This is a genomic window from Paenibacillus pasadenensis DSM 19293, assembly GCF_000422485.1.
In the GTDB taxonomy this organism is placed as follows: Bacteria; Bacillota; Bacilli; order Paenibacillales; family Paenibacillaceae; genus Paenibacillus_O; species Paenibacillus_O pasadenensis.
In genome coordinates this window covers 1-56,681 of the sequence record NZ_AULW01000016.1, presented here as the reverse complement: position 1 = coordinate 56,681, position 56,681 = coordinate 1, and the positions used below count along the sequence as shown (strand labels likewise).

At 64.5% G+C, this 56,681-nt stretch carries 53 protein-coding genes and 1 tRNA gene (1 of these 54 running past the window's edge); 6 read left to right on the top strand and 48 right to left on the bottom strand.

Annotated features, from left to right (window positions below):
* The 12 genes from thrB to H582_RS29765 all read right to left on the bottom strand — a co-directional run.
* On the bottom strand, positions 1-723 hold the 5' portion of the coding sequence (thrB, locus tag H582_RS25890; protein ID WP_052332946.1) for a homoserine kinase. Its footprint begins 249 nt before the window's first position; only the first 723 of its 972 coding nucleotides appear in the window; it begins with the start codon at positions 721-723; its stop codon lies beyond the left edge, outside the window.
* Positions 723-2,009, bottom strand: a complete 1,287-nt coding sequence (locus tag H582_RS0104145; protein ID WP_028597515.1) for a homoserine dehydrogenase — start codon at positions 2,007-2,009, stop codon at positions 723-725. Before H582_RS0104145 ends, thrB begins: the two co-directional genes overlap by 1 nt.
* A 36-nt stretch (positions 2,010-2,045) precedes the next feature.
* Positions 2,046-2,483, bottom strand: coding sequence for an ACT domain-containing protein (locus tag H582_RS0104140; RefSeq protein WP_028597514.1), 438 nt, complete (start codon positions 2,481-2,483; stop codon positions 2,046-2,048).
* Between the two features lie 197 nt (positions 2,484-2,680).
* The gene (locus H582_RS0104135; RefSeq protein ID WP_028597513.1) at positions 2,681-3,355 is read right to left on the bottom strand and encodes a class I SAM-dependent methyltransferase; all 675 of its coding nucleotides are present in this window, start codon (positions 3,353-3,355) and stop codon (positions 2,681-2,683) included.
* Positions 3,356-3,679: 324 nt separating this feature from the next.
* A complete protein-coding gene (obgE, locus tag H582_RS0104130; RefSeq protein WP_028597512.1) occupies positions 3,680-5,002 on the bottom strand; it encodes a GTPase ObgE in 1,323 nt (440 codons plus the stop codon).
* Between the two features lie 16 nt (positions 5,003-5,018).
* Positions 5,019-5,753 carry a Spo0B domain-containing protein gene (locus H582_RS0104125; RefSeq protein ID WP_028597511.1) on the bottom strand — a complete coding sequence of 245 codons (735 nt, stop codon included), beginning with the start codon at positions 5,751-5,753 and terminating at the stop codon, positions 5,019-5,021.
* Positions 5,754-5,831: 78 nt separating this feature from the next.
* Positions 5,832-6,143, bottom strand: coding sequence for a 50S ribosomal protein L27 (rpmA, locus tag H582_RS0104120; protein WP_028597510.1), 312 nt, complete (start codon positions 6,141-6,143; stop codon positions 5,832-5,834).
* A gap of 17 nt (positions 6,144-6,160) precedes the next feature.
* A complete protein-coding gene (locus tag H582_RS0104115) occupies positions 6,161-6,496 on the bottom strand; it encodes a ribosomal-processing cysteine protease Prp (RefSeq protein ID WP_028597509.1) in 336 nt (111 codons plus the stop codon).
* A 10-nt stretch (positions 6,497-6,506) separates the two neighbouring features.
* A complete protein-coding gene (gene rplU / locus H582_RS0104110; protein WP_028597508.1) occupies positions 6,507-6,818 on the bottom strand; it encodes a 50S ribosomal protein L21 in 312 nt (103 codons plus the stop codon).
* A gap of 158 nt (positions 6,819-6,976) precedes the next feature.
* Positions 6,977-8,242, bottom strand: a complete 1,266-nt coding sequence (locus tag H582_RS25885) for an Rne/Rng family ribonuclease (protein WP_043110896.1) — start codon at positions 8,240-8,242, stop codon at positions 6,977-6,979.
* Positions 8,243-8,294: 52 nt separating this feature from the next.
* A complete protein-coding gene (locus tag H582_RS0104100; protein ID WP_028597507.1) occupies positions 8,295-9,173 on the bottom strand; it encodes a site-2 protease family protein in 879 nt (292 codons plus the stop codon).
* A complete protein-coding gene (locus H582_RS29765) occupies positions 9,166-10,374 on the bottom strand; it encodes a M23 family metallopeptidase (RefSeq protein WP_052332945.1) in 1,209 nt (402 codons plus the stop codon). Before H582_RS29765 ends, H582_RS0104100 begins: the two co-directional genes overlap by 8 nt.
* A 206-nt stretch (positions 10,375-10,580) precedes the next feature.
* Between H582_RS29765 and H582_RS32705 the strand changes: the two genes are divergently transcribed.
* Positions 10,581-10,667 (top strand): putative holin-like toxin, encoded by an 87-nt coding sequence (locus H582_RS32705; protein WP_219623315.1) that lies wholly within the window; start codon positions 10,581-10,583, stop codon positions 10,665-10,667.
* A gap of 226 nt (positions 10,668-10,893) precedes the next feature.
* Here the strand turns inward: H582_RS32705 and H582_RS0104085 are convergent, their stop codons facing one another.
* The 24 genes from H582_RS0104085 to H582_RS32700 form a co-directional block, all read right to left on the bottom strand.
* The gene (locus H582_RS0104085) at positions 10,894-12,039 is read right to left on the bottom strand and encodes an FtsW/RodA/SpoVE family cell cycle protein (protein WP_028597506.1); all 1,146 of its coding nucleotides are present in this window, start codon (positions 12,037-12,039) and stop codon (positions 10,894-10,896) included.
* A gap of 6 nt (positions 12,040-12,045) precedes the next feature.
* The gene (gene minD, locus H582_RS0104080) at positions 12,046-12,837 is read right to left on the bottom strand and encodes a septum site-determining protein MinD (protein WP_028597505.1); all 792 of its coding nucleotides are present in this window, start codon (positions 12,835-12,837) and stop codon (positions 12,046-12,048) included.
* A 3-nt stretch (positions 12,838-12,840) separates the two neighbouring features.
* Entirely contained in the window at positions 12,841-13,503 is a 663-nt protein-coding gene (locus H582_RS0104075; RefSeq protein WP_028597504.1) for a septum site-determining protein MinC, read from the bottom strand.
* A gap of 59 nt (positions 13,504-13,562) precedes the next feature.
* The gene (gene mreD, locus H582_RS0104070) at positions 13,563-14,084 is read right to left on the bottom strand and encodes a rod shape-determining protein MreD (protein WP_043110895.1); all 522 of its coding nucleotides are present in this window, start codon (positions 14,082-14,084) and stop codon (positions 13,563-13,565) included.
* Positions 14,081-14,938 carry a rod shape-determining protein MreC gene (gene mreC, locus H582_RS0104065; protein ID WP_028597502.1) on the bottom strand — a complete coding sequence of 286 codons (858 nt, stop codon included), beginning with the start codon at positions 14,936-14,938 and terminating at the stop codon, positions 14,081-14,083. The genes mreD and mreC overlap by 4 nt, the downstream gene beginning before the upstream one ends.
* Before the next feature lie 38 nt (positions 14,939-14,976).
* Positions 14,977-16,002 carry a rod shape-determining protein gene (locus H582_RS0104060; RefSeq protein ID WP_028597501.1) on the bottom strand — a complete coding sequence of 342 codons (1,026 nt, stop codon included), beginning with the start codon at positions 16,000-16,002 and terminating at the stop codon, positions 14,977-14,979.
* 42 nt (positions 16,003-16,044) lie between these two features.
* Entirely contained in the window at positions 16,045-16,731 is a 687-nt protein-coding gene (radC, locus tag H582_RS0104055; RefSeq protein WP_028597500.1) for a RadC family protein, read from the bottom strand.
* Between the two features lie 162 nt (positions 16,732-16,893).
* Entirely contained in the window at positions 16,894-17,667 is a 774-nt protein-coding gene (locus H582_RS0104050) for a Maf family protein (RefSeq protein WP_028597499.1), read from the bottom strand.
* A 38-nt stretch (positions 17,668-17,705) separates the two neighbouring features.
* Positions 17,706-17,948 carry a DUF4321 domain-containing protein gene (locus tag H582_RS0104045; RefSeq protein ID WP_028597498.1) on the bottom strand — a complete coding sequence of 81 codons (243 nt, stop codon included), beginning with the start codon at positions 17,946-17,948 and terminating at the stop codon, positions 17,706-17,708.
* 72 nt (positions 17,949-18,020) lie between these two features.
* Complete coding sequence (locus H582_RS0104040) at positions 18,021-19,553, bottom strand: SPOR domain-containing protein (protein WP_028597497.1); 1,533 nt, start codon at positions 19,551-19,553, stop codon at positions 18,021-18,023.
* Between the two features lie 222 nt (positions 19,554-19,775).
* Complete coding sequence (gene murC, locus H582_RS0104035) at positions 19,776-21,188, bottom strand: UDP-N-acetylmuramate--L-alanine ligase (RefSeq protein ID WP_028597496.1); 1,413 nt, start codon at positions 21,186-21,188, stop codon at positions 19,776-19,778.
* Between the two features lie 5 nt (positions 21,189-21,193).
* Positions 21,194-22,564 carry a bifunctional folylpolyglutamate synthase/dihydrofolate synthase gene (locus tag H582_RS0104030; RefSeq protein WP_028597495.1) on the bottom strand — a complete coding sequence of 457 codons (1,371 nt, stop codon included), beginning with the start codon at positions 22,562-22,564 and terminating at the stop codon, positions 21,194-21,196.
* Positions 22,564-25,224: a valine--tRNA ligase gene (locus H582_RS0104025; RefSeq protein WP_028597494.1), complete on the bottom strand. Its 2,661-nt coding sequence runs from the start codon at positions 25,222-25,224 to the stop codon at positions 22,564-22,566. Before H582_RS0104025 ends, H582_RS0104030 begins: the two co-directional genes overlap by 1 nt.
* A gap of 542 nt (positions 25,225-25,766) precedes the next feature.
* On the bottom strand, positions 25,767-27,278 hold the full coding sequence (locus H582_RS0104020) for a LysM peptidoglycan-binding domain-containing protein (RefSeq protein WP_028597493.1): 1,512 nt from the start codon (positions 27,276-27,278) through the stop codon (positions 25,767-25,769).
* A gap of 169 nt (positions 27,279-27,447) precedes the next feature.
* Positions 27,448-28,695: an RluA family pseudouridine synthase gene (locus H582_RS25875; RefSeq protein WP_052332943.1), complete on the bottom strand. Its 1,248-nt coding sequence runs from the start codon at positions 28,693-28,695 to the stop codon at positions 27,448-27,450.
* Between the two features lie 3 nt (positions 28,696-28,698).
* The gene (gene hemL, locus H582_RS0104010) at positions 28,699-30,018 is read right to left on the bottom strand and encodes a glutamate-1-semialdehyde 2,1-aminomutase (RefSeq protein WP_028597492.1); all 1,320 of its coding nucleotides are present in this window, start codon (positions 30,016-30,018) and stop codon (positions 28,699-28,701) included.
* On the bottom strand, positions 30,015-31,016 hold the full coding sequence (gene hemB / locus H582_RS0104005) for a porphobilinogen synthase (protein WP_028597491.1): 1,002 nt from the start codon (positions 31,014-31,016) through the stop codon (positions 30,015-30,017). Before hemB ends, hemL begins: the two co-directional genes overlap by 4 nt.
* Positions 31,017-31,140: 124 nt before the next feature.
* On the bottom strand, positions 31,141-32,718 hold the full coding sequence (gene cobA, locus H582_RS25870) for a uroporphyrinogen-III C-methyltransferase (protein ID WP_043110894.1): 1,578 nt from the start codon (positions 32,716-32,718) through the stop codon (positions 31,141-31,143).
* A 1-nt stretch (position 32,719) separates the two neighbouring features.
* Positions 32,720-33,682, bottom strand: coding sequence for a hydroxymethylbilane synthase (gene hemC / locus H582_RS0103995; RefSeq protein WP_028597490.1), 963 nt, complete (start codon positions 33,680-33,682; stop codon positions 32,720-32,722).
* Positions 33,683-33,694: 12 nt separating this feature from the next.
* A complete protein-coding gene (locus tag H582_RS25865) occupies positions 33,695-34,369 on the bottom strand; it encodes a precorrin-2 dehydrogenase/sirohydrochlorin ferrochelatase family protein (RefSeq protein WP_052332942.1) in 675 nt (224 codons plus the stop codon).
* Between the two features lie 34 nt (positions 34,370-34,403).
* Positions 34,404-35,222 (bottom strand): cytochrome c biogenesis protein CcsA, encoded by an 819-nt coding sequence (gene ccsA, locus H582_RS0103985; protein ID WP_028597489.1) that lies wholly within the window; start codon positions 35,220-35,222, stop codon positions 34,404-34,406.
* A gap of 60 nt (positions 35,223-35,282) precedes the next feature.
* A complete protein-coding gene (gene hemA, locus H582_RS0103980) occupies positions 35,283-36,650 on the bottom strand; it encodes a glutamyl-tRNA reductase (RefSeq protein WP_028597488.1) in 1,368 nt (455 codons plus the stop codon).
* 231 nt (positions 36,651-36,881) lie between these two features.
* Positions 36,882-37,280: an adenosylmethionine decarboxylase gene (gene speD / locus H582_RS0103975; RefSeq protein ID WP_028597487.1), complete on the bottom strand. Its 399-nt coding sequence runs from the start codon at positions 37,278-37,280 to the stop codon at positions 36,882-36,884.
* Positions 37,281-37,575: 295 nt separating this feature from the next.
* Complete coding sequence (locus tag H582_RS32700; RefSeq protein ID WP_228551619.1) at positions 37,576-37,959, bottom strand: non-ribosomal peptide synthetase module; 384 nt, start codon at positions 37,957-37,959, stop codon at positions 37,576-37,578.
* A gap of 15 nt (positions 37,960-37,974) precedes the next feature.
* On the opposite strand from H582_RS32700, the gene H582_RS32695 reads away from it, so the two are divergent.
* Positions 37,975-38,193, top strand: coding sequence for a hypothetical protein (locus tag H582_RS32695; RefSeq protein ID WP_228551621.1), 219 nt, complete (start codon positions 37,975-37,977; stop codon positions 38,191-38,193).
* A 142-nt stretch (positions 38,194-38,335) separates the two neighbouring features.
* On the opposite strand, the gene yihA is transcribed toward H582_RS32695, so the two are convergent.
* The 9 genes from yihA to H582_RS25855 all read right to left on the bottom strand — a co-directional run bounded on the left by yihA (position 38,336) and on the right by H582_RS25855 (position 49,907).
* Positions 38,336-38,956, bottom strand: coding sequence for a ribosome biogenesis GTP-binding protein YihA/YsxC (gene yihA / locus H582_RS0103965; RefSeq protein ID WP_028597485.1), 621 nt, complete (start codon positions 38,954-38,956; stop codon positions 38,336-38,338).
* Positions 38,953-41,352 (bottom strand): endopeptidase La, encoded by a 2,400-nt coding sequence (lon, locus tag H582_RS0103960; RefSeq protein ID WP_028597484.1) that lies wholly within the window; start codon positions 41,350-41,352, stop codon positions 38,953-38,955. The genes yihA and lon overlap by 4 nt, the downstream gene beginning before the upstream one ends.
* A 38-nt stretch (positions 41,353-41,390) precedes the next feature.
* Positions 41,391-43,091, bottom strand: a complete 1,701-nt coding sequence (lonB, locus tag H582_RS0103955) for an ATP-dependent protease LonB (protein ID WP_028597483.1) — start codon at positions 43,089-43,091, stop codon at positions 41,391-41,393.
* Positions 43,092-43,224: 133 nt separating this feature from the next.
* On the bottom strand, positions 43,225-44,289 hold the full coding sequence (locus H582_RS25860; RefSeq protein WP_052332941.1) for a serine hydrolase domain-containing protein: 1,065 nt from the start codon (positions 44,287-44,289) through the stop codon (positions 43,225-43,227).
* Between the two features lie 144 nt (positions 44,290-44,433).
* Positions 44,434-45,543 (bottom strand): flavodoxin-dependent (E)-4-hydroxy-3-methylbut-2-enyl-diphosphate synthase, encoded by a 1,110-nt coding sequence (gene ispG / locus H582_RS0103945; RefSeq protein WP_028597482.1) that lies wholly within the window; start codon positions 45,541-45,543, stop codon positions 44,434-44,436.
* Positions 45,544-45,668: 125 nt separating this feature from the next.
* On the bottom strand, positions 45,669-46,922 hold the full coding sequence (gene clpX, locus H582_RS0103940) for an ATP-dependent protease ATP-binding subunit ClpX (protein WP_028597481.1): 1,254 nt from the start codon (positions 46,920-46,922) through the stop codon (positions 45,669-45,671).
* Positions 46,923-46,946: 24 nt separating this feature from the next.
* Complete coding sequence (gene clpP / locus H582_RS0103935; RefSeq protein WP_028597480.1) at positions 46,947-47,543, bottom strand: ATP-dependent Clp endopeptidase proteolytic subunit ClpP; 597 nt, start codon at positions 47,541-47,543, stop codon at positions 46,947-46,949.
* A gap of 231 nt (positions 47,544-47,774) precedes the next feature.
* The gene (tig, locus tag H582_RS0103930; protein ID WP_028597479.1) at positions 47,775-49,076 is read right to left on the bottom strand and encodes a trigger factor; all 1,302 of its coding nucleotides are present in this window, start codon (positions 49,074-49,076) and stop codon (positions 47,775-47,777) included.
* Between the two features lie 99 nt (positions 49,077-49,175).
* Complete coding sequence (locus H582_RS25855) at positions 49,176-49,907, bottom strand: hypothetical protein (protein WP_240478926.1); 732 nt, start codon at positions 49,905-49,907, stop codon at positions 49,176-49,178.
* Between the two features lie 361 nt (positions 49,908-50,268).
* Between H582_RS25855 and H582_RS0103920 the strand changes: the two genes are divergently transcribed.
* Together H582_RS0103920 and H582_RS0103915 are read left to right on the top strand one after the other, a co-directional pair.
* Positions 50,269-50,345, top strand: a tRNA-Arg gene (locus H582_RS0103920).
* A 172-nt stretch (positions 50,346-50,517) separates the two neighbouring features.
* Complete coding sequence (locus H582_RS0103915) at positions 50,518-50,946, top strand: EamA family transporter (protein ID WP_028597478.1); 429 nt, start codon at positions 50,518-50,520, stop codon at positions 50,944-50,946.
* A gap of 162 nt (positions 50,947-51,108) precedes the next feature.
* Here the strand turns inward: H582_RS0103915 and H582_RS0103910 are convergent, their stop codons facing one another.
* Complete coding sequence (locus H582_RS0103910) at positions 51,109-52,065, bottom strand: sugar-binding transcriptional regulator (protein ID WP_028597477.1); 957 nt, start codon at positions 52,063-52,065, stop codon at positions 51,109-51,111.
* A gap of 180 nt (positions 52,066-52,245) precedes the next feature.
* On the opposite strand from H582_RS0103910, the gene H582_RS25850 reads away from it, so the two are divergent.
* A complete protein-coding gene (locus tag H582_RS25850; protein WP_228551624.1) occupies positions 52,246-53,187 on the top strand; it encodes a YihY/virulence factor BrkB family protein in 942 nt (313 codons plus the stop codon).
* A 98-nt stretch (positions 53,188-53,285) separates the two neighbouring features.
* Here H582_RS25850 and H582_RS0103900 read toward each other — a convergent pair whose 3' ends face one another.
* Together H582_RS0103900 and H582_RS0103895 are read right to left on the bottom strand one after the other, a co-directional pair.
* Positions 53,286-53,627, bottom strand: coding sequence for a hypothetical protein (locus H582_RS0103900; RefSeq protein ID WP_028597476.1), 342 nt, complete (start codon positions 53,625-53,627; stop codon positions 53,286-53,288).
* Positions 53,624-53,971: a hypothetical protein gene (locus tag H582_RS0103895; RefSeq protein WP_028597475.1), complete on the bottom strand. Its 348-nt coding sequence runs from the start codon at positions 53,969-53,971 to the stop codon at positions 53,624-53,626. The genes H582_RS0103900 and H582_RS0103895 overlap by 4 nt, the downstream gene beginning before the upstream one ends.
* A gap of 160 nt (positions 53,972-54,131) precedes the next feature.
* Between H582_RS0103895 and asnB the strand changes: the two genes are divergently transcribed.
* Complete coding sequence (asnB, locus tag H582_RS0103890) at positions 54,132-55,976, top strand: asparagine synthase (glutamine-hydrolyzing) (protein WP_028597474.1); 1,845 nt, start codon at positions 54,132-54,134, stop codon at positions 55,974-55,976.
* Positions 55,977-56,681: the final 705 nt, after the last annotated feature.

The window sequence follows — 56,681 nt, the reverse complement described above, 5'->3', positions numbered from 1 at the left end:
GCCGGCCAGCACCTCGGCCATGCCGGGAATGAGCGGGGCGCGGTACGGCTGATGCAGCTTGTCCTGCATCGCCCGCGCGATCAGCTCGAGCCGGCCCGACGCCAGCGCCGCCACGAGGAGGGAGCTGCGGCCGACGTTGAATACGGCATCCTTCATCGGCAGCTGCGTCGGCAGCGCATGCCGGGCTTTTTCGGTGGCGAGCTCGAAGCGCGGAATCGCTGCGATCGCGGCCAGCCGCTCGGGCGGGTCCAGACGGACGAGATCGGCGCGGCTGCCGTCCCAGGCGGCGGCGATGAGGCCGCCGTAGAGCGAGGCGCCGACGTTGTCGGGATGCCCCTCGAGGCGGGTCGCCAGCTGCAGCAGGCCGTCCCGGTCGAACGGGCGTCCCGCCAGCTCGTTGGCCGCGGCCAGCGCGCCGACGATCGCGCTCGCGCTGCTGCCGAGGCCGCGCGTCAGCGGGATGTCGCTGCTCATGTCGATGTCGAGCTCCGGCACGGGCAGTCCCGCTTCCTCATGCAGCAGCGCCGCGACCTTGTAGAGCAGGTTGCTCTTGTCGGTCGGGATCCCGTCCAGTCCGCCGCCATGCAGCCGGATCGACGTGCGCTCGGAGACGCCCATCCCGACCCAGGCATGCAGCGAGAGAGCCATGCCGAGGCTGTCGAAGCCCGGTCCCAGATTGGCCGTGCTGGCCGGGACGCGCACCAGCACGCGGGTCATGCCCATCAGCCCTCCACCCGGTAGACGCTTTTGACCTTCTGGATGACGTCGAGCGTCTCGAAGGCGTCTACGACCTTGTTCATGGCCGCCTTGCTGGCGTTATGGGTGATGACGATGATTTCCGCCTCCTTCAGCTCCGGGTTCGGCTGCTGGATGACCGATTCGAGGCTCACCTCGTACTCCGCGAACACCTGGGTGATGCGGGCGAGCACGCCGGCGCGGTCCGCTACATGCAGCCGGAGGAAATACTTCGAGCTGATCTGCTCGTCGCTTTTCAGCACGCGCTCCTTGAAGGAGCTCGCTCCGCCAAGGCCGTTCACGCCGATCTTGAGGTTTTTCACGACGGCGACGAGATCGGCGACGATCGACGTCGCCGTCGGCAGCTCGCCGGCTCCGGCGCCGTAGAACATCGTCTCCCCGACCGCCTCGCCATGCACGTAGACCGCGTTGAACACGCCGTTCACCGACGCGATCGGATGGCTCGCCTTGACCATCGTCGGCTGCACGCTGACGCTGATCGACTCGCCCTGGCGCTCGGCGATGCCGAGCAGCTTGACCTCGTAGCCGAGCCGCTTGGCGTAGGCGATGTCCTCCTTGCCGACGGACGAGATGCCTTTGACGGATACGTCCTCCAGGCCGACCTCGCAGCGGAAGCCGAGGCGGGAGAGGATCGTCATCTTGCGCGCCGCGTCCAGCCCCTCCACGTCGGAGGTCGGGTCGGCCTCGGCATAGCCGAGCTCCTGCGCTTCCTTGAGGACGTCCGCGTACGAGGCGCCTTCCTGGCTCATCTTCGTGAGGATGTAGTTCGTCGTGCCGTTGACGATGCCCATGATCTTCGTGATGCGGTCCGAGGAGAAGCCCTCGATCAGCGTGCGGATGATCGGGATGCCGCCGGCGACGCTCGCTTCATAGAACACGTCGCAGCGGTTCTCGCTCGCCGTGGCGAGCAGCTCGCGGCCATGCAGCGCCATCAGGTCCTTGTTGGCCGTGACGACATGCTTGCCGAGCGACAGCGCCTCCAGCAGATATTCCTTGGTGCGCTCGATGCCGCCCATCACCTCGACGATGACGTCGATGTCGGGGTTGCGGATGATCTCCCACGCATCGGTCGTCAGCTTTGCGGCGTCGACGTCGATGCTGCGGGACTTGTCGACGTTCTGCACGAGCACTTTCTCGATGACGATCGGCGAGCCGACCTGGCTCATCAGATCCTCCTGATGGCGCTCCACGATCCGCACGACGCCCGTCCCTACCGTTCCAAGGCCAAGCAGGCCGACTTTAACTGGTTTCATCCTTCATCATCCCCCGTATTCCATATGTTCCGCTGCTCAACCCTGTCCGATGACGGAGGCGCGCTTGACGCCATTCTGGAGCCGCAGCTCGTCGAGAAAGGCGAAGCGGTCCTCCTTCATCGGCGCCGTATCCACCGACAGGACGACATTGGCGTAGCCCTGCAGCGGGATGCTCTGGTGGATCGTCAGCACGTTGCCGCCACGCGACGCGACGAGTCCAAGCACATGGGACAGAATGCCGGAGCGATGCTCCAGATCGATCGAGATCGTGATGATCGACCCCCGCTCCAGCTCGCCCAGCGTCAGCACGCCTTCCCGGTACTTATAAAAGGCGCTGCGGGACAAGCCCGCCCGCTCCACCGCTTCGTGGATCGTCGCCGCCTCGCCGCGGCCGAGCATCTCCTTGACCGCGATCGTCTTGACGATCGCCTCCGGCAGCAGGTCTTCGCGAACGACATAGTATCGCTCCGTCAAGCTGGCGTCCTCCTACCATAGACAGTTGTTTTCATATAGTGGACATTATACCGGATGCCCGTCGATGACAGCAACCTTTTTTCTATGCAGCTTCCGTCGAGTTTGTTCTTGATAGAGTAATTTTGTACATTATAACGTACTTTTCTCTGGAAAAGAAACAAAAACAACGCCCGCGAGGGCGTTGCATCGGCGCCGTCTCATACGAGCGCGCAGAAGACCGCGAAATCGCGGAACTTATAGACGACATCCGCATCGGCGAAGCCCGCCTCCCGCAGCCAGGCGAGCTGCTCCGAGGCTTTGGCGTTGATGTCCGTCTCCCGTCGCTTGACCGAGGCGTCGGCCGCTTCCTTGCGGATGCGTCCGTCGTAGATCTCCTCGAGCCACAGCTCGCGGTAAATCGCATCGAAGACAGGAGACTCGGCCGCCGCCTGGTCCGCGTTCACGAACCGGCCCCCCGCAGCCAAGCTGCCTCGGACATGCCGGAACAGCCTCCGCTTCGCCTCATGCGGCAGATGATGGATCGCCAGCGAGGAGACGACGAGGTCGAACGGCCCTTCCGGCAGGCCGTCCGCCATGTCGCCTTCCGCGAAGCGGACTCCGTCGTCGTCGGCGAACCGCTCGCGCGCCTTGCCCAGCATGGACGGGCTGAAGTCCATCAGCGTCAGCTCCGCGGACGGATACGCTTGCCGCAGCATCGCCGAGAACAGCCCCGTTCCCGCCCCGAGCTCCAGGATGCGCGGCTTTTCGGCATCGGTGCGCGCCGACTTCAAGGCGCTGCCGTAAAAGTCGTCGTAGCAGGGAATGAGCACCCTGCGCTCCTCGTCGTACCGGGCTGCCGCCAGCTCGAACTGCTCCCTCACCTTTTCGTCCATCTCCGCTTCGCCTCTTCCCTTTGGAATGGGTTCAGCTTAACACGGAACGTTATTATTTTGAAATATAGAATAGGGATTAATATATTGCCTTTATCTATAATCAGCAAGGGCTTGACCTCCAGCCTAGCGCCGTCCCAGGAGCGGCGCTATTGCTCGATCGTCCGATAGGACCGAAGCGATCCTGCGGCTCAGGCGATTCCGCATGATCATCCATCCAGCCGTCGAGCGCGAAGCCAATAAAAAAGCGGCCCCCGCCGGGGGCCGCTGCTTTGAAGCTGCCGGTCCAAGTCCGCCAAGCGGACCCTAGACAGAAGCAAGCTTTGCTCATTCAGGAGAATAGTCGCTGCCCTCGAAGAACTCGAAGGTGAATTCGCCGATGCGCACTGTGTCGCCGTCCTTGGCTCCGATCTTGCGCAGGGCGCTGTCCACGCCCATGCGCCGCAGCATGCGGGCGAAGCGCATGACCGCATCGTAGGAGTTGAGATGGATGCGCTTGATCTGACGCTCGAACGATTCGCTCTCGACGACGAAGTAGTCGTTCTCCTTGTAGACGCGGAACGGCGTTTCTTCCTTCTCGGAATGACGGAAGATCTTGCGCTCCTCGACTCCCTTGACCTCTTCGAGCTCCGGCGCTTCGGGGATGGCCTCGAGCGTCGCCGCCGCCTTGTAAAGCAGCTCCTGGATGCCTTCCTTGGTCAGCGAGGAGATCGGCATGATCTCGTACTCCCGCTCCTCGGCGCGCTCGGCGAGCTGCTCGCGGAACCGCTCGAGGTTGGCCTCCGAATCCGGCATGTCCATCTTGTTGGCGGCGATGATTTGCGGGCGCTCCGCCAGCTTGGCGTTGTAGAGCACGAGCTCCTCGTTGATCTTGAGCCAGTCCTCGAACGGATCGCGGCCCTCGGAGCCGGACATGTCCACGACATGCACGATGACGCGAGTCCGCTCGATGTGGCGCAGGAACTCGTGGCCGAGGCCGACGCCTTCATGCGCGCCCTCGATCAGGCCGGGCAGATCCGCCATGACGAAGCTGCGGCCCTCTTCGACGTCGACGACGCCGAGGTTCGGCGTGATCGTCGTGAAGTGATAGGCGCCGATCTTCGGCTTGGCCGCCGAGACGATCGACAGCAGCGTCGACTTGCCGACGCTCGGGAAGCCGACGAGGCCGACGTCCGCCATCACCTTGAGCTCCAGCACGAGCCAGCGCTCCTGGCCTTCCTCGCCTTTTTCGGCGATCTCAGGCGCAGGATTGCTGATCGTGGCGAAGCGCGGGTTGCCGCGTCCGCCGCGTCCGCCCTTGGCGACGACGACTTCCTGGCCGTGGCGGGTCAGGTCGCCGACGATCTCGCCGGTGTCGTCATCGATGATGATCGTGCCCGGAGGGATGCGGACGATCATGTCCTCCGCCCTTGCTCCGTGCATCGTCTTCGGACGGCCCCTCTCGCCGCGGTCGCCTTTGAAATGCTTTTGGTAGCGGAAATCCATCAGCGTGCGCAGGCCTTCGTCCACGCGGAAGATGACGTTCGCGCCGCGTCCTCCGTCGCCGCCGGCAGGACCGCCTTCGGGAACGTACTTTTCCCGGCGGAACGAGACGATGCCGTCTCCTCCGTCGCCGCCTTTGACAAATATTTTGGCTTTATCGACAAACATGATTCAGTTCCTCCATCTATGCGCAGAGCGGTGCCTTCAGCAGAACATGGCGATGCTGCTTCAGACTGTCTGCCTGCAGCGGCGTTCCGCGCAGGCGCTGCTCCAATTTTTCCACGAGTTCAGCGTCGTCCATCAGCTCGCCGGCAAACTCCAGCTCCACTAAAAGCTCGCCGCTGCCGCGAGAAAGCCTCAGCTGCAGCCGGGCCGGATCGCCTCCGCCCGGCTTGATGCTGAAGCGATAGGCATTGATGACTTCAATGATCGCTTCTCCGGCCCCGTCGCATCCTTCGCTGAGCTCCTCCAGCGACAGGTTGTCCTCGATGTCGACTTCCAGCACGATCGATTGCGAGAGTGTGCGGAAGGACTGCAGGTAGGCGGTCAGCGCCGGGCAGCCAAGCTTGGAGATCTTGCTCTCGCGAAGCATCTGCTCCCGAATCCGCTCGACGGTCGCCAGCGCTCGATCCGGCTTGTTCATCCGGATATAGCCGTACAGCACCTGCAGATCGTTCATCCAGTCATGACGATGATGGCCCAGCGTCTGGATGGAAGCCTGCTGCACCGCCGCCAGGCTTTTTTGCAGCTGCAGCCGATGCTGCTTCCTCTCCAGACGGATCCATACCGCCGCCGCAGCCGCCGTCCAAAGCAGGAACAGCAGCTGCGTCCACAGCCACGAAGGCCAAGCGGCCGCGGCAGCCGCCGGCAGCAGAACCGAGCCCGCTGCATACAGCTTGGCCGAATGATAGCGATTCATACGTCGATCCCACTTTCTGCCCGGATGATAAAAAAACCCGGCCTGCTCGTATCAGGCCGGGTCGCGTGTCTCTGGTTCTTAAGCTTCTACTGCTGCGGCTACCGGAGCCAGATCAACCGGGTATACGCTGACTTTTTTGCGGTCGCGTCCCCAACGCTCGAACTTGACCACGCCGTCGATCAGTGCGAACAGCGTATCATCTTTGCCGATGCCTACGTTGTTGCCCGGGTGGATCTTCGTGCCGCGCTGGCGGAACAGGATGTTCCCTGCCGTTACGGTCTGTCCATCCGCACGCTTCGCGCCCAGACGCTTCGATTGGCTGTCGCGTCCGTTCTTCGTGGAGCCGACACCCTTTTTGGATGCGAACAATTGAAGATTCAGTTTCAACATGACGGAGTCCTCCCTTCTTACTTGAGTTGTTCTTTGAGGGCCACATGGGCGCTGTAGGAATCCGCGATTCCTTCCAGCATGACCTTCATGGATTCCAGGAGCAGCTGCATCCGGGCATCCGCCTCGGAATCGGCCAGCTCCGGAATATCCGACTGGAGCCATCCATTTTTCATGCTTGCCGGAAGCTCGGCTCCCGCAAGCACTTCGATAGCATTAACGGTGCCCACCGTGACGGCGGATACACCTGCGCATACGATATCTTTGCCCGCTTTGGCATACCGCGCATGCCCCTCTACGGAGAAAGCGACGATACGCCGGTCATCGGACCGCCGGGTGAAGGTAACGACAATCATGGCCCTGAGCTTACGCTTGGATGCTTTCGATCGTTACTTTCGTGTACGGCTGGCGATGGCCTTGCTTGCGGCGGTAGTTCTTTTTCGGCTTGTACTTGTAGACCGTGATCTTTTGGCCGCGGCCGTGCTTCTCGATCTTGCCGGAAACCGTTGCTCCCGCAACGACCGGGGAACCGGTCACGAGACCTCCGTCCTTGGATACGGCCAGGACGCGATCAAACGTCACGCTCTCGCCTTCGCCGGCGTTCAGCTTCTCGATGTAGAGCACATCGCCTTGCTGGACTTTGTATTGCTTGCCGCCCGTTTCAATAATTGCGAACATGGATGGTGCACCTCCTTGTAGTCGAAGACTCGCCACGATCGGGTGACGGACGCGCGGGGCGCGGCCGAGGCTTGGAAAACCCGTCCTGTGCGGTACCATGATGCCTCATCCGAGACATACACCAAGACATTGTATCATAGGCGAAAAGCCCGATCAAGCTATTTCGTCGAGTCGTCGCGCCGCTTTTCCGGCGCGCGGCGTCCGCTGCCGCCGCAGCAGCCGCAGAGCGGGAACAGCTGGGCGCCGACGCTGCGGCGGGCTTTGCGGCGGGTGATCTCGAGCAGGCCGAGCCGGGTCCAGCCATGGATCTGGCACTTGCTGCGGTCCTCTCGCGAAGCTTTTTCCAGCTCCTGCCGGACCCGCTCGCGGTTGGCCCCCTCCTCCATGTCGATGAAGTCGACGACGACGATGCCCCCGACATCGCGCAGCCGCAGCAGCCGGGATATTTCCCGCGCAGCCTCCATGTTCGTATGGAATACGGTGTCCTCGAGCCCGCTCGATCCGGTGAATTTGCCGGTATTGACGTCGATGACCGTAAGCGCCTCGGTCTGCTCCCAGACGAGGTAGCCCCCGCTCGGCAGCCAGATGCGGGTCGCGAACGCGGCCTGCAGCTGGGCGGTCACGCCGAAGCGGTCGAACAGCGGCTTGCGCTCCAGCTCGCGGTCGTACAGCCGCAGCTGCCGCTCGCTGCCGGGAGCGAGCTCACGCAGCAGCTGCTGCGCCTCGGCGAAGCGGGTCCGGTCGTCGACCAGCACCTCCATGCCGGCCGCGTAGCTGTCGCGGAAGACGCGGCGCATGAGCCCGGCCTCCAGCATGACCGGCTCGGCCGGCCTGGCCTCGCGGGCCCGCCGCTCGACCTCCTCCCATTGTCGCCGCAGCTGCGCCAGATCTGCCTGCAGCGACTCCTCGCTCTCGCCGGCCGCCACCGTGCGCATGATGACGCCTTCGCCGCTGCGGCGAAAGCCTTCTCCGATGCCGCGCAGCCGCGCCCGCTCGCTTTCGGAGGCGATCTTCTTGGAGACGCCGACGTAATCCGCGCCGGGCATGTAGACGAGCCAGCGTCCCGGTAAGGAGTAATGCGTCGTCACGCGCGCACCCTTGCCGCCGATCGGCTCCTTGATGACCTGCACGAGCAGCTCCTGCCCGGGCCGCGCCAGCTCCGCGATCGACGGCTTGTCCGCCTGCCTGGCGGCTGCCGGATGAAGCAGCTCGTCGATGTAGAGAAAGGCGTTTTTGGCCAGTCCGATATCGACAAAAGCGGCTTGCATGCCGGGAAGCACGTTGACGACCCTTCCCTTGTACAGGTTGCCGACAAGGCCGTCCTGCTGGACGGATTCCATGAAAAATTCCACGGCCCGGCCGTCCTGCAGCACAGCCGTCTGCAGCATCGCGCCGTCGCCGTGGACGAGCATCGCTTTGTTCATTGTAGCGGCACACCGCCTTCCGGTCCCAAGCCGGACCTAGTTGGCTCTTATTTTACCGCAAAAGATCCGAAACTGCACGGTCCCCCGACAAATACCCCTCGACGACCCGCTGCTCCGGAAGCACGCCGACGATCCGGCCCGGATCGTCCATCACATAGACGAGATGGTAGTGGTCGCGGAGAAAAAGACGCGCCGTCGTCCAGATCGGGTGGCGTCCCGTCACGACGATCGGACGCGCTCTGGAGCCGGCTTGGATTCTCCTTTTCGCCGACCTGCCCCTCGTCATCAGGAAACGCATGAACAGAAACGGAATCTGCTTGCGATAGGTCCAGTTGGCGGCCAGCAGAAACAAGCCGACGGCCAGCAGGTTCGCCTGCACGCCGCCGGAGCCGCCGCGCTGGAGCTGCGGCAGGAGCGCGTAGCCGATCATGAGCAGGCTGCAGCCCATCCCCGCCCAAGCGCTGAAGCGGAGCGTGCCGTAATAGTTCATGCGCAGGCCGCAGGCGAAGCGCAGCAGACGGCCGCCGTCGAGCGGATAGATCGGCAGCAGGTTGAACGTCAGCAGGAGCAGATTGGCTTGAACGAGATAGGCAGCGAGCTGGGCGTCCATCGCCCCTCCCGCGCCGAGAGCCCATGCCGCTCCCGCCATCCAGACGTTCTGCAGCGGGCCGGCCAGGGCGATGGCAGCCTCCTCCCAGGCCGGCGCGCCGGGCTTCTCCTCCAGCTCGGCGACTCCTCCGAACGGCAGCAGCCGGATCTCGAGCACCTTCCAGCCGAAAGCGTAGGCCGCCGCCGCGTGGCCGAGCTCATGGACGAAGACGAGCACGAACAGCGTCAGCAGCTCGCCGATATAGCCGGTCAGCACCGACAGCAGCATGAGCACCGCCAGCAGCGGATGGAGGCTCCAGCGGATTCCTCCGAGCTCAATCAAGCGGAATCACGTCCGCCGGATCGATGTAGCGGTCCTGCTCCTTCACGGCAAAATAAAGCAGCGCCTCCGCGTTCCCCTCCGCCGCGGCGCCGAGACGGCCGATCGGCTCTCCCGCCGTCACCCAGTCGTTCGCCGCGACCAGCGCCTCGCCCAGCCGGCCGTAGTACGTCGTCCGTCCGCCGGCATGCTGGAGCACGACGGTCGGGCCTTTGGCGTCGTCCGCAGAGACGACGAGCACGCGCCCTTCCTCCGCCGCCAGCACGTCCGCTCCCGGCGCTCCGGAAATCTCCACGCCGCCGAGCAGCTCCGCGAACGGATGCACGATGCTGCCGCCCGCGACCGGCGCGACTGCCGCCCGCTCGGCCGGCGCCGTCGCCGGCTGCGTGCCTCCGAGCTTGCCGAAGCCGGGAAGGAAGGACGGCGGAGCGCCGAAGACGCCTTCGTACCAGCCCGCGATCGCCGACATGTCCATCGGCTCGGAAAGCGCCTCGCGCACGATCAGCTGGCCTTCGCGGGCTGCCGGGTTGTCGAGCTGGAACAGCCCCCATACCGCGCCGAACAGCGCGGCGGAGACGAGCAGCCTGCGGCCGAAGCTGCGCGCGAAGCGCCCCGCGGCGCCGGGGGCGGTCCGATAGCCGCCTCCTCCGCCCGGACCGGCTCCGCCGGAGGCGTTTCCTCGCAGCGGACTCGGAGCGAGCCCGGTCAGGCTTCCACCTGCCTGCTCCAGCCGTTCCCACGGGTTGGCATTGTTTTTCCACTCCGCCTCCGGGTCCTTCTCCTGCGGCTGCGGCCAAGCCTCGTCCGGCCAGCCGCTGCCGAGCGGCTGCTCCCACTCCGCGGGAGCGCCCGGCCGGTACACTCTCGTTCCGTAAGGTCCGTCCGTGACCGCGCCTTTCCCGTCGCGCGGGCCGGCTGAGCGCAGCGCCTCAGGCGCCTTGCGGCTGTTCGGCCGCGCTCTCGAGCCGGCTGACTTGCCGGCAGGCGGCTGCTGGCCCGAATCCCTGAAGAGCGTCCCGCCGGAACTGCCGTCCCGCCGGGCGGACGCTTCCGCCTGCCTCGCCGCCTCCGCCTCCATCCGCTCCGTCAGCTCCCGGATGCGTTCCTGCCTGCGTTCCCGATTCGCGCTCGTCAGGCCGCGCGCCGCCTTGTCCTTTTTTTCCCGGCCGGCTTGGCCGCGCCTGTCGTTCGGATTGCCCCACATGCCCGTTCCCTCCTTCTTTCCCCCGCTCCGCTGGCAGCGGAAAGGCTTGTTCTATCTGTATGTGAGGGCTTATCCGAGTATGCGGGAGACGGAGCCGCCGGCTGCGGCAAGCATGAAAAAGCCCCCTATGCGGGGGCTTGGCCAGCTGGTATAATTGTCCAGTACAGCTCAACTTGTGGCGGCTCCCTCCGGAAAGGAGGGATGCTATGGAAACTTTCCAAGCGATCATGGCCATGTTTGCCTTCGGCAGCTTTCTGCTGGCTCTCCTGACCTACATCGACAAACGAAAGTAACCCGCCACAGGTTGACCGCCTGACGGGTTACTCTCATGTTAGAGCAATAGGGAGGGTTCCGCCTATAGTGAGGCTGTACAGGGGAGAGCGCTGGCGGGCGCTCTCTTCCTTGTTGTCTCGCTATTGGTTGCGTATCCCTCAGATACGTCTATTATACCCGAAAACGATCTTCTGTATACCGTCCGTCCGCCTCATAATGGAAAATTCTCTCTCCAGCCCGCCTCCGTCAGTTCTCCAGCTGGTACCGCTCCTGATGCGCGCGGATGCTGAACACCAGCCCCACGCACAGCATGTTGAGCAGCAGCGACGTGCCGCCATAGCTGACGAACGGCAGCGTGATGCCGGTGATCGGCATGATGCCGATCATCATCCCGACGTTCTGGAACACCTGGAACACGTACATCGAGGCGATGCCGATGATGATGAACGCCCCTCGCAAATCATAGCATTGGAAGGCGATCATGATCATCCGGTAGATGAGCAGGAAATACAGCAGCAGCAGCACCGCCGAGCCCTGGAAGCCGAACTCCTCGCCGACGACGACAAAGATCGAGTCGGAGTACGTATACGGCACGACGCCGCGCTTCTTGGAGTCGCCCTGAAGGAAGCCATCGCCGGTCAGGCCGCCGCTGCCGACGGCGATGCGGGCGTTGCGGGACTGGTACTTGGCGTCCGGGTCGGCGTTGTCGGGATCGACGAACGTGTTGATCCGCTCGTACCAGTGCGTGACGTCATGCTTCTTGGCGTACTCCTTGATCTGGTCGTTGTAGGTCGTGAACAGCGTCACGAACAGCGTCAGCGTGCCGACGACGACGGCCAGCCCGAGCAGCACATGCGTGTACTTGACGTTGCCGATCCAGAGCATGCCGAGCAGGATGACGAGGTAGATGATGGCGTTGCCGAGATCCGGCTGGATGACGACGAGCAGGAAAGGCAGTCCGGCCACGGCCGCGATCGGCATCAGGTCGCGCATGACCTGCAGCTTCTCCCCTTGCCTGCGCCCCATCAGGTAGGCGACGGCGATGATGAGCACGATCTTGCCCGCCTCGGCCGGCTGGAAGCTCAGCTCGCCGATCGTGAACCAGCCGGAGGCGCCGTTGAGCTTCGCTCCGGCGAACTTGACGGCGACGAGCAGGATGACGCCGACCCCGTAGATGACCGGCCATGCCTTGAGGACGAGCCGATAGTCGACCAGCGTCGTTACGAAAAGGACGATGAAGCCAAGAGCATAAAACACCAGCGTCTTTTTGTAATGGCTGGCAAAGTTCGCGTCCGCGTTCCCGACGCTGTAGAGCAGGATCGCGCTGATCGCCATGAAGCAGACGAGCAGCGTGAGGATGCCGACGTCCATTTTTTTGAGCTTGTTGATCACTTCAAATCATCCAATCCCTAAAAACTTGCGCAGCTTGCGGAAGCGTCCGGGCTTGTCGTCGAGCGGCATGAGCGGCACCATGTCGCCGAGGATGCGGCGCGCGATGTTGCGATAGGCGATCGCCGCCTTGCTCGTCGGGTCCATGACCGTCGGCTCGCCGGAGTTGGCGGCCTTGATGACGCGCTCGTCATCCGGGACGACGCCGAGCAGATCGATCGCCAGCACCTGGCAGATGTCGTCGATGTCGAGCATGTCGCCGCTTTTCACCATCGCATGCTTGATGCGGTTGATGACCAGCTTGGCCGGCACCTGGGACTGCTCCAGCAGCCCGATGACGCGGTCGGCGTCGCGTACGGCGGCATTTTCGGGCGTCGTCACGACGATCGCGCGATCGGCTCCGGCGATCGCGTTGCGGAAGCCCTGCTCGATGCCCGCCGGGCAGTCGATGATGACATAATCGTATTCCTTCTTGAGCTCCAGCACGATGTCCCGCACCTGCTCCGGCGTCACGGCCGACTTGTCCTTCGTCTGGGCGGCGGGCAGCATGCTCAGGTCGTCGAAGCGCTTGTCCTTCACGAGCGCCTGCTGTAGCCGCACCCTTCCTTCCGCCACGTCGACCAGGTCATAGATGATGCGGTTCTCCAGCCCCATGACGACATCGAGATTGCGCAGCCCGATATCCGTGTCGACCATCGCGACCTTTTTGCCCAGCAGAGCCAGGGCGGTGCCCAGATTGGCGGAGGTCGTCGTCTTGCCGACGCCGCCTTTGCCTGATGTGATGACGATTGCTTCTCCCATGCTCTACACCCCTTTGAACAGCATCGGCTCCTTGCGCATGCGCACGAGCTGGTTCATCTTGTCGATCTGCATCCGCCCGTCCTCCAGATAGGCGTACTCCATCGAGGCGTCGGCGCTCATCCACTCCTCCGGCGGCCGGCTGATGACGTCGGAAATCCGCAGCTGCGTCGGACGCAGCTGCGAGGCGGCGATGATGACGTCGGTCCGTCCTTCCGTCCCCGCATGGGCCATCCCGCGCAGCGCGCCCAGCACGTAGATGTCGCCGGTGCAGCGGAGCGCTCCCCCGGGATTGAGATCGCCGAGCAGCAGCAGGCTGCCGTCATGCTCGACCGTCTGGCCGGAGCGGATCGTGCCGGTCATCAGCTTGAACGCCTCCGAGGCGCCTGCCGGGTCCGGCCGGGGCGCCTCCGATTCGATCGTCTGGACGAGCAGATTGCCCCGCTGGCGGATGACGCTGCGGATCTGCTCCTTGTCTTCCTCGGAAGCCGGCCGCGAGCCGAGCTTCACATGAACGTGAACCAGCGGCCCCGACAGGAGCTGCTGGTGGGATTTTTCGAGCTTGAACCGAAGCTCGTCCATGAGCTCGGCGAAATCGCAACTATCGTCAAAGAGGAAGATGAGACCGTCCTTGACTCCTTTAATCGTAATATGCGGTTTGTCGGTCACGTCGGTCCCTCCTTGACGATATCATTCGTCCCGAAGCCGGCCGATTCCTGCTCGGCCAGTCAAGCGGAAGCCGTCGGCTTGGCGCGCGGATTGCCTTCGAATGCCCGTCGGATCGGGATGTAGACGGCGAGCGCGAATGCCAGCTGCAGGAACAGGCTCGGGAAAATATGATGCTGCAGCGCCCAGGCGAGCGGCTCCGCCGTAAAGCGGAATACGTCGTAGACGTAATAGACCGCGATATCGTACAGCAGCGAGCCGATCGCGACGACCGCCAGCGCCGACAGCATCGTGAGCCGGCGTCCTCCGAGCAGCAGGCCGATCAAGTAGGCGATCAGCCCCATCGCATAGGCATGCAGCCCCAGCAGATGGCCGCGGAACACGATATCCTGCAGCAGGCCGAAGCCCGCGCCGAGCAGAAGCGCCGCATGGCGGCTGCGATAAAGCGCGGCATATAGGATAAGGACAAACGTGAAATGCGGCAGCAGCCGATCGGAAAAGGCAGACGGCACGAGCCACGGAAACAGGCTCGTCTGCACGAGGAATGCGAGGAAGGTCAGCAGCACCATGCTCTGCATCTTCATTCGGCAGTCCCCGATGTCTGCACGACAAACACTTCGCTCAGATGGTCGAAGTCCGCCGACAGCTTGATGCTCGCGATGCGCGTCAGGCCGATGTCGCTGTCCTGGATGCTCTCGACCGTGCCGATGACCATCCCCCGCGGGAACACGTTGCCGAGCCCCGAGGTGATGACGATGTCGTCCTTCTTGATCGGATCGTCCGCGGCGATCTTGGTCATGAGGATCCGCTGCGACTCCGAATTATAGCCGGACAGGATGCCGAACGACTGATTCTGCTTGCCGAGCACGGTCGCCGAGATGCCGGACTCCTCCGAGTTGAGGCTCGTGATCGGCATGACGGTCGACGTCAACTCCGACACCTTGCTTACGTAGCCGATCATGCCCTTTTCGGAAATGACGGCCATCCGCTCGCGGATGCCCTCGCGGGCGCCGAGGTTGATCGTCAGCGTCCGGTTGTAGGCGTCCGGGCTCACCGCCACGACCTGGGCGATCAGATAGTTGTAATCGTAGATCTTCTTCTGCTCCTCGGTGAACTTGAGCTTTTCCTGCAGGCGCTCGTTCTCCTGCCGGATCGCGTTGTACTCCACCTTGTCGCGCGCGTAGGCCGCTGCCGTCATGCGCAGCCGGTCATTCTCTTCGTACACCTTGCGCAGATCGCCGACAGCCTGGAACAAGCCCGCTATGTAGCCAGCGGGCTTGTAGAACCATTGCTGCACGTATCCGGTCGTATCGCGCAGGAACTTCTCCGGCGTCGTCAGCCCCGCCTTGGAGCTGATGGAGAAGCCGATGACCGCGATGAAGAGAATGAAGCTGACCATGAGGACGAAGAGCCGCCTGTTCCGCAAATGCTTAAACATGGGTCCACCCGCCCGTCTTATTCAGCTCCGCTCGCGCCTTACCTCTTCGACCGCGAGCCGCCTTTGTTCTTGAAAAGATGAATGTTCTCCAGCGCGCGGCCCGTCCCGATCGCGACGCAGTCCAGCGGGTTCTCCGCGACGATGACCGGCATGCCGGTCTCCCGCGAGAGCAGCTTGTCCAGGTTGCGCAGCAGGGCTCCGCCTCCGGTCAGCACGATGCCGCGGTCCATGATGTCCGCGGACAGCTCCGGCGGGCACTTCTCCAGCGTAATCTTGACCGCGTCGACGATCGCCGATACGGTATCGGCGAGCGCCTCGGTAATCTCCTCGGACGTGATCGACAGCGTCTTGGGCAGGCCCGTCACGAGATCGCGGCCGCGGATCTCCATCGTCACCGGCTGCTCCAGCGGCATCGCCGATCCGATCTCCATCTTGAGCTGCTCGGACGTGCGCTCGCCGATCATCAGGTTGTACAGGCGCTTGATGTACTGGATGATCGCCTCGTCCATCTCATCGCCCGCGATGCGGACGGAACGGCTCGTGACGATGCCGCCGAGCGAGATGACCGCCACCTCGGTCGTGCCGCCGCCGATGTCGACGACCATGCTGCCGGTCGGCTCCCATACGGGCAGGTCAGCGCCGATCGCAGCGGCGAAAGGCTCCTCGATCGTATAGGCGTCGCGCGCGCCGGCCTGGCGCGTCGCGTCCTCGACGGCGCGCTTTTCGACCGACGTGATGCCGGAAGGGACGCATACCATCACGTTGGGATGGCGCGGGAACAGCGAGCGCTGCTTCTGCGCCTGGCGGATGAAGTATTTGATCATCGTAGCCGTCGTCTCGAAGTCGGCAATGACGCCGTCCTTCATCGGACGGATGGCGCGGATGTTGCCCGGCGTGCGGCCGATCATCTTCTTGGCGTGCTCGCCGACGGCTTCAATCGTTTTTGTATCGGTACGAAGGGCGACCACGGACGGCTCCCTGACGGCGATTCCTTTTCCTCTTACATAGACCAGCGTATTGGCTGTGCCGAGGTCAATCCCCAAATCTTTTGAAACTCCGAACATCGTACTACTCCCTTCTAAAATGCGGCAATCCTATTCATTATATTACATGAGGCCTCGTTCCTTCAAACTGATAAAGCGTCCATCGCCGATGACAATATGATCCAGCACCTCGATGCCGACCAGCTGTCCGGCCTCCTGCAGGCGCGCCGTCAGCGCCCGGTCCTCCGCGCTCGGCGTCGGATCGCCGCTCGGATGGTTGTGGGCGCAGATGAGCGAGGCGCTGCCGTGACGGATCGCCGCTCGGAACACCTCGCGCGGATGCACGAGCGAGGCGTTGAGAGTGCCGACGGACAGCGTCTCGCGGGCGACGATGTGGTTTTTCGTATTCAGGAACAGGCAGACGAAATGCTCCACCTGGAGATAGCGAAGGTCTTCCATCAAATAGTCGGCGGCGTCCTCGGGACGGCGCACGGCGACCGTCTCCTCGCGGCGGCTGCGCGCCAGCCGGCGTCCGAGCTCGATGCCCGCGCGGATCTGCAGCGCCTTGGCCGGACCGATGCCCTTGATGCGGGTCAGATCGCCGTGGCCCATGTCCACGAGCCCGCGCAAGCTGCCGGACTGCTGCAGGATGCGGGCAGCCAGATGCACCGCCGTCTCGCTGGAGGAGCCTGTCCGCAGCAGGATGGCGAGCAGCTCAGCATGGCTGAGCGCTTCCGCTCCATGCTGCAGCATCCGCTCCCGCGGACGCTCCTCCTCCGGCCATTGTTTGAGAGAAACGGAATCCGACATCGTTCGACGACCGCCTTTGCGCTAGGTTTCCTCTAGTTTACCATTGATTTCCGGCATTATCTCCTCCTCTTTTCGAGGAATTTCGATCTTCATCTCTTCCTTGACGAGCGAAGCATCAAAAAAGTCCACCCCCGGACGGAGGTGGACGAAAAAAGCTTGGCTTCAGCTTCGCAGCGGATCAAGTCCGAATCGCCGCAGCAGCTCGTAAAGCAGATTCAGCGGCAAGCCCATGATGCTGTAAAAATCGCCTTCGATCTGCTCGACCAGCACGCTGCCGAGCCCTTGGATGCCGTAGCTGCCCGCCTTGTCGAGCGGATCGCCGGTCGCCACGTAGGCGGCGATCTGCGCGTCGTCGAGCTCGCGGAAGCGGACGGCGCTGCGCGTATAGCCGCAGGCCGCGAAAGCCGTCCCGCCTGGCGCCGCCACGCGGTAAGCGCCGATGTCGCCGAGCCGCTGCCGATCGCCCCAGACGGCGCCGGACGCTTGCGACGGGTCCGCTCCGGCCGGCGGAAAGGCCGGCGGCAGCGTCGCCGAGCCGCCCGCGACGGGTTCGCCTGCCGCCAGCAGCGCGACGCCGCTGTACACCTCATGGACGCGGCCGCTCAGCCGGCGCAGCGTGCGGCGCGCATCCTCGGCGTCGGCCGGCTTGCCGAGCACCTCGCCGTCCAGCACGACGATCGTGTCGCCGCCAAGCACGAGCGCGCGGCCGCCCTCCGCTCCAGAGGCCTCCTCGATCCTGAGCGCGGCGGCCTTAGCCTTGCGCAGAGCCAGCTCCGCGACGATCTCATGAGGCCGCAGCTCCGGCGCGACCGACTCGTCCGCATCCGTCGCCAGCACCTCGAGCGGAATCGGCAGCCGCAGCGCGGCCGCCAGCTCCCGCCTCCGCGGCGAGGACGAGGCGAGCACGAGCCGCTGCGGCAGGTTGTCTTCATTCATACGTCTGAACTCCTCCATCTTGGCTAGTCGAGCGCCCGCTACAGCTTGCGGTAGAGCAGAAACGCCAGCACGAGGCAGGCGAGGCTGACGACGCTGAAATTGAGCGTCAGATCAAGCTCGTAGCGGAGCACGCCGAGGTCGGCGGCGGGCCTCCAGTTCAGCTCGGCGGAGCGCGTCAGCTGCGCCAGCGCCGGAACTTGCTTGAGCCACCGGTCGGCAAGCGCCCCGGCGAGCAGGCCGAGCGCGCCGAACAACAGCAGCGTCCATCCGTTTTTCTTCATCGCGTCCGCGCCCTCTCCCGGTCCGAATTCTCGTCCCATTATAAGGGAAGCGGACCGAAGGAGCAACGGACCTCAGCCCGCGACCGCGGCTTCCCGAAGCTGCAGCTGGGCCAGCGCGGCAGCCGTCAGCTCCGCCTGCACCGCCCAAAGGCGCTCCGCTTGCGGCGATTCGCCGTACGCCGTCAGCTTCGCGCCGGCTTGCCGCAGCGCGTCGGCCAGCGCTCCCGCCGCCTCCTGCGCCGCCTTGCCGGACCAAGCCGGCTCGGCGGCTGCGGCATCCTTCAGCCAGCCGTCCAGCCGCTCGGCCCAGGCGGCGCGGCTCGCGGCGTCCATGCCCGCGGCGTCTCCCGCCAGCAGCGCCGACGTCTGCCCGGCCAAGTCGCCGATCAAGTCCGCCGCGCCCTCGTCATAAGCTTTCAGCTGCTCGGCCGTGCCCGCGAAGGCCAGCTCCGACACGCTCGGCAGCTTCATCTCCTTGAGATACACCTCGGTGCCCGTCATGCCGGCGGCCAGCTTCTCCGCCTGTCCGCGGCTCGAAGCGACGCCCGCGTAGACGCGATAATCGCCGTCGTGGCGCAGCGCCGCGGCCAAGCCGGCTTTTTTCAATTCCGCGGCGGCCGCTTCGGCGCTTCCCTTGGAAGAAAACACGCCGTACTGAAGCAGCTGGTAGGTCCGCTCCGGCCACCCGGCAGCCACGACTTGTACCTTCGCCGCTCCCTGCGCGGCCTCCGCCGCCGGCGCAGAGGCCGGAGCAGAGGAAGCCGCCGGCTCAGCCAGCCCTCCCTCGGCGGCAGCGGACGCATCGGCCGCTTGTCCTTCCCGCGCCGGCAGCAGGCCTTGCCCGGCGAACAGCGTCAGCGTCATGTAGCCGAGCACGGCTCCCGTCGCGATCGCTCCGCCGATGGACAGCAGCACCGCCAGCCAGGACGGTCCCGCTCCGCCTCCCGTCCCGGAGGCGCGCTTCATCCGGGCGCCGATCCCCCCCGCGCGCGCCGGACGCGCGGCGTCCGGCTCGACGATCGGCCCGGCCGGCCACGCCTCCGGCTCGTCGTAGCCGACCTCATAGGCGGCGGCTCCGCTCTGAACGGCCCGGCCGCCGGAAGCCGGCGCGGCGGCCCAAGGCCATTCGCCCGGCTCTTCCGAATCTTCCGGCTCTTCCGCACCGTCCGGCTCGACCCGATCCGCCTTGCCTGCCTGGCTGCGGCCGCTGTTCCCGGACCATGCCGGATGATCCGATTCCGGATCGGCTGTTCCCGGCGCGGCGGAAGACGGCGCTGCCTCGAAGCCCGGCTCCGGCGGCTCGCCCGGCCAAGCCGACCAAGCCGGCTCTTCGGCGGCATCGCCCTCGGCTTGTCCCGCCCGCAGCAGGTCCGGAGCCGTCTCCCAGATCGGCTTGTCCTGAAACGGACTGATCCAAGGCGAATACGACTCCGCGAACGCCAGCTCGGCCCTCTCCCCCATCCCCGCCGCAGCGTCCATGCTGACGGCGGAGCGGAGGCCGGAGCGCGGCTCGCTGCCGGAGCGCGGCAGGCCGGACGCCGCGCGTCCCTCCTGCACGAGCCTGCCGCTGCCATCCGGACGATACGTGACTCGAACCTTCGTCATGATCGTTTTTCTCCTCCCTGTGGTGGACTCTGCTCTACTCTATGAGACTAGCGGCTCGATTATGACCGATAGAAAGAGAGCAAGCGAAAGGCGCGGAGAGCCCGCCGCGCTTCTGACCCGGTACTCGGTCCGCGCCCGCCGCGGACGCGACAAAAAGCGGAGGGCATCCGCCCTCCGCTTCGTCTCTTGCCTATGGCAGGATGCTTCCATCCCGCAAAGCCCTTATTCGCCCGCCGGCTCGAACCGCTGGCGCAGCAGCCCGACGAGCGCGTCGCCGGCCTTCCAGATGTCGCCGGCTCCCATCGTCAGCACGAGGTCGCCCGGGGCGAGGCGCGTAGCCAGCTCGGCCTGCACCTCTTCCTTGGTCGGCAGGTAGAAGGTATTCGCGTTGCTGTTCTTGACGATCAGCTCCACGAGGCGGCGCGAGTTGACGCCTTCGATCTCCTTCTCGCCGGCCGGCGAGTAGATGTCGGTGATGATGACCTCGTCCGCCTCGGCGAACGCGCGGCTGAACGGCTCCAGCAGGAAAAACGTGCGCGTGTAGCGCTGTGGCTGGAACACCGCGACGATGCGCTTGCCGGTCGCCTTGGCGGCGCTGATCGTCGCCTGGATCTCCGTCGGATGATGCGCGTAGTCGTCGATGACAAGGATGTCGTTCACCTCGCCGAGCACCTGGAAGCGGCGCTTGGCGCCGATGAAGTCCTTGATCGCTGCGGCGGCCGCTCCGAACGGCACGCCCGCCTCCATGCATGTGATGAGCGTCGCGACCGCGTTGTACACGTTGTGGCGGCCCGGCACGGACAGCTGCACGACGCCGAGCTCCTGGCCGCGCCGCGACAGCGTGAACGTCACCTTGCGGTCGCCGAGCACGAGGCTCGAGGCGCTGTACTCGGCGTCGGCGCTGTCGATGCCGTACGTGACGATGCGCTCCGCCGGCAGCGCGCCCGCCGCCCGCGGCAGCAGCTCGCGCACGATCGGGTCGTCGATGCAGACGACGGCGCGCCCGTCCTCCTTGACCTGCGAGAAGAACTGCACGTAGGCCGACTTCAGGTTCTCGAAGTCGCCGTCATAGTTTTCGAGATGGTCGGGCTCGATATTGGTGACGACGGCGATCGCCGGATGGTAGTGCAGGAAGGAGCCGTCGCTCTCGTCCGCCTCCGCCACGACGTATTCGCCCTTGCCGGCCTTGGCGTTCGTGCCGACATTGACGATCTCGCCGCCGATGATGTAGGTCGGATCGGCGCCGCAGCTTTCCATGACGAGCGCGATCATCGACGAGGTAGTCGTCTTGCCGTGCGCGCCCGCGACGGCGATGCCCTTGCCTGCGTTCATGAGGCGGGCGAGCATCTGGCTGCGGTGCAGCACCGGAATTTTCAGCTCCTCGGCCGCCCTGCGCTCGACGTTGTCCTTGGACAGCGCCGTGCTGTAGACGACGAGATCGGCGCCGCGCACATGGCTCGCGTCATGCCCGATATGGATTTCCGCGCCTTTTTTGGCCAGCTTTTCGGTCAGCTCCGCCCGCGCGACGTCCGAGCCCGTCACTTTATAGCCCATTTCCAGCATGACGCGCGCGATCGCGCTCATGCCGTATCCGCCTATCCCGATAAAATGAACGTGTTCTGCTGTCGTCGTCATGACGGTCACCAACCTTTTTCAGAATCCGGCAGTCCGAGCACGAAGGCGCGGACATCGGCAATGAGATAGAGCGTGCCGGTGACGACGGGCAGGCCGCCGCCGGCGGCGGCGCGCTCCAGCCGCTCCAGCGCGTCCGGCCACCGGGGCTCGGCGACGATCTCGGGCGAGACGCCCATCTCGCGGGCCTGCTCCCGCGCGACTTCCGCCAGCTCCTCGGCCGGCAGCGCCTTGCGGAAAGCGGGCTGCGTAACGACAAGTGTGTCCGCTATAGGGAGTATATGCCGAAGCACTCCGCGGTGATTCTTGTTGCCGAGCATTCCGATCATGACATGGATGCGCTCGCCTCCGTGCAGCTCCCGCAGCGCGGCCGCGAGCGACTCGGCGCCCTCCGGATTGTGCGCGCCGTCGAGCAGCAGCCGCGGCTCCCGGCGCACCATCTCGAGCCGGCCCGGCCACTGCGCCGAGCGCAGTCCCTCCAGCAGCTGCTCGTCGTCGACGAGCAGCGCGTTGTACTGGCGCAGCACCTCCAGCGCCATGACGGCAGCGGCGGCGTTTTTGCGCTGATGCGCGCCGGCGAGCGTCAGCTCCAGCCGGGACATCGACCGGAACGGCCCTTTGAAGCCGAAGCTCTGTCCCGACTCCGTCGCCTCGATCGCCGTCTCCTCGAACTGCTCGCCGAGCTGATACAGCGTCGACTTGGACGAGCGGGCCGCCTCGCGGATGACCGCGAGCGCCTCCTCGTTCTCGACCGTGCTGACGACCGGCACGCCCGGCTTGATGATGCCCGCCTTCTCGCGGGCGATGTCCGTTATCGTGTCGCCAAGCACGTCCATATGGTCGTGGCCGACGTTGGTGATGATCGAGATCACCGGCGTGACGATGTTCGTCACGTCGAGCCGGCCGCCGAGGCCCGTTTCCCAGACGACATAGTCCGGATACGTGACGCGGGCGAAGTAGAGGATCGCCAGCGCCGTGGACACCTCGAACATCGTCGGAGAGCCGTGCTCGGTCTCGGCGATCTCCTCGACGAGCGGCCGCAGCTCGTTGGCGAGCCGCAGCAGCGTCTCCTCCTCGATGTCCTGGCCGTTGTAGCGGAACCGGTTGGTGAACTTCGTGATATAAGGGGATGTGTACGTCCCCGTGTCATAGCCGCCGCGCACGAGCACCTCCGTCAAGTACGCGCAGACGGAGCCCTTGCCGTTCGTGCCCGCGACATGGATGAAGCGAAGGCGGCGCTCCGGATGGCCGAGCCGCTCCATCATGATCCGCATCCGGTCGAGGCCCGGGCGGACGCCGAAGCTGACGAGCCCCTCGATCCATTCGCGCGCTTCCTCGTACGACGCCATCCCGGCGAACTGCCGCTGTTCGTTGTCCATCAGCCCTGCAGCTCCTCGATCCGGGCCAATACCTTGTCGAGCTTGGCCTGGTAGTCTGTCCGCTTGGCCTTCTCCTCGTCGATGACCTTGGCCGGAGCCTTGGCGACGAAGCCTTCGTTGGACAGCTTCTTGTCGACGCGCTCCACCTCGGAGCGCAGCGTGGCGGCTTCCTTGCGCAGGCGCGCGATCTCCTGCTCGATGTCGATCAGGCCGGCGAGCGGCAGAATCAGCTCGGCGCCCGTCACGACCGCCGTCATCGCCTTGTCCGGCGCGGACAGGGCGGCGTCGATCGTCAGCGACGACGTGCCCGCGAAGCGGCGCAGCAGCTCCTCGTTGGCCTGCAGGATCGCGAGCTCGGCATCCGAGCTCGGCTTGATCTGCAGCTCGATCTTCTTGCTCATCGGCACGTTCACCTCGGCGCGGATGTTGCGCACGGCGCGGATCGCGCTCATGAGCAGCTCCATCTCGCGCACGGCGTCCGGCGCCTCGAAGGCGGCGTCGTACTGCGGCCAGGCGGCGATCGAAATGCTCTCGCCCTCATGAGGCAGATGCTGCCAGATCTCCTCGGAGATGAACGGCATGAACGGGTGGATCAGGCGCTGGGTGCGGTCGAGCACGTAGGCGAGCACGGATTGCGTCGCCTTTTTGGCCTCGGCGTCGGTGCCGTACAGGCTGAGCTTGGATACCTCGATGTACCAGTCGCACAGATCGTCCCAGATGAAGTTGTACAGCAGCCGTCCCGTCTCGCCGAAGTCGTAGGCGTCGATGAGGCGCGTCACGTCGCGCGCCGTCTCGTTCAGGCGGTGCAGGATCCAGCGGTCGGCCGTGCCGAGCTTGCCGCCGAGGTCGATGTCCTCGTAGCGGAAGCCCTCCAGGTTCATGAGCGCAAAGCGCGAGGCGTTCCAGATCTTGTTGGCGAAGTTGCGCGCCTGCTCGACCTTCTCGATGCGGAAGCGCAGGTCCTGTCCCGGCGTGCTGCCGGTCGACAGCATGAAGCGCATCGCGTCCGCGCCGTACTGCTCGATGATGTCGAGCGGGTCGACGCCGTTGCCGAGCGACTTGGACATCTTCTTGCCGTCGGCGTCGCGCACGAGGCCGTGCATGAGCACGTCCTTGAACGGAATCCGGTCCGTGAACTCGAGGGCGGTGAAGATCATGCGCGCCACCCAGAAGTAGATGATGTCGTAGCCCGTCACGAGCAGGTCGTTCGGGTAGTACCGCTTGAAGTCGGCGCTCTCCTCGTCCGGCCAGCCGAGCGTCGAGAACGGCCACAGCGCGGAGCTGAACCACGTGTCGAGCACGTCGTTGTCCTGGCGCAGCTCGCCGCCGCAGTCCGGGCAGGAGCCGATGTCGTCCGCGGAGACATGGATCGTGCCGCAGGCGTCGCAGTACCAGGCCGGGATGCGGTGGCCCCACCAGAGCTGGCGGGAGATGCACCAGTCGCGCACGTTCTCGATCCAATTGAGGTACGTCTTCTCGAAGCGCTCCGGCACGAAGTTCACGCCGGCGCCCGACTTCTGCGCCTCGATCGCGCGGTCGGCCAGCGGCTTCATCGCCACGAACCACTGCGTGGACAGGTACGGCTCGACGACGGCGCCGCTGCGCTCGCTGTGGCCTACCTGATGCACGTGGTCCTCGATGCGGACGAGCACGCCGGATTCCTTCAGGTCGGCGACAAGCTTCTTGCGCGCCTCCGCGCGGTCGAGTCCCTGGTAAGGACCGGCTTCGGCGTTCATGACGCCGCTCTCGTCCATGACGATGATCTGCGGCAGGTCATGGCGCTGGCCGACCTCGAAGTCGTTCGGGTCATGGGCCGGGGTGATCTTGACGGCGCCGGAGCCGAAGTCCTTCTCGACGTACTCGTCGGCGACGATCGGGATGAGGCGGCCGATGACCGGCAGCACGAGATTTTTGCCGACGAGAGCCCGGTAGCGCTCGTCCTCCGGGTGGACGGCGACGGCGGTGTCGCCGAGCATCGTCTCCGGACGGGTCGTCGCCACAGTCACATGGCCGCTGCCGTCCTCGAGCGGGTACTGCAGGTGGTACAGGCTCCCCTGCACTTCCTTGTACTCGACCTCGATGTCCGACAGCGCCGTGCGGGCGGCCGGGTCCCAGTTGATGATCTTCGCGCCGCGGTAGATCAGCCCTTTTTCATAGAGGCGGACGAACACCTCGCGCACGGCCTTGGACAGCCCCTCGTCGAGCGTGAAGCGCTCGCGGGAGTAGTCGAGCGACAAGCCCATCTTGCCCCACTGGCTGCGGATCGTGCCGGCATAGGTGTCCTTCCATTCCCACACTTGCTCCAGGAACTTCTCGCGGCCGAGGTCGTGGCGCGTCTTGCCGCTCTCGCGGAGCTTCTGCTCCACGCGCGTCTGCGTGGCGATGCCGGCATGGTCGGTGCCCGGCAGCCAAAGGGCGTCGAAGCCCTGCATCCGCTTCGTGCGAATCATGATGTCCTGCAGCGTGAAGTCGAGCGCATGGCCGATATGGAGCATGCCCGTGACGTTCGGCGGCGGGATGACGATCGTGTACGGCTTCGCTTCCGGCACGCGGCCGGCCTTGAAGAAGCCGCCCTTGCTCCATAGCTCGGTGCTGTTCTGCTCGGCGCTGCGGGGATCGTAGGTCGTCGGCATTTCGGTTGTATGCTGCTGCTCTGACATTGGCAAGTTCACCCTCGTTTGGTTGATGGAGTTTAAAAAAAGGCGGCTGACCGACAAAAAAAGCCTTCCGCCCCTTGAACGCAAAGGACGAAAGACTTCAGCTTCCGCGGTACCACCTTCATTCCGCCCGGGACCTCGAGTCCATGGACGGCACTTGGAGCAGGATAACGGCTGCGGCCGGCGGAGCTGCTCCTGCAGCGGCCCTGAGGGCATGCTGGCAGAATGCGGTCCGCGACTCCGGGGCGACCTGTCACGCTTCTGCGGCCTGCAGACCTTCCACCAGCTGCGGTCTGCTCTCTGTAGGCGCACGGCGCACTCTTCCCCATCCTCGTCGTTGAATGGAATGATGCTTTGAATATCCCTTCCAGTTTACCGTTGTTGAGAGGCATAGTCAACTCGCCTAGGCTTCCGCCCAAAATGAAAAAGGCGCTTCCTGCCGGAGCGGGAAGCGCATCGGATGGGCAGCGGCCTGGGACGGCGGACGCCGGAGCGGTCGGCCCGGAGCCGTTGCGGCGAGGGCCGGCGCAGCTCGGGCGAGGCCGTCAAGGAATGTAGAGCACTTGCCCTTCGGCCACGCCCTGATCGGCGAGGCGGTTGTGGAGCGCGATCTCCCGCGCCTGCAGCTGGTAGCGGTCGGCGATCGTGTCGAGCGTCTCCTCGCGCTGCACGATGCAGATCCGCACCTTGCGGAACGGCTGCTCCTCCACCGTGCGGCTGAGGAACAGCGACTGCCACTCGACCTCCTCCGAAGGCGGAGCCGCCGGAGCCTCCTGCTGGCGGCTGCGCTCCGACGCTTGGCGCTGCTCGCGCTCGCGCCGGCTCGAGCCGATGAGCGACGTCAGCCCTTCCTCGCCGCTGTCCGGGGCGGCCGCGGCGCTGCGCTTCGCGCCGAAGGCGACTCGCAGCTCCTGGCGCTCCGGCTCGGCTTCGGCCGCTTGAACGTCGGCTTCGCCAAAGGCGGAGGCGGAAGCCGCGGCTTCCGGCGCAGAGGCGGCTTCCGGCGGCGAGGCCGCTTCCCGCACCGGCGGCTCCGCCGTATCGGCGGCCGGCTCGGCTTGCGGCCGGCCGTACAGCACGGCAGCCGGCTCCGCTTCCTCCGCCGGCTCGGCCGTCCTCTCGCCCGAGGCGATGGACCGCAGGGAGCTGAAGGCGCCGCTGCGGTCGGCCTCCGCCTCGTCGGACGAGGCCGAGCGGGGCGCCGCGGCCGGCGGCGGAAATTCCGCCTGCGGCGGCGCGAACGAGAAGGAGGCGTCCTCCTCCGCCTCGCTGCCGCCGGACGGCTCCGGCTCCTGCCTCCAGGCGCCGAGCTGCGTCCAGCCTGACGTCTGCCCGGACGAATCCGGCCCGGCCGCGGACGGCTGCTCGAAGCCCGAGTAAGCGGACGAGTGGGCTGCAGGCTGCGCGGAATCCGCCGCCTCCGGAGGGCATTGGTCCTCCTCCCGCTCATAGGAGCGGAAAGCCGCCTCTTCCCGGCTTTGCGCGACCGACGCGGCTTCTCGACGTCCATCGTCCCGGTACTCCGCGACGGCCGCCGTCTCGTCCTCTTCGAACGAAGCCTCCTGCCCCTCCTCCTCCAGCTCCAGATAGCGGCCCGGCGAAATATCGCCGGTCGCCTGGGCCGAAGCCGGCGCGCGATGCACGACCGTATAAGGCTCCTCCTGCCACTGCGCGCCGTCGTCTGCCGCCGCCTCGACGCGGATGCCGCTCAAAGACAGCACGCCGGTGATGTTCAGCGTCCGCGAGGACAGCAGATCGACATCGAAGTTGTCGATCTCGACCGAAATGTCCTCCAGGCTCTCGATCCGGTTCATCGGCAGCGTAATCTCGACCGGAATCTGATGCTCCATCGTCTGCGCGGCCCCGGAGCGGTCCGCGCTCCGATACACGCCGTTCAGCAGCAGCCTTCCCCTCAGAATGGCCTGCTCCCCCTGCTGGATGACTTGGATGCGGGGGACGAGCTCGATTTCCTCCAGCTCCTCGATGGCCGCGACCTCTTCGGGCAGATGCACCCGCTCGTAGACGTCGAAGCGCAGTCCTTGCGATTGTTCGCTCACGCTAAAGCCTCCCTTCCCCATGATGGTGCTTGGGCATGCGATTTGCTCCTTACCATCTATATGGGCAGGGAGTCGGGAGCATGACTACTTTGACCGGACGCGCGCCTGTTTCGGCCCGCTCGGCGGCTGGATGCGCGATTCGCGCCGAAAAGACAGGCGCGCCGCCGGCTCAGCGCCCGGCTGTCCGCCGCAGCCGCTCCAGCAGCGCCTCCAGATCCGCCGGCAGCGGATCGTCGACGGCCAGCTCGCGTCCGCTCCACGGATGCCGGAACTCGAGCCGCCGGCCATGCAGCGCCTGGCGGCCCAGCAGCGGCGAAGCCCCGCCGTACAGGACATCGCCGAGCAGCGGATGCCCGATATGGCTCATATGCACCCGAATTTGATGCGTACGGCCGGTCTCCAGCTCCAGCTCGAGCAGCGACGCCTCGCCGCCGAACGCCTCCAGCACCCGGTATCGGGTAAGCGCATGGTCGCCGGTCGGCGAGACGCGGCGGCGCGCGCCGTGATGGCGGTCGCGGCCGATCGGAGCGTCGACGACGCCCTCGCGGCGGCGCGGGACTCCGCGGACGATCGCCCAATAGACGCGGCGGATCGCTTTTTCGCGCATGGCGGCGTCGAGCGTCTGCTGGGCGAGATCGTTTTTGGCGTAGAGCACTGGACCGGATGTGTCGTCGTCGAGACGGTGGACATGGCGGACCGGCAGCGGGTCGCCCAGGCTCAAGCAGCGGCAGAGCGCCGCCTCGTCGAGCGTAGCAGGCGAGCCGACGCTTTCCTCGAATCCGGACGCCGGACCGCCTTGTTTCCCGGTCCGCTCCGCGCCGCGGAAGCGGCTCTGCGTCCGTCCGTCGCTCACTCGGGGCGATGCGGACGGCGCGGCGCCGCTGCCGTGCACCGGCAGGCCGGCCCGCTTGTCCAGGACGAGGCACCAGTCATCCTCGTACAGCGGCTGCGGCCAGCTGTCCGGGTAGCGGCCGCCCCAGCCGGCCAGCCGCTCTCGAGCCGCGCGCTGCTCCGGCGAAGCCAGGACATCCGCCGCCGGGAACGCCCGCAGCTCCAGCGCCGGCAAGCCGCCCTCAGCAGCGCCTAGCCCGCCTTCCGGCCCGCCGCTGCCGCTCCTCGCCTCGCTTCGTGCGCCGGCCGCCCCGCTCCAGCGGATGCCGCCGGTGGACAGCAGCAGCCCGAGCCATTTCGCCGGAAACAGGTTCAGCTCCAACAAGCGCAGCCTCGCCTCATGGGGATGCGAGCCTGCCTTCAGCCTCGCCTGCTCCGCTCCCGGCCCGAGCGGCACGCGCAGCCATTCGCCGCTCCGCTCCGCCGCGTCCAGCAGCAGCGCGGAGCTCTGCGGACTCGCCTTCGGCGCCTCAGGCGCGTCAGGCCGCGAACCGGCCGCCGCAGCCTCCCTCGCGGACGGATCCATCGCTTACAGCCGCCGCAGCGCTTCGCGGTTCGCTTCGATCGTGCGGTCGATCAGCTCCGGCGTATGCGCCGCGGAGACGAACATGCCTTCGAACGGCGACGGGGCGACGCTCACGCCGAGCTCGAGCATCGAGCCGAAGTAGGCGCGGAAGCGGCCGAGGTCGCTCGCCTGCGCCGTCTCGAAGTTGACGACATGCCGCTCGTTGAAGAACGGGCCTACCATCGAGCCGACGCGGTTGATCGTCACCGGCACGCCGGCCTCGCGGGCGTTGTCCTCGAAGCCCGCCTGCAGCCGCAGCGACAGCCGCTCGAGCTGCTCGTAGGTTTGCGGCGTCAGCAGGCTGAGCGTCGTGAAGCCCGCCGCCATCGCCAGCGGATTGCCCGACAGCGTGCCGGCCTGATAGATCGGCCCCGCCGGAGCCATCCGCTCCATGAGGTCGCGGCGTCCGCCGTAGGCGCCGACCGGCAGGCCGCCGCCGATGACTTTGCCGAGGCAGGTCAGGTCCGGGGTGATGCCGTACAGCCCTTGCGCGCAGTTGTAGTGGACGCGGAAGCCGGTCATCACCTCGTCGAAGATGAGCAGGCTGCCGTATTCGCTCGTCACGTCGCGCAGCCCTTGCAGGAAGCCCGGCAGCGGAGGCACGACGCCCATGTTGCCGGCGATCGGCTCGACGATGACGCAGGCGATCTCCTCGCCGAACTTCTCGAAGGCGAGACGGACGGACGCGAGGTCGTTGTAGGGAACGGTGATCGTATGCGAGGCGGTCGACTCCGGCACGCCCGGGCTGTCCGGCAGGCCGAGCGTCGCGACGCCCGATCCGGCCTTGATGAGCAGGCTGTCCGCATGGCCGTGGTACGAGCCCTCGAACTTGAGGATCTTGCTGCGGCCCGTATAGCCGCGGGCGAGGCGCAGCGCGCTCATCGTCGCCTCGGTGCCGCTGTTGACCATGCGCACGATGTCGCAGGAAGGCACGCGCTCGCACACCAGCTTGGCCATCTCCGTCTCCAGCAGCGTCGGCGCGCCGAAGCTCGTGCCTTTCTCCGCCGTGGACTTGATCGCCTCAATCACCTCGGGATGCGCGTGGCCGAGGATGAGCGGCCCCCAGGAGCCGATGTAGTCGATGTACTTGTTGCCGTCGAGATCGTAGACGACCGCGCCTTCGCCGCGCTCCATGTAGGCCGGCGTCAGCCCGACCGACTTGAACGCGCGCACGGGGCTGTTGACGCCCCCCGGGATGAAGCGCTTCGCTTCCTCGAATGCCGCGCGCGAGCGCGTGTCGTCCTTCCGTCCGAATCCGCCTGCCTGTTCTTGTCCGCTTGTCATGCCTGCTCCTCCTTCAGCCACCGGGCCGCGTCCTTGGCGTGGTACGTAATGATGAGATCGGCTCCGGCCCGCTTCATGCCGAGCAGCGTCTCCAGCACGATCTTGCGCTCGTCGACCCAGCCGTTCGCGGCCGCGGCCTTGACCATCGCATACTCGCCGCTGACGTTGTAGGCGACGAGCGGCAGATCGAAGTTCTCCTTGAGCGCGCGCACGACGTCGAGATAGGCGAGCGCCGGCTTGACCATCAGCATGTCCGCGCCTTCCGCCACGTCCGTGTCCGCCTCGCGCAGCGCCTCGCGGATATTCGCCGGGTCCATCTGATACGCCTTGCGGTCGCCGTACTGAGGCGCCGAATTCGCCGCTTCGCGAAACGGTCCGTAGTAGGCCGAGGCGTACTTGACCGAGTAGGAAAGAATCGGGATGTCGGCATGGCCCGCCTCGTCGAGGCCGGCTCGGATCGCGCCGACGAAGCCGTCCATCATGTTGGAAGGAGCGATCACGTCCGCTCCCGCCTCCGCTTGGGAGACGGCCGCGCGCACAAGCAGCTCGAGCGACGGATCGTTGTCCACCTCGACCTCGCCCGTGCGCGGATGCTGATGCACGACGCCGCAGTGTCCGTGATCGGTGAATTGGCAGAGGCAGGTATCGGCCATGACGACCAGCTCCGGCGCCCACTGCTTGATGAGGCGCGTCGCTTGCTGCACGATGCCGTTCGCGTCGTAGGCCGAGCTGCCGGCTTCATCCTTGCTCTCCGGGATGCCGAACAGCATGATCGACGGAATGCCGTGCGCTGCGATGTCGCGGATCTCCGCCTCCAGGCGGTCCAGCGAATAGCGGAATACGCCCGGCATGGAGGAGATCTCCTCCACCTTGTTCTCGCCGTGCACGACGTACACCGGATAGATGAAGTCGCTTGGCGTCAGCAGCGTCTCGCGGACCATCGAGCGCAGCGCGGATGTGCGGCGCAGGCGGCGGTGTCGGACTATGGGATGGGTCATGGCGGGATGGGCCTCCTTTAGAATTCGTTCGTTCGGTCGTACGGTCTGGTCATTCGACTCGAAAAAAATAGCAAGAAACGCAGGAGCGGCGGGGCCGGATGCCGCCGCCGCTCGGGCAAGACGCTTAGGCCGGCGCATCGCCGGCAGACGCGGACAGACGCCGCTCCGCCATCCTGGCGGCGAGCGCGGTTGCGAGCGACTCGATCGTCGCCGCCTCGGGCAGCACGGTCGGCTCAAGTCCCGCCTCGCGGGCGGAGCGGGCCGTCACCGGCCCGATGCAGGCGATCTCGCAGCCGGCCAGCAGCCGCAGCGGATCGTCCTCGCCGGCGCGGCGCAGCATCGTCAGCAGATTGGTTACGGTCGACGAGCTCGTGAACGTGACCGCCTGCACGCGGCCGTCGCGCAGGCATTCGAGCGCGTACTCGTCCTGCCGCTCGGGCAGCACCGTATCGTAAACGGTAAGCCGATCGGTCAGCAAGCCGCGGCGCTCCAGGTCGAGCGGCAGCGTATCGCGCGCCAGCGTTCCGCGCACGACCAGAGCGCGCTGCCCGGCCTCGATCAGGCCGGACAGATGGTCCAGCATGCCCTCGGCCTGGAACTCCATCGGCAGCGCCTCGGCCTGCAGGCCGCGGGCTTCGAGCACCGACTTGGTCTTAGGCCCGACGGCGGCGATGCGCGCCCGATGGAACCGGCGGATGTCGCCTCCGGCGCCGCGCAGACGGCGGAAGAAATGCTCCACGCCGTTGACGCTCGTGAAAAACAGCCAATCGTACGTCGCGGCGGCGTCCAGCGCGGCCGCGAGCTCCGCGTCCGCAGCCGCTCCTTCGACCGGCACCGTCTCGATGACGGGATACTCGCACGGCTCCCCGCCCATCTCTTCGATGAGCTCGGACAGACCGCTCGCCTGCTCGCGCGCGCGGGTGACGAGCACGCGGCAGCCGAACAGCGGCTTGCGCTCGTACCACTGCAGCGCCTCCCGCTGGCGGACGACCTCGCCGACGACGATGACGGCCGGCGGCTTGAAGCCGGCCTCCTCGACCTTGGCCTCGATGTCGCCGAGCGTGCCGGTCAGCGTCCGCTGCTCCGGCCGCGTGCCCCAGCGGACGAGCGCGACCGGCGTCGAGTCCGGACGGCCATGCTTGATCAGCTGCGCGGCGATGTAGCCGATCTTGGCCACGCCCATCAGGAACAACAGCGTGCCGGTGGCGTTCGTCACCTTTTCCCAGTCGATCGACTGGTCAAGCTTGTCGGGGCTCTCGTGGCCCGTGATGACGGAAAACGAGGACGCGTGGTCGCGATGCGTCACCGGAATGCCGGCATACGCAGGGACTGCGATCGCCGACGTGATGCCCGGCACGATCTCGAACTCGATGCCGTGCTCGGCGAGCAGCCCCGCCTCCTCGCCGACGCGGCCGAAAATCGTCGGGTCGCCGCCCTTGAGCCGGGTGACGGTCTTGCCTTGGAGGGCGAGGTCGACGAGCAGGCGGTTGATCTCCTCCTGCTTCATCGTGTGGCGATCCGGCAGCTTGCCGACATAGATGGTCTCGGCGCCGGGCTTCAGCTGGCGCAGCAGGCGCGGGCTGGCCAGCCGGTCATAAACGACGACGTCGCTGCGCGAGAGCAGCTCCAGCCCCCGCACGGTGATGAGCTTCGGGTCTCCCGGCCCGGCGCCCACCAGATAAACGATCCCCTTGGCGGTCATGTCAGCTTCCGAGCTCCGCGAGAATGCGGTCCGCGCCCTGGTCGCGCAACGCCTGCGCCACCTCGAGGCCGAGCGCCTGCGGATCCGTGCCCTTGCGGATCTCCTTGAGGATCGTCGCGCCGTCCGCCGAGCCGACCATGCCGGTCAGCGTCAGCTCCGGTCCTTGCTCCGTACGGCTCGTGATGACGGCATGGGCGCCGATCGGAATCTGGCAGCCGCCGTTCAGCGCGCCGAGGAACGTGCGCTCGGCCGCGACCGCCAGCGCCGTATCGGCATCGTCAAGCAGCGCGAGCAGCTCGCGCACGCCGGCGTCGCTCTCGCGGCACTCGATGCCGAGCGCTCCCTGGCCGACGGCCGGCAGGCAGATGTCGGGATCGACGGGAGAGCTGATGCGGTCTTCCCAGCCCATGCGCAGCAGGCCCGCCGTCGCCAGCACGATCGCATCCAGTCCGTCGGTCTCCAGCTTGCGGATGCGCGAGTCGATGTTGCCCCGGATCGAGCGGATCTCGAAGTCGGGCCGGTACGCCTTGAGCTGGCTCGCGCGGCGCAGGCTGCTCGTGCCGATCGCAGCTCCGCGAGGAAGCTCCGACAGCGGGACGCCGCCGCGGGTAATGACGCAGTCGCGCGGATCGACGCGCTTTGGCACCGCTCCGTTCATGAGCCCTTCCGGCAATTCGGACGGCATGTCCTTCATGCTGTGGACGGCCAGGTCGATCTCTCCGTCCAGCAGCGCCTGCTCGATCTCCTTCACGAACAGCCCTTTGCCGCCCACCTTGGACAAGGTGACGTCAAGGATGCGGTCGCCTTTGGTGACGATCTTGCGGATCTCGAATTCGTAGCCGAAGCCGCGGGCTTCGCTGATCTGGCGGAGCGCCTCGATGACATGGCCCGTCTGGGTCAGCGCCAGCGCGCTCTGGCGCGTGCCGACGACGATCGTCCGCGCTTCTCTGGATAGTTGCTGCATGGGAGTTCCTCCTTATGTAGACTGCTGCCTGTCGTCCTTGCCCTCCGTCCGCTTCGCCCCGGGCGCCTCCTCGCGTCCGTCGGCACTGCCGCCAGGCCCGTGCTCGCCGGCAGCCCAGGCGGCCAGGCGGACAGCCTCGCGCCGCAGCCGCTCCCGGCGGACGTCGGCATCCGGCTCCTGCTCCAGCAATCGCCGCCGCAGCTCGCCCATGCGGCGCGCCGCCTCGGCGTAACGCCCGCCGCCGTACCGCCGCTCCAGCTCGGAATGCAGCACGGCGGCCAGCGCCGGCGCCTCGCCGCCGGCATGCACCGCGAGCAAAACCGCTCCGTCGCGGACCGCCGCGGCCGTCTCGAAGCTGCTTGGCCACGAGCCGGAAGCATCGTTGAACAGCCGGCCCTGCCGCTCGGCCTCGCGTCCGATTCGCGCGTTGAGCGCAGGATCGTCCGTTGCCGCGACGACGAGGAAAGCCCCGTCTAGATCCGAGCTGCGATATTCGCGCGCATGGAGCTGAAGCCGCCCCTGACCGGCCAGCTCCAGCAAGCCGGGCGTAAAGGAGAGGCCGACCAGCTCCAGCCGGTCGGCGCCGCCGGCGAGCAGTCCGGCGGCTTTTCTTTGAGCGACCGGGCCGCCGCCGACGATCAGGCAGCGGCGGCCGGACAGCCGCAGCATGGCGGGGTATGCGGTCATCCCAGGGAGCCTCCTCGGGGTCGGCCGGTCCGGCTCAGGACCAGCGATGGAAGTTGGATGCGGGATTGATGAGCGTATTGAGGACGAGCATCGCGAAGCAGATCAGGTTCCAGCGCGCGCTCTGCAGCGCCGGCCTGCGCTTGACCGCCCACCGGAACAGGTCATAGGCGTACAGCCCGAGCGCGGCGAACGAGCTCACGACCTTCCAGTCGAGCAGATAGCCGAGGCGGCCTTCGACGACGACCGAGACGACCGCGACCGAAAGCGACAGCGCCAGCAGCGGCACGCCGAACAGCACGAGCCGATACGAGAACCGATCCAGCTGCTCCAGGCTCGGCAGCCGCGCCACGCCGCGGCTCCAGCGCCGGGTTTTGAGCCTGCCGTGCAGGAACAGGTACATTCCGGCGAATACGGCGGAGATCGCCAGCAGCGAGAACGCGCAGAGCACGAGGCTGATATGCAGGATGAGCAGCTCCTGGGCGAGCTTCCACGGGGCGAGCGGAATTTCCGCGCTCGGGTCGCTGAACAGGTTGAGCGCGAGCACGCTGAAAGCGATCAGATTGACGAGAAAAACGATGAATTCAATTCGGAAGAAGCGGCTGATGACGAGCGAGGCCGTCAGCAGCAGCCAGGAAACGCCGAGCCAATATTCAAACCGGGAAAACAGCGTCATGTCCATATGCGCCCAGATCCGGTACAGCACGACCCCGGTGATCAGCACCCAGACGAACACAAGCAGCCCTGCGCCCATCCGCTTCGCCCTCCGGTTCGAATCCACGAAGTCGGAGAAGTAAAACAGAAGGCTCAGGGCGTATATATACAACAGGCTATCGTAAAACCAGTACGTACCCATACATGGCGCCCTCCTGTCCTATTCCTGCATAGGCGAGGCCGCACGGCGGCTGCGGATCGGTCAGGGCGCGACAATCGCAAGCGGAGAAGCGGCTTGGGAACGGGCCGCCGTCGTTTTGTCGGCTAGGACTTTCCCCTTGGCTCCGCCTTCCGGCTCCGGCTCTTGATCCTTGAGGTCGAAAAGCTTCGCGAACAGCTCCATCGCGTCGTCCGCCTTCCGCTCCCCGGCGAGCTCCTTGATGCCATGGATCGGATCCTGCATCATCTGGTTCAACATGCTTTTGGTCAGCTTCTGGATGACCTTGAGCTCGCGCTCGTCCAGATCGGGCAGCTTCTTGGCAAGGCTGTCCATCGTCTGGCGATGGATGTCGTCGGCTTTTTCCTGCAACGACCGGATCAGCGGCACGACGCCAAGCGTCCGATACCACTGGTGGAACTCGTCCATCGTCGAAGCGATCATCGTCTCGATCTTCTCCGCCTCTTGACGGCGATGCTCCAGGTTCATCTCCACGATCCCCTCCAGGTCGTCAATATCATACAGGAAGACATTGTCGACCGAGGCGATGGCCGGATCCAGATCCCGCGGAACGGCGATGTCGATCATGAACATCGGCTTGGAGCGACGGCGCTGCATCGCGGCGACGACGACGTCCCGAGCCAGCACATAGCCGCTCGAGCCGGTCGAGCTGATGACGATATCGGCCTCATGGAGACGGCGCACCGCCTCGTCCATCGAGCAGGGAATGCCGTTGAACTTGGCGGCCAGCTCGGCCGCGCGCTCGAACGTGCGGTTGACGACAAGCACCCGGTCCGCGCCGTTGGCATACAGGTGCTTGGCCGTCAGCTCGCTCATCTTGCCCGCGCCGATGATCATGACCGTCTTGCGGTTGAACTGGCCGAAGATGCGCTTGCCGAGCTCGACGGCCGCATAGCTGACCGACACGGCCGACTCGCCGATCGACGTCTCCGAGTGGGCCGCCTTGGCCATCGTCACCGCCTGCTTGAACAGCATGTTGAAGATCGTGCCGGTCGCCCGCTTCTGCTGGGACAGCAGCCACGCGCTGCGCACCTGGCCGAGGATCTGGGTCTCGCCGATGACCATCGAGTCGAGGCCGCTCGTCACGCGCATCAGATGGCGGATCGCACGGTCGTCCTCATGCATATAGAGATGGTTCGTGAACGATTCTCTCGGCAGATGGAACCACTGCTCCATGAAGGAGCGGATATGATAGGCGCACAGCTGATGCCGATCGACGACGGCATACAGCTCGGTGCGGTTGCAGGTCGCGACAATGACACATTCAAGGATGCTGGAGGTCGCCTTCAGCGCCTCTACCGCACGAGGAAGGTCGGAGTCCGAGATCGCGAACTTCTCGCGGACTTCGACCGGCGCGGTACGGTAGTTCAGGCCGACCACAACAATATGCATGTGACATCACCGCCTCTCTATGTCTGTGCCTTATAAGACGAGTCTATTCCGTACATTAGAATCATTATAACATACAAGCACAAGTCCGCTCGCGCAAACTTTGACGTTTTGTTGACGCGAAGCCTGTCTATCCTTACGGCATCTAGTTTGGTCCTGGCTGCAGATCCGTATTCTCCCTAAAAAAAATAACCATGGAGAGCTCCATGGTCATTTGTACAGAGTTCCGGTCTTTTAAACCAGTTCGGTTGCTTTCAGTTCCGGTTCTACGACTTGAAGCTCTCCCATACCGCGTACGAGCTTCTTGGCGTGCGTCGTCTTCGGCTTCAGGACGGCCAGCATGTAGTCGATCGCGAGCTGCGGATCTACCGTCTCGCCGCAGGTGTAGCAGTCGAGCGCGGCGAAGCCTCTTTCTGGATACGTGTGAATCGAGAGGTGGCTCTCCGACAAGAGCACCAGTACCGTTGCGCCTTGGGGCTCAAATTGCTTGGCTTGAACCGAGAGCACAGATGCGCCGCATGCCTCCGCCGCTTCTACCATGTGGGCTTGCAGAAACTCGGCGTTGTTAATGAGTTCGAAATCTACTCCCCAAGCATCAACCGCAACATGTCTTCCGAAAGTTGAGTATTCCATCTTCCGGCTCCCCCTTCCTAGGAATAAAATGATTAAAAATTTCATCCGCTAGGACCTACGTCATTCACTTCCCGAGGGATAACTCTCTCTCGCAACATATCCATGTCCTGAGTGAATCCTGGTTCCTATATTGGGTTTTTTTCAACGAAATTAAAAATACCATCTATCCCCCCCAAATGCAACCTTTTTTTCTGTAAAAAACGGGCGGCTGCGGAGAACGAAAAAAGACCGCCGGACGCGAGGTCCGGACGGTCTGGAATGAAAAGGCCGCTGGATGCGGGCCCGCGCTCGGAAGCTATGCCTCCAGCGCGAACAGGCGGCTCGAATGATCGGCCAGCAGGCGGTCGATCTCGCGGCGCTCGGCATCGTCCGCGGCAGTCAGGCGGCTGTCCAGCAGCCGGTTCACCGAAGCCTTGAGCCAGTCGATCTCCTGCTCGGCGGCATTCAGCCGGAACGTGCGCTCCAGCTCGCCCAGCGTGTCCTTGAACTGATAGACGAGCCGGGTGCCCTTGGCCGTCTGCTCGCTGATGCGCTGCACCGCTCCGGCCTGATACTCGTACGTCATCGTATAATGGCTATAGATTCGGTTGACGACCGCGTCGCCCTTGAAGGTCGCGACGAGCTTGCGCATCACGTTCGTGAGCGCAGGCTGCGTGATCCGGCAGGACCATTCGCACACGAAGCAGCCATCTTCTTGCTGAAATACAAAGCGGACTTTTTCCCTCCCTGCGCTGTCTTCGAGAACCGCCTCCTGATTGCCGCCCTCAAGCACCATGACGCTTATGCGCACATGCTGGTCCTTGATGAAGCGGTAAAAACGGGTCATCTCTTCACGGGTCAATTGCAGTTTGGCTTGAACATACTCGGTGGCTATCCGCTGAGCCATAAAAATCTCCTCAATTCTCTGGTTTGAAAAAGGGACTCTGGATTTCGTTTCTTATCTTCATTATACGTGATCGGCGGCGGCGTTTCCTGCCAGCCGCGCTTGATAATCCGCCGTATTTCAGAATTAGAAGCGGCCAGCCGCGATTCGGAGAAGGCAAAACCCGATTTCCTTAGGAATTCGCTGTTCCTTGCTGCTCTTCGCTCGCAATTCCGGCCGATTGCGCCAGAACGTCCCAAAGCTCTTCCCTTCCCATACCCGTTTCGGAGGAGAACAAAACGAGCGCATCCTTCGATGTGGCGCCGAGCGTCGTGCGCACGGCCTTTTTATGCTTGTCCCACTTGCTCTTCGGAATTTTGTCCGCCTTGGTGCAGACGATGCACATCGGAATGCCGAAATGCTTGAGCCAGTTGAACATGAGCACGTCGTCCTTGGACGGGTCGTGGCGAATATCGATGACGAGCAGCACGAGCTTCAGCTCCTCGCGGTTCTGAAGGTAGCGCTCGATCATTTTGCCCCAGGCCTCGCGCTCGGTCTTGGAAACCTTGGCGTATCCGTAGCCCGGGAAGTCGACGAAATATAAGGCCTCGTTGATGCGGTAGTAGTTGAGCTGCTGCGTCTTGCCGGGCTGGGAGCTCGTCCGGGCGAGATTCTTGCGCAGGATCAGCTTGTTGATCAATGACGATTTGCCGACATTGGAACGCCCTGCCAGAGCTATCTCCGGCAAGGCGTCGCTAGGATATTGATGCGGCTGGACCGCGCTGATGATGAATTCGGCGTTCGTGATTTTCATAGAATCGGTGTCCCTGCTTTCTCTTCGCTTGCTGCCGCCTCCGGCGCGGAAAGCGCGGAAACGGGAGCGGCCTCGGGCAGCAGCGCATGCTCGAGCACCTGGTCCATATGGGCCACGGGCACGAACTCCATGTCGGCGCGCACGCTGTCCGGGATGTCCCTGAGGTCGCGCTCGTTGTCCGCAGGCAGCAGCACCTTGCGGATGCCGGCGCGATGCGCGGCGAGCGACTTTTCCTTGAGGCCGCCGATCGGCAGCACGCGGCCGCGCAGCGTGATCTCGCCGGTCATCGCCACCGTCTTGCTGACCTTGCGGCCGGTGAGCGCGGAGATGAGCGCGGTCGCCATCGTGATGCCTGCGGACGGACCGTCCTTTGGAATCGCCCCTTCGGGAATATGGATGTGGATGTCGTTCTTTTCATGGAACTGCGAATCGAGCCCCAGCTCCTCCGCCCGCGAGCGCGTGAAGCTGAACGCGGCCTGCGCGGATTCCTTCATGACGTCGCCCAGCTTGCCGGTCAGCGTCAGCTTGCCGGCGCCCGGCAGCACCGTCACCTCGATGACGAGCGTGTCGCCGCCGACCTCGGTCCACGCAAGGCCCGTCACCGCGCCCACCTGATCCTCCGCCTCGGCGAGGCCGTAGCGGAATTTGGCCGGTCCGAGCCACTCCTTGACGAGCGCCCGGTCGACGGAGATCGGCGCGCTGCCCGGCTCCGAGACGAGCTTTTTGGCGGCCTTGCGGCAGATCGAGGCGACCTGCTGCTCCAGGTTGCGCACGCCCGACTCGCGCGTATACTCGCGGATGAGGGCGAGCAGCGCATCCGGCTCGAGCGTCAGCTGCTCCTCCTCGAGGCCATGCTCGCGCTTCTGCTTGGGCAGCAAGTAGCGGCGGGCGATCTGGTCCTTCTCGAGCTCCGTGTAGCCGGGGATGTACAGCACTTCCATCCGGTCCAGCAGCGGCCGCGGAATATTGTGCAGCGCATTGGCCGTCGTGACGAACATGACGGAGCTCAGATCGAACGGAGCTTCGATGAAATGGTCGCTGAACGTGCCGTTCTGCTCCGGATCGAGCACTTCGAGCAGCGCCGCCGAAGGATCGCCGCGGAAGTCCGACGCCATCTTGTCGATCTCGTCGAGCAGGAACACCGGGTTCATCGATCCGGCCGTCTTCATGCCCTGGATGATCCGGCCCGGCATCGCGCCGACGTACGTGCGGCGATGCCCGCGGATCTCCGCCTCGTCCCGCACGCCGCCGAGCGAGATGCGGACGAACTCGCGGCCGAGCGACCGCGCGATCGAGCGCGCGAGCGACGTCTTGCCGACGCCGGGAGGGCCGACGAGGCAGAGGATCGGCCCTTTGAGCTTCTGCACGAGCTTCTGCACGGCCAAGTATTCCAGCACGCGCTCCTTGGGCTTGTCGAGCCCGTAATGGTCCTCGTCAAGAACGGCCTCGGCCTTGGCCAGATCGAGGTCGTCCTCGGTCCGCTTGCTCCATGGAAGCGACAGCAGCCAATCGATATAATTGCGGATGACGCCGCCCTCGGCCGAGGACGCCGGCATCTTCTCCAGCCGGTCGATCTCTTTGACGACCTTTTCCTTGATCTTTTCGGGCAGCTCCGCCGCATCCATCTGGGCCCGCAGCTCCTCGACCTCGCCGGCGCGGCCCTCGCGGTCGCCGAGCTCCTTCTGGATCGCCTTCATCTGCTCGCGCAGGTAGTATTCCTTTTGCGTCTTCTCCATCTGCTTCTTGACGCGCTGGCTGATCTTGCGCTCGAGCTCCAGCACCTCGCGCTCGTTGCCGAGCAGGTCGAGCAGCTTCTCGAGCCGCGCCTTCACGTCGACCGTCTCGAGAATCTCCTGCTTATCCTTGATCTTGAGCGACAGATGGCTCGTGATGACGTCGGCGAGCCGGCCCGGCTCGTCGATGTCGGATACCGCCGCATGCGTCTCCGGCGTCACTTTTTTGGACAGGGTGATGTAATGCTCGAACTGGCTCAGCACCGAGCGCATGAGGGCGTCGATCTCCGGATCGGTCGACTCCTCCTCCGGCAGCTCCCGCGCCGTCACCTCGTAGAACTCCTCCTGAGGCAGGTAGTCCTGGATCTCGGCGCGCATGACGCCTTCGACGAGCACGCGGATCGTGCCGTTCGGCAGCTTCAGCATCTGGCGCACCTTGGCGATCGTGCCGATGCGGTAGATGTCCTCCTCCGTCGGCTCCTCGATGTTCACTTCCGACTGGGAGCTGAGCAGAATCATATGATCGCCCAGCATCGCCCGATCAAGCGCCTTGACGGACTTTTCCCTTCCGACGTCGAGATGAAGCACCATGCTGGGATAAACGAGAAGTCCCCGCAGAGGGAGCAGCGGCAGCCTGCGGCTTTTTCCTTTGGCAGGTCCCATGCCAACACCTCCCACCTTAAGATAGTCTTCCTATTGTATCATTCCCGCGAATCCGCCTGCAAATAGGGTACTTGAGGCGTCAGGAACAGATCCGCGATCGGGGAAAGCTCCTCCTGGCCCTGGCGGATGTCGTCCGGGAACAGATCCTGGAAGATCTCCTCGACGCGATCGACCGGAATGACCTTGAGGCCGTTCAGATCGGCGAAGATCGCCTGCCAGTTGTCCTTCGGAATGTACACCGTGAGGGCGCCGGCCTGGAAGGCCGCTTCCACCTTGGCGAGCACGCCTCCGACCGGCTTGACGTTGCCGTGGATGCCGACCTCGCCGGTCATCGCGATCGTGTGGTCGACCGGCACGCCGCGGATCGCCGAGGCGATCGCCGTCGCCATCGCCGAGCCGGCGGACGGACCGTCGATCGGCGTCCCGCCCGGGAAGTTGATGTGCAGGTCGAAGTCCTGCGGACGCAGTCCGATGCGGCGCAGCATCGTCAGCACGTTTTCGACCGAGCCTTTGGCCATGCTCTTGCGGCGCAGCGTCCGCTGGCCGCCTCCGAGCTCCTCCTCGTCGACGACGCCGGTAATCGTGAAGCTGCCCTTGCCGGCTGCCGTCGGGATGGCGCTCACCTCGATCTCCAGCAGCGTGCCCATGTTGGGCCCGTAGACGGCGAGGCCGTTGACGAAGCCGATCTGCGGCGCGGCCGGCACCTTGCGGTCCGGACGCGGCGGAATCTGGCTGCTGTTGACGACCCACTCGATGTCGGCCGCGCCAATCGTCTCGCGCTTCTCCGACAGCGCCAGCCCCGCCGCCAGCTGGATGATGTTGACCGCCTCGCGGCCGTTGGTGGCATAGCGCTTGACGACGCCGACCGCCTCCGGGCAAGGGGCGAAGCCGATCTTCTTGACCGCGTTGTCGGCGATCTCGGCGATCTCGTCCGGCAGCAGCGGCCGGAAGTAGATCTCCATGCAGCGCGAGCGGAGCGCCGGCGGCAGCTCCTGCGGCGAGCGCGTCGTCGCTCCGACGAGCCGGAAGTCCGCCGGCAGGCCGTTTTGGAAAATGTCGTGGATGTACATCGGGATATTCGGATCTTCGGAATGGTAGTAGGCGCTCTCCAGGTAGACCTTGCGGTCCTCGAGCACTTTTAACAATTTATTCATCTGGATCGGGTGTAATTCCCCGATCTCGTCGATGAACAGCATGCCGCCATGCGCCTTCGTCACCGCGCCGGGCTTCGGCTGCGGAATGCCCGCCACGCCCATCGCGCCGGCTCCCTGATAGATCGGATCGTGGACCGAGCCGATCAGCGGATCGGCGATGCCGCGCTCGTCGAAGCGGGCCGTCGTCGCGTCGATCTCCGTGAACTTCGCTTCCGCGAGGAAAGGCGAGGTCGGATTTTTCTTGGCTTCCTCCAGCACGACGCGCGCCGCCGCCGTCTTGCCCACCCCCGGAGGCCCGTAGACGATGACATGCTGCGGATTGGCGCTGCACAGAGCCGCCTTCATCGCGCGCAGTCCGTCCCGCTGGCCGACGATGTCGTTCATCGTCTGCGGCCGCGTCTTCTCCGCGAGCGGCTTGGTCAGCGAGATGGAGCGAAGCTTGCGCAGCTTGTCCATCTCCTTGCGGGATTCCTTGTCGACGGCCGACTTGTTCGTGCGCTGGCTGCGCAGCATGTTCCAGAAATACACCCCGATTACGACCGCGAAAAACACCTGCACCAGCATCAAAAATAGACTTAACGTCATGCTATCCGCTCCTCTCATGCTTGCCGGAATAAAAGACCCATACCGGATAGTATTGCCTGCCCCGGCAGGAGTTAGTCCCGAAAAATGGAGAAGCGGACCGCATCGGACGATCGCTCCGGACAGGCCGGCCGCCTCACTCGGCGCGGTACAGCTCCTTGCCGAGCTCGGCGCCGAGCAAGTCGGCGCTCATCGGCCTCAGCCCGATGAGCGGAGCGAGCTGGCTCGCGGCCGAAGCGCCGCGGTTGGAGAGCACGGCGATCGCGGCGCCATGCTCGGGATTGAAGGAGAGGAAGCTGCTGGAGCCGTACGTTCCGCCGTTGTGCCAGAACGTATGGCTGCCGTCCGGCTCCGGACGGATGATCCACGCATAGCCGATGCCGACGCCTTGCGGCGATCCCGCCAGCCGCGTCTGGGCGAGACGCATCGTCTCGCGGACGGGATCCCCCGTCTCGCGGCTTGACGCCGCGGCCAGCTGGGCTTCGGCGTACCGAAGCAGATCCGGCGCCGTCGAGCGGACCGCTCCGGCTCCCGCCATCGCTTCGCCGAACGTCCACGGCTTGGCGGGAGCGCCCGAGCTGCGATGCACCGGCCGCAAGGAGGCGCCGTCCTCCGCGTCGGAATCGAGCGTCGTCCGCTCCAGGCCGAGCGGCTCGAACAGCCGAGCCTGCAGCAGCTCGGCGAGCGGTTCGCCTGAGCTTCGCGCGAGCAGCCAGCCGAGCAGGCCGAAGCCGTAGTTCGAGTAAGAGGACGGCTTGGCTCCGTCCCGATAAGGCTCCTTCAGCACCGCTTCGACGAGCGCATCCGTGCCGTAAGCGGCATATGGATTCTCTTTGTCGCGCACATGCGCCCGCATGTTGGCCGGCAGCCGGGGCAGCCCCGACGTATGGGAGACGAGCTCGGCCAGCGTCGTCTTGGAGGCGAAGGCCGACGCCGCCAGCTCCGGCGCCAGCGCCGCCGGCGCGTCCTCTCGGCTCAGCCGCCCGTCACGCTCCAGCGAGGCGAGCAGGCAGCCGGTCATCGTCTTTGTAATCGAACCGATCTCGTACCGGCGGCTCTTCAGCGCTTCCTCGTCCGCATCGTCGCGGCTCCAATAGCCCCGCTCGCCGCCCTTCACCCAGGCGACGACCGGATCGTGCAGCGACCTTTCCAGCCAAGCCCTCGTCTTTTTGCGGCGCAGCGCTTCCTGAATCCGTTCCATCCGAAATCCCTCCCGTTCGATTGTCATCGGTTGTATACGGCGCCGCTCGGCGCCTCGTTGCCCCAAAAAAGCCCGGACAAGCGAAAAGAAGCCCTCGCAGTCCACAGGACTTGCGAAGGCTCTTTCATTCTCGCCGCTGGAGCGTCAGGCAGGCAGATGCTCCTTGCGGCCGGGAATCTCGCCCGTCTCCTCGAAGACGCGCACGATCTCGTCGATCTCTTTTTTGAGCTCGGACAGCAGCTCGGCCTCCGGCACCTTGCGGATCATCTGGCCGTAGCGGAACAGCATGCCCTCGCCGCGCGCGCCGGCGATGCCGATATCCGCCTCGCGAGCCTCGCCGGGGCCGTTGACCGCGCAGCCGAGCACGGAAACCTTGATCGGCACCTTGATCTTGGAGATGTACTCCTCCACCTCGTTGGCGATCGAGAACAGATCGATGTCGAGCCGTCCGCAGGTTGGACAGCTGATAAGCGTCGCCGCGTTCGTGATCAGGCCGAACGTCTTGAGCAGCTCGCGCGCGACCTTGACCTCCTCGACCGGATCGGCGCTGAGCGAGATGCGCACCGTGTTGCCGATGCCCATCGCCAGCAGGGCGCCGATGCCCGCCGAGCTCTTGATCGTGCCCGAGTGCAGCGTGCCGGCCTCGGTGATGCCCAGATGCAGCGGATACTTGATCTTCTCCGCCGCCATGCTGTAAGCCGCGATCGCCATCGGCACGTCGGATGCCTTGAGCGAGACGATGATGTCATGGAAGTCCAGCTCTTCGAGAATGCCGATATGGAACAAGGCGCTTTCGACCATCGCCTCCGGCGTCGGATAGCCGTACTTCTCCAGCAGATGGTTCTCCAGCGAGCCGGCGTTGACCCCGATGCGGATCGGAATGCCCTTTTCCTTGCAGGCGGCGACGACGGCCTCCACCTTCTCGCGGCGGCCGATGTTGCCCGGATTGATGCGGACCTTGTCCACCCCGTTCTCGATGGCGAGCAGCGCGAGGCGGTAGTCGAAGTGGATGTCCGCCACGAGCGGGATATGGATGCGGCGCTTGATCTCCTTGATCGCCTCGGCCGCTTCCTTGTTGTTGACCGTGACGCGCACGACCTGGCAGCCCGCTTCCTCGAGACGGAGGATCTCGGCTACCGTCGCCTCCACGTCGGCCGTCTTGGTCGTGCACATGCTCTGGATGATGACCTCATTGCTGCCGCCGATCGTCAAGCCGCCGACGCGAACCGGCACCGTGTCCTTGCGAGAATACATACGTAGCATCTCTCCCTATGAAAGGCCAAAGTCCACCGGATCCCGGACGGCGATCCGGAATCGGGTGGAACGATGGCGGGTTGAAAAGAGCAGCCGCCATCCGCGCGGCCGGAGCCGCGACAAGGTCAGGCGCTTTCTTCTTTTTTCTTGCCTTTCTTGGCCGTCAGCTCCGGAACGACCCGGTCCTGGACGACCTTTTCCGTAATGACGCAGGTGCTGAGCTCCTCGCGGGACGGCGCCTCGTACATGATCTCCAGCATGATGCCTTCGATGATGGCGCGCAGGCCGCGGGCGCCGGTATTGCGCTTGATCGCTTCCTTGGCGATCGCGTCCAGCGCTCCGGCTTCGAACTCGAGCTTGACGTTGTCCATCTCGAGCAGCTTCTGGTACTGCTTGACGAGCGCGTTTTTCGGCTCGGCGAGGATGCGCACGAGCGCCGCCTCATCGAGCGGCTCCAGCGTCGAGATGACCGGCAGGCGGCCGACGAACTCGGGGATCAAGCCGAACTTGAGCAGATCCTCCGGCAGGACGAGGGACAGGTATTCGCCCGCCTTCATGTCCTTCGTGCCGTCGCCCGTGTTGAAGCCGATGACCTTTTTGCCGATGCGGCGCTTGATGATCTGCTCGAGGCCGTCAAAGGCTCCGCCGCAGATGAACAGGATGTTCGTCGTGTCGATCTGGATGAACTCCTGATGCGGATGCTTGCGGCCGCCTTGCGGAGGCACCGAAGCGACCGTGCCCTCGAGAATTTTGAGCAGCGCCTGCTGCACGCCTTCGCCCGACACGTCGCGGGTAATGGACGGATTCTCGGATTTGCGGGCGACCTTGTCGATCTCGTCGATGTAGATGATGCCGCGCTCGGCCTTTTCCACGTCGTAGTCGGCCGCCTGGATCAGCTTGAGCAGGATGTTCTCGACGTCCTCGCCGACATAGCCGGCCTCCGTGAGGGAGGTCGCGTCCGCGATCGCGAACGGAACGTTGAGGATCTTGGCCATCGTCTGCGCGAGCAGCGTCTTGCCGGAGCCCGTCGGGCCGACCAGCATGATGTTGCTCTTCTGCAGCTCGACGTCCTCGAGCTTGCTCTGGGAGTTGATCCGCTTGTAATGGTTGTAGACGGCGACGGACAGCGATTTTTTGGCGGCTTCCTGCCCGATGACGTAGGAATCGAGGATCGCGCGGATATCCTTCGGTTTCGGAATATCCTTCAGATCCAGCTCTTCCTCGTGCCCAAGCTCCTCGTCCACGATTTCCGTGCAGAGCTCGATGCATTCATCGCATATATAGACGCCGGGACCGGCTACCAGCTTGCGGACCTGGTCCTGGGATTTGCCGCAAAAAGAGCATTTCAGCTGGCCCTTTTCTTCGTTGAATTTAAACACTCGATCACCCCTTAAAGGAAGATGTTACAAAAGGCCCGCTTCCGGGACGGCAATGACCTTGTCGATGAGCCCGTAGGCAAGCGCGTCGTCCGCGCTGAGGAAGTTGTCGCGGTCGGTGTCTCGCTCGATCTTCTCGTAGGGCTGGCCCGTACGATCGACATAGATCTGGTTGAGCTTCTGCTTGGTCTTGAGGATCCAGTCGGCATGGATCTTGATGTCGGACGCCTGGCCGCGCACGCCGCCGAGAGGCTGATGGATCATGACCTCGCTGTTCGGAAGCGCGAAGCGCTTGCCCTTGGCGCCTGCCGTCAGCAGCAGCGAGCCCATGCTCGCGGCCATGCCGACGCAGATCGTGGATACGTCCGGCTTGATGAATTGCATCGTATCATAAATACCCATGCCCGCGGTCACCGAACCGCCGGGAGAGTTGATATACAGGTGAATATCCTTCTCCGGGTCGTCAGCCGCGAGGAAGAGCAGCTGGGCGATGATCGAATTGGCAACGTCATCGTCGATTGCGCTTCCGAGGAAGATGATGCGATCCTTCAAAAGACGCGAATAGATATCGTAAGAACGCTCCCCGCGATTCGTCTGCTCTACTACAATCGGTACCAGATTCATGCGACCAACCTACTTTCCGCTTTGGAGTTCAGAACCACTTTCATTCTAGCATGTTTGGAGCTTCCATGTCATTTTTGCCGGATCTCCTGGCCTGCCTGCCGTGTTCCAATCTTATGTAAGGGACGGAGTCCCCATTCCTGCGCGAGGCAGGGGCGATGCTTATGTGGGTTCAGCGGGTAAAAAGAAGGCACGTGCGAGCGACGTGCCTTGCGGAGTGGAGCGGAAGCCGCCTTAGGCGACTTCGCTCGCGATTTTGCTGTTGTCGAGAAGGAACTTGATCGTCTTGCGAAGCTTCAGATCTTCCTTCATGTTGTCGAGGTTGCCGTTGCGCTCGAAGATTTCGCGCAGCTCGGCCGCCGGACGGCTGTACATTTTGGACAGGTTCTCGAGCTCCTCGCCGACTTCTTCCTCGGAGATCTCGATCGACTCCTGCTTGGCGATGGCGTCAAGCACGAGGTTGTTCAGCACGCGCTTCTCGGCGTCGGAGCGCATTTGTCCGCGTAGAGCCGCTTCGTCCTGGCCGGAGAACTGGTAGTACAGCTCCATGTTCAGGCCTTGCTGCTTGATGCGGTTCTCGAAGTCGCGCAGCAGGTAGTCCACTTCCGTGTTGATCATCGCTTCCGGGATCTCCACTTCGGCCGCTGCCGCGATTTTGTCGACGAGAGCCGTCTCGCGCGCTTGCTCGTTTTCTTTTTCCTTGCGCTCCTGCAGCTTCTTGGAGAGATCCTGCTTGAACTCGTCCAGCGTGTCGAACTCGCTCACGTCCTTGGCGAACTCGTCGTCCAGAGCGGGCAGGTTCTTGCGCTTGATCTCATGCAGCTTGACCTTGAAGACGGCGGCCTTGCCGGCCAGGTTCTCGGCATGGTACTCCTCCGGGAACGTCACTTCCACGTCCTTGAAGTCGCCTGTCGCCAGGCCGACGACTTGCTCCTCGAAGCCCGGGATGAAGGAATTGGAGCCCAGCTCCAGGGAGTAGCGCTCGGCCTGGCCGCCCTCGAACGCCTCGCCGTCGACGAAGCCTTCGAAGTCGATGACGACGGTGTCGCCATTCTCAGCCGCGCCCTCTTCCACGACGACCAGCTCCGCATGGCGCTGCTGCAGACGCTCCAGCTCGGCGCTCAGCTCCTCGTCCGTCACGTCGCTGCTCGCGGCAGGCACTTCGATGCCTTTGTACTCGCCGAGCTTCACTTCCGGCTTGACGGTGACTTTCGCCTTGAACTTGAACGGCTGGCCCTTGCCGAACTGCTCGACGTCGATCTCCGGACGGTCGACCGGCTCGATGCCGGTATCTTTCAGCGCTTCCGAATAAGCGGTCGGCAACAGGATGTCGATCGCGTCCTGGTACAGGCTTTCTACGCCGAAGCGGGATTCAAAGATGGAGCGAGGCACTTTGCCTTTGCGGAAGCCCGGCACGTTGACGCGTCCAACCACTTTCTTGAACGCTTGATCGAGCGCTTCCTTCACTTGCTCCGCGCCTACTTCCACGTCGATTGCGACGACGTTCGTTTCTATTTTCTCCCAAGTTGCTGTCATTTATGCTGTCCCCTCCAAAAAATAGGCGCTAGCCCCAATTATCTGCGTTGTAATAAACCATTCCATTATAATCAACTGGGCGTCCGATTACAAGACAGGCTAGCCATCGCCATAACCTTCCTGCAAGTCGGTGATCTGCCGCATCGCGCGGCAAGCCTGCTCGTAGCGGAATCGCAGCTCGTCGGTGATGCCGTATGTATGCCGGATCTTTTCTTCTTCGGCCGTGCCGTACACGGCCAGGAGCAGCGTCAGATGCAGCGCCGCCGCGTAGCTGTCGACGACCGCCTCCTCCTCGCTCAGCATGCGGGCGTAGGCGGAGCTGCCGTACAAATATTGCAGGCATTCCTTCCATAGCTCGCGGGCGAAATGCGGCAGCGTCGGGTCCATCGTCTCGGTCACGCCCTCGACCCGCTCGAGGATCAGCCGCACCGGCTCGGGATAGTCGTCGAGATCGAGCGGCGTGCGCTCGATCTCGAGCTCCGCCGTCTCGCCGAGCCGCTCCAGCCGGACGACGCCCGCATCTCCTCTGCGGCGGAGGCATTGGAGAGCCTTGAACTGCACCATCGGATGCAGCGTCTCCTGCTCCAGCCACGTGCGGATCGTCTCGTCCACCTCGGAGCTGCGCAGATGGGCGGCCCGCTCCAGCGCCAGCAGCTGCTGGTCGAGCATCGGATGGTTCTTCATGATGTACAGCACCTGCTGCACGTAGGACTCGTCCTGCTCGGCCGGGCTGAGCGCCGTCCGCCGCAAGTCGTCCTCGCTCGGCTCGCCGTCCTCCTCCTCGGCTCCGCCGGGGAACGCCATCTCCAGCCATGCGAGCAGATTGCTCAATTCCTCATAATGGCGGGGCTCCTCTCCCCGGCACTGGAGGAGGAACTGCAGCAGCCGCTTGGCTTCCGCATAGTGCTCCGACTCAAGCAGGCGGGTGAGCTGTTCCTGATAATGATCGAGCGAGCTCGGGAATAGATAAAGGTTGTCTTTTTCGCCGCGGGTTGAATCGTCTATCGTCGTAATGGGATCACCGCCTCATCTTCTGTGACGACCTTTATTCACCAAAGTTTGGCTACATTATAACATGAGCCGGCAAAGAAGGAAAAACGGCGCGATCCTTGCAATATGCATGATCTTCCTGTATGATCTACAAGTATCGCTTTTTTGGACCTGTCCTTTCGGGACCGCAAGCGAGCCGTTTGTCCCGGTAGCTCAGTCGGATAGAGCATGCGCCTTCTAAGCGCACGGTCGGGGGTTCGAATCCCTTCCGGGACGCCATCATTCCGCATGCACGCCCCTCTTTCGGAGGGGCTTTTTGCTGCATCGGCCGCATACCGCCCGTCCCGCGCGGCATGCTATGGCTAGCAGCCGCTTGTCCCGAGTCCTGCCGCAAAGGAGGCTGTCCGGGCAAGCCTATCACCGGCGGCCTGGCCGCCTTCGGGAGGATTCCATCATGCTTTGGCTTCCGTACGCCCTGCTGTCCGCCGTGTTCGCGGCGCTCGTCTCGATTTTCGGCAAGATCGGCCTGAAGGATCTCGACGCCAACTCCGCGACCGCCTTGCGTGCCGTCATCATGGCGCTGTTCCTGCTCGGCGTCGTGGCCGCCCAGGGCAAGTTCGGCCAGGTCGGCGAGATTTTCGCCCAGCGCAAGGCGCTCGCGTTCGTCGCCATGAGCGGAGCGGCTGGGGCGCTGTCGTGGCTGTTCTACTTCCTGGCGCTCAAGGCCGGCACCGTCTCTCAAGTCGGCCCGGTGGACAAGCTGAGCGTCGTGTTCGCCATCGTGCTCGCGCTGCTGTTCCTCGGAGAGAAGATCACCGTCTGGAACGGAGTCGGCGTGCTGATGATCACGGCCGGAGTCATTCTGACCTCGCTCAAGTGACGCCCTCCCGTTCCTCCGTTCCAACCCCAAAAAGGGTCCCTCGGCTCATGAGCCAAGGGACCCTTTTTGGCGCTCGGACGTCAGGCGCCATGCCCGCAAGTGGGCCGGGCAGCAATCGCGACGCCGGCCTCGGCGACAGGCGCGCCGTGAGGCCGGTACGCCTCAGGCCGTCACCCGCGCCTGATCCCGCTCGAGCAGATGGCGCGCCGTGAACGCGTCCGTCACGATCGTGTTCGGATACCCGCCCTTGACGGCGGCGAATACCGCATCGGCCTTGTCGATGCCGCCGGCGACGAGCACGGAATGCTCCTTGCGCCGAAGCTCCTCGAGCCGGATGCCGATCGTACGGTCGTCGAGCTCGCTCAGGCAGATGTTGCCGTCGATGTCGATGAAGCGGGAGCAGATGTCGCCCTTGCCCGCCTGATGCACGATGTCGAGCTCTTCCGCGCTGAGGTAATTGGCGCGGACAAGCAGCGAGTCGGCCGTCGGCACGCCGACGGTGAATACGGCGATGTTCGCCTGCCGTCCCATCTCCAAAATTTTGGCGATGTGCCGGTCCGCCTCGATCGCCCGCTTGACGAGCGGCTGATCGACGATCGCCGGCAGCGGCAGCAGATGCGGAGACGTATTGAACGCTCCCGCGAACAGATGCACGATCTCCGACGCGAACGTATTCGTCTCGGAATAGCTCAGCCCGCCGTTCAGCTGCACGACCTTCACGTCGCGCACGCTTTTGAGCGGCAGCCGCTGGGCGACCTCGTACAGCGTCGAGCCCCAGGTCACCGCGATCGTATCGCCCTCGGCCACCGTCTCGTACAGATGTGCCGCAGCCGCCTCGCCGATGTATTTCTTGACGACGGCGTCCTCGTGGGAAGGCGTGCTCACGACGATCGCCCGATTCAGTCCAAACCGCTTCTCCAGTTGGCGGCAGACGAGATCGTTGTTCTCCAGCGGATCATGGATCGTGATCTGCACGATGCCGTCCGCCTTGGCCTGCTGCAGGAAGCGGGACACCGTCGGCCTGGATACGCCGAGCTTTTTGGCGATGTCCTGCTGGCTGAAGTCCATTTGATAATAAAGCCTGGCCGCTTCCACGATTTTTTCCAGCTTTTCTGACATGTCTTTCCACCTCGAGTCCGCGCGCAGCCGATGCTTGATCCTTCGATTATAGAATCCTTTAGTGGATAAAAGCAATAAAAGAAACGAACAAGCCGCCTTCCTGCCGCCGCCCTCGTTTTCGGGGCTGCGCGCCAGGGTAATGGAGGAACAAAGAAAGCGAATGGAAACGGAGGAATCGCCATGGCTGCCAAAGCCCCCTTCATGACGAGAGCCGTCGAGCTCGGCAAAAACCTGTACGCCCGCTTCCAGGACGACGAGGTGCCGGCGCTCGGCGCCCAATTGACCTACTATTTGCTGCTGTCCTTCTTTCCGTTCCTGATCTTCCTCGTCAGCCTGCTCGGTTTCCTCAACCTGAACGGCGACGAGCTGATCGCCGACATGATCGCGATGATGCCCGCCGAGGGCGGCGAGACGGTGCGCACCATTCTCGGCGAGGTGTCCACGGGAGGCAGCGGCGCGCTGCTGTCCGTCGGCATGATCGGCACGATCTGGGCCGCCTCCAACGGAGTCAACGCCATCATCAAAGGGCTCAACAAGGCTTACGACGAAGAGGAGGACCGCCCGTTCTGGAAGGTGCGCGGCCTCTCGCTGCTGGCGACGATCGTGCTCGCCGCCGTCGTCATCCTCGTCGTCGTCCTGCTCGTCTTCGGCCGCGGAGTCGGCGAGTTCCTGTTCCAGTGGCTCGACTATCCGGCCGGCTTCGAAGCGCTCTGGACGATCGTCCGCTACGTGCTGCCTATCGCGGCGATGGCGCTCGTCTTCACGCTGCTGTACTGGTTCACGCCGAACCGCCGGCTGACGTTCCGCGAGGCGCTTCCGGGAGCCTGCTTCGCCTCGCTCGGCTGGGTCGTCACCTCGATCGCCTTCTCTTACTACGTCAGCCAGTTCGGCAATTATACCAAGACGTACGGCAGCCTCGGCGGCGTCATCGTCCTGCTGATCTGGCTGTACCTGAGCTCGATCATCATCGTGCTCGGCGGAGAAATCAACGCGGCGCTGAGCTTCGGCAGCGCGGGCGTCGAAAAGAAGCGGCCCGCCAAGTCGTTCGGGCTGCGCCTGTTCCGCAAGAAGGGCGTCCCGTCCGGTAGAGCGCCGGGTCCGGACAAGCGCATTCCGTTGTAGAAGCAGCGCCCCGCCTTACCCATCCGCATACGCAAAGGCCCGCCGGTCATGCACCCATGTCCGGCGGGCCTTTGCGCGTAACCCATTGTCGTTCGGCGTCAACCGAGCAGCTCCCTCAAGTCCTCCCGCACCTGTCCGCTCGCCAGCACCTGCTGCTTGAACGTCTCGCGCCGTCCCCAGTCGGTCTTGAGCGACTCGTTCTCGAACCACTGCATCGTGATGTCCTCGTAAGCCGTGTGCATGCTGTTGTCGAACCAGTCGGTCAGCAGGTCGGCATCGTCGCGGACGATCGAGACGAGGTCATAGTCCTGATCTGCCGACAGGCTGAAATAAGCCAGCACTTGCTCGCATTGCGGATCGTCAGTGCGCACCTGCACCTCTGCGCAGGGCGTCCCGTCCTTTTCGAGCGATCGGGCGACATGAGCCTCCAGCACGTTCATCCTGGCAGCCCTCCGATGTCCAGGTCCAGCGACGCCACATGGCGTCGCGTCTCCTCCGTCCCGAGACGGTAGACGAGCGTATAGATCTGCTTGAGGATGCCCTCGTAGCCCTGGTTCATCTCTTCGACGCTGGCCGATCCGAACGGATGGCTGTGGAAATGCACCATCGTCGCTTCGTCCATGCTGGACATCTCCGCGAACAGCGCCTTCAGTCCGTCCTTCTCCTCCTCGGTCGCGACGATTTCCAGCTCATAGGCCGCCGCCTCCTTGTCCTCCAGCACCTGTCCCGCTCCAACCGCCACGTAATAATGCTTCCGCTTGCCTTCCGTGCCATAGTCTGCCATCTCGTCCGCCCTCTCCTTTCGGGTTCGAGGATCCGCCCGGATCCGTCATTTCCCCCGTAGTTTCTCCCGGCGGACAGACATGTTATGCCCCGATTCCGCATATTCATGGTCGTATGTCGCTTTACGCCGCAAGCTTACGAACAAGAGAGGAATGAACCCCATGTGCGGATTCACCGGATGGATCGATTGGACGCGCGACCTGACCTTGCATAGCGAGGATTTGGAACGGATGACCGCTACCCTTGCACTGCGGGGACCGGACGCTTCCGGCACCTGGATCTCGGGCTCCTGCGCCCTCGGACACCGCAGGCTGTCGGTCATGGACCCGGAAAACGGCGCTCAGCCGATGATCCGCAGCCAGGACGGCCAGAAATTCGTCATCGTCTACAACGGCGAGCTGTACAACGCGCCGGAGCTGAAGCGCGAGCTGGAGGGCCGCGGACGCCGCTTCACGACGACCTGCGATACGGAAGTGCTGCTCACCGCTTATATGGAATGGGGACCGGCTGCCGTCGAGAAATTCAACGGCATCTTTGCCTTCGCCATCTGGGACGATCAGGAGCAGAAGCTGTTTCTCGCGCGCGACCGCGTCGGCGTGAAGCCGCTGTTCGTCAGCCATGCGGGCGGACAGTTCGTCTTCGGCTCGGAGCCGAAGGCGCTGCTCGCCCATCCCGCCGTCTCGTCCGATGTCGGCGCCCAGGGCATCGCCGAGCTGTTCATCGTCGGCCCGGCCCGTACGCCCGGCGTCGGCGTGTACAAGGACCTGACCGAGCTGCTGCCCGGCAAATGCATGACCGTCGACCGCGGCGGCGCGCGCGTGCACACGTACTGGGAGCTGCGCAGCCGGGAGCATGAGCACGGCGTCGAGGAGACGGCCGCCCATGTCGGCGAGCTGCTGCGCGACACGGTCGAGCGCCAGCTCGCCTCCGACGTGCCGGTCGGCACGCTGCTCTCCGGCGGCCTCGATTCCAGCGCCCTGACCGCGCTGGCGGTCGACTTCTACGGCCGCAGCGGAGCCGGCTCGCTCGATACGTTCTCGGTCGACTATGTCGACAACGACAAGTTTTTCAAGTCGCATGCGTTCCAGCCGAACGCGGACGCGCCGTGGATCGAAAAGATGGTGAGCCGTCTCGGCACGGCGCATCACGACATCAAGTTCGATACGCCCGAGCTCGTGGCCGCGCTCGACGACGCGCTGACGGCGCGCGACCTGCCGGGCATGGCCGATGTCGACGCCTCGCTGCTGCTGTTTTGCCGGGAGATCAAGAAGGGCGTCACCGTCGCGATCTCGGGCGAGGCGGCCGACGAGGTTTTCGGCGGCTATCCTTGGTTCCATCGCGAGGAGTCGCTCAACGCCGGCACGTTCCCGTGGGCGCTCGCCTCGCCGATGCGGGCGGAGCTGCTGTCGCCGGAGATGCAGGAATGGACGCGGCCGCTCGAGTACATCGGCGACCGCTACAGCGAGGCCGTCGCCGCCGTGCCGCATCTGAGCGGAGAGAACGAGCTGCAGCGCAAGATGCGCACGATGAGCTATCTCAACATCACGCGCTTCATGCCGACGCTGCTTGACCGCAAGGACCGGATGAGCATGGCGGCCGGGCTCGAGGTGCGGGTGCCTTTCTGCGATCATCGGCTGATCGAGTACGTCTTCAACATCCCGTGGGCGATCAAGACCGCAGGGGATCGCGAGAAGGGCATCCTGCGCCAGTCGCTGCGCGGCGCGCTGCCGGACGACGTGCTGTTCCGCAAGAAGAGCCCGTATCCGAAGACGCATAACCCGAACTATTTGAACGCCGTCCGCTCCAAGCTGATGGAGGTGCTGGACGATCCGTCCTCGCCGATCCTGCCGCTCATCAACGCCAAGAAGGTGCGCGAGATCGCCGAGTCCGACGCCGCCAGCTCCAATATCCCGTGGTTCGGCCAGCTGATGAGCGGACCGCAGCTGTTCGCCTACCTGTACCAGGTCAACCGCTGGCTGACGCAGTACGGCGTGCGGGTCGTCTGACCGGCAAAGGCTTCGGGAATGGCAGCGATGGCGGATCCGGTCGCGATGACCGGTTCGAGGCCGAAGTCCGCTTCGCGGGGCAGGATCGAGACCGGTAGCCGCTTCACGGAGCGGGGATCGAGACCGGCAGACGCTTCGCGGAACGGGGATCGTAACCGGCAGACGCTTCGCGGAAAGGGGATCGTAACCGGCAGACGCTTCGCGGACGGTGACTCGTTCCGATCTCCCTGGAGCCCAGATTCCTTTGATTCTATTCTTCCGAAACGGAAGGAATCCGGCCTCCAAGGGAACCGCTGACGCTTCTCCACGAGCCCCCCTCCGCTTCGCTCCCCCGGTTTCTCATCCCCGCCGCTTCGCTCGCCATCTGCAACTCGATTTCGCGGCTGACCGATCGTTCCCCGATTGGTCAGCTGCTCTTTTTTGCGCAGCTTGTCCGGAAGAACCTCCTCACACCCAACCAAGTCGATTCCTTTGACTTGCGGAACCAACTTCGCTCCCCTCCGACCGCCTCCCAACAGGTTTTTTTCCGCACAGCTCCCGACGGTTCGGCACCCGCTTGCCCGAGTTACTCGGGTTTTCCGCGCAGCTCCACCATTCGGGCCACGTTTGAACCGAGCTGCTCGGTTTTTCCGCGTAACTCCCCTGTTCGGGCCACGTTTGAACCGAGTTACTCGGGTTTTCCGCGTAACTCCCCCGTCCGGGCAC

What these genes read in the sequence shown, in the direction of transcription:
- yihA (WP_028597485.1), bottom strand. Translation starts at nt 38,956, where the DNA reads ATGAAAATCACGAACGCCGAATTCATCATCAGCGCGGTCCAGCCGCAT.
- H582_RS0104115 (WP_028597509.1), bottom strand. Translation starts at nt 6,496, where the DNA reads ATGATTGTCGTTACCTTCACCCGGCGGTCCGATGACCGGCGTATCGTC.
- H582_RS0103895 (WP_028597475.1), bottom strand. Translation starts at nt 53,971, where the DNA reads ATGGCAGACTATGGCACGGAAGGCAAGCGGAAGCATTATTACGTGGCG.
- asnB (WP_028597474.1), top strand. Translation starts at nt 54,132, where the DNA reads ATGTGCGGATTCACCGGATGGATCGATTGGACGCGCGACCTGACCTTG.
- H582_RS0104025 (WP_028597494.1), bottom strand. Translation starts at nt 25,224, where the DNA reads ATGTCAGAGCAGCAGCATACAACCGAAATGCCGACGACCTACGATCCC.
- H582_RS0104125 (WP_028597511.1), bottom strand. Translation starts at nt 5,753, where the DNA reads ATGAATCGCTATCATTCGGCCAAGCTGTATGCAGCGGGCTCGGTTCTG.
- ccsA (WP_028597489.1), bottom strand. Translation starts at nt 35,222, where the DNA reads ATGGGTACGTACTGGTTTTACGATAGCCTGTTGTATATATACGCCCTG.
- H582_RS0104060 (WP_028597501.1), bottom strand. Translation starts at nt 16,002, where the DNA reads ATGTTCGGAGTTTCAAAAGATTTGGGGATTGACCTCGGCACAGCCAAT.
- H582_RS0104030 (WP_028597495.1), bottom strand. Translation starts at nt 22,564, where the DNA reads ATGGACAACGAACAGCGGCAGTTCGCCGGGATGGCGTCGTACGAGGAA.
- H582_RS0103900 (WP_028597476.1), bottom strand. Translation starts at nt 53,627, where the DNA reads ATGAACGTGCTGGAGGCTCATGTCGCCCGATCGCTCGAAAAGGACGGG.
- radC (WP_028597500.1), bottom strand. Translation starts at nt 16,731, where the DNA reads ATGTCGGATTCCGTTTCTCTCAAACAATGGCCGGAGGAGGAGCGTCCG.
- tig (WP_028597479.1), bottom strand. Translation starts at nt 49,076, where the DNA reads ATGACAGCAACTTGGGAGAAAATAGAAACGAACGTCGTCGCAATCGAC.
- cobA (WP_043110894.1), bottom strand. Translation starts at nt 32,718, where the DNA reads ATGACCGCCAAGGGGATCGTTTATCTGGTGGGCGCCGGGCCGGGAGAC.
- H582_RS32705 (WP_219623315.1), top strand. Translation starts at nt 10,581, where the DNA reads ATGGAAACTTTCCAAGCGATCATGGCCATGTTTGCCTTCGGCAGCTTT.
- clpP (WP_028597480.1), bottom strand. Translation starts at nt 47,543, where the DNA reads ATGAATCTGGTACCGATTGTAGTAGAGCAGACGAATCGCGGGGAGCGT.
- rpmA (WP_028597510.1), bottom strand. Translation starts at nt 6,143, where the DNA reads ATGTTGAAACTGAATCTTCAATTGTTCGCATCCAAAAAGGGTGTCGGC.
- hemA (WP_028597488.1), bottom strand. Translation starts at nt 36,650, where the DNA reads ATGCATATTGTTGTGGTCGGCCTGAACTACCGTACCGCGCCGGTCGAA.
- H582_RS0104135 (WP_028597513.1), bottom strand. Translation starts at nt 3,355, where the DNA reads ATGGACGAAAAGGTGAGGGAGCAGTTCGAGCTGGCGGCAGCCCGGTAC.
- mreC (WP_028597502.1), bottom strand. Translation starts at nt 14,938, where the DNA reads ATGTTTAAGCATTTGCGGAACAGGCGGCTCTTCGTCCTCATGGTCAGC.
- H582_RS0104050 (WP_028597499.1), bottom strand. Translation starts at nt 17,667, where the DNA reads ATGAATGAAGACAACCTGCCGCAGCGGCTCGTGCTCGCCTCGTCCTCG.
- minD (WP_028597505.1), bottom strand. Translation starts at nt 12,837, where the DNA reads ATGGGAGAAGCAATCGTCATCACATCAGGCAAAGGCGGCGTCGGCAAG.
- H582_RS29765 (WP_052332945.1), bottom strand. Translation starts at nt 10,374, where the DNA reads ATGTGGGGCAATCCGAACGACAGGCGCGGCCAAGCCGGCCGGGAAAAA.
- lonB (WP_028597483.1), bottom strand. Translation starts at nt 43,091, where the DNA reads ATGACGTTAAGTCTATTTTTGATGCTGGTGCAGGTGTTTTTCGCGGTC.
- obgE (WP_028597512.1), bottom strand. Translation starts at nt 5,002, where the DNA reads ATGTTTGTCGATAAAGCCAAAATATTTGTCAAAGGCGGCGACGGAGGA.
- lon (WP_028597484.1), bottom strand. Translation starts at nt 41,352, where the DNA reads ATGGGACCTGCCAAAGGAAAAAGCCGCAGGCTGCCGCTGCTCCCTCTG.
- hemL (WP_028597492.1), bottom strand. Translation starts at nt 30,018, where the DNA reads ATGACAAGCGGACAAGAACAGGCAGGCGGATTCGGACGGAAGGACGAC.
- H582_RS25875 (WP_052332943.1), bottom strand. Translation starts at nt 28,695, where the DNA reads ATGGATCCGTCCGCGAGGGAGGCTGCGGCGGCCGGTTCGCGGCCTGAC.
- H582_RS25865 (WP_052332942.1), bottom strand. Translation starts at nt 34,369, where the DNA reads ATGACCGCATACCCCGCCATGCTGCGGCTGTCCGGCCGCCGCTGCCTG.
- murC (WP_028597496.1), bottom strand. Translation starts at nt 21,188, where the DNA reads ATGACGACGACAGCAGAACACGTTCATTTTATCGGGATAGGCGGATAC.
- H582_RS0104045 (WP_028597498.1), bottom strand. Translation starts at nt 17,948, where the DNA reads ATGAAGAAAAACGGATGGACGCTGCTGTTGTTCGGCGCGCTCGGCCTG.
- rplU (WP_028597508.1), bottom strand. Translation starts at nt 6,818, where the DNA reads ATGTTCGCAATTATTGAAACGGGCGGCAAGCAATACAAAGTCCAGCAA.
- H582_RS0104040 (WP_028597497.1), bottom strand. Translation starts at nt 19,553, where the DNA reads ATGACGAAGGTTCGAGTCACGTATCGTCCGGATGGCAGCGGCAGGCTC.
- H582_RS0103910 (WP_028597477.1), bottom strand. Translation starts at nt 52,065, where the DNA reads ATGTCAGAAAAGCTGGAAAAAATCGTGGAAGCGGCCAGGCTTTATTAT.
- H582_RS25850 (WP_228551624.1), top strand. Translation starts at nt 52,246, where the DNA reads ATGGCTGCCAAAGCCCCCTTCATGACGAGAGCCGTCGAGCTCGGCAAA.
- ispG (WP_028597482.1), bottom strand. Translation starts at nt 45,543, where the DNA reads ATGTATTCTCGCAAGGACACGGTGCCGGTTCGCGTCGGCGGCTTGACG.
- H582_RS25885 (WP_043110896.1), bottom strand. Translation starts at nt 8,242, where the DNA reads ATGAACAAAGCGATGCTCGTCCACGGCGACGGCGCGATGCTGCAGACG.
- H582_RS25860 (WP_052332941.1), bottom strand. Translation starts at nt 44,289, where the DNA reads ATGGAACGGATTCAGGAAGCGCTGCGCCGCAAAAAGACGAGGGCTTGG.
- speD (WP_028597487.1), bottom strand. Translation starts at nt 37,280, where the DNA reads ATGGAATACTCAACTTTCGGAAGACATGTTGCGGTTGATGCTTGGGGA.
- H582_RS0104145 (WP_028597515.1), bottom strand. Translation starts at nt 2,009, where the DNA reads ATGAAACCAGTTAAAGTCGGCCTGCTTGGCCTTGGAACGGTAGGGACG.
- hemC (WP_028597490.1), bottom strand. Translation starts at nt 33,682, where the DNA reads ATGCAGCAACTATCCAGAGAAGCGCGGACGATCGTCGTCGGCACGCGC.
- mreD (WP_043110895.1), bottom strand. Translation starts at nt 14,084, where the DNA reads ATGAAGATGCAGAGCATGGTGCTGCTGACCTTCCTCGCATTCCTCGTG.
- hemB (WP_028597491.1), bottom strand. Translation starts at nt 31,016, where the DNA reads ATGACCCATCCCATAGTCCGACACCGCCGCCTGCGCCGCACATCCGCG.